This is a genomic window from Microbacterium testaceum StLB037, assembly GCF_000202635.1.
In the GTDB taxonomy this organism is placed as follows: domain Bacteria; phylum Actinomycetota; class Actinomycetes; order Actinomycetales; family Microbacteriaceae; genus Microbacterium; species Microbacterium testaceum_F.
Genome location: NC_015125.1, coordinates 2,456,279 through 2,513,119 on the forward strand (window position 1 = coordinate 2,456,279; position 56,841 = coordinate 2,513,119).

54 protein-coding genes and 1 tRNA gene (1 of these 55 running past the window's edge) are annotated in these 56,841 nt (G+C 69.9%); 33 read left to right on the forward strand and 22 right to left on the reverse strand.

The window, feature by feature from the left end:
• Positions 1–205 precede the first annotated feature (205 nt).
• Positions 206–1,240: an O-antigen ligase family protein gene (locus tag MTES_RS11085; protein ID WP_148272860.1), complete on the forward strand. Its 1,035-nt coding sequence runs from the start codon at positions 206–208 to the stop codon at positions 1,238–1,240.
• Positions 1,241–1,329: 89 nt separating this feature from the next.
• Here the strand turns inward: MTES_RS11085 and MTES_RS11090 are convergent, their stop codons facing one another.
• The 4 genes from MTES_RS11090 to MTES_RS11105 are packed head-to-tail and all read right to left on the reverse strand — an operon-like array spanning position 1,330 to position 4,932.
• Positions 1,330–2,418 carry a glycosyltransferase gene (locus tag MTES_RS11090; protein WP_013585348.1) on the reverse strand — a complete coding sequence of 363 codons (1,089 nt, stop codon included), beginning with the start codon at positions 2,416–2,418 and terminating at the stop codon, positions 1,330–1,332.
• The gene (locus tag MTES_RS11095) at positions 2,415–3,527 is read right to left on the reverse strand and encodes a glycosyltransferase (protein ID WP_158309754.1); all 1,113 of its coding nucleotides are present in this window, start codon (positions 3,525–3,527) and stop codon (positions 2,415–2,417) included. Before MTES_RS11095 ends, MTES_RS11090 begins: the two co-directional genes overlap by 4 nt.
• Positions 3,528–3,529: 2 nt before the next feature.
• A complete protein-coding gene (locus MTES_RS11100; protein WP_013585350.1) occupies positions 3,530–4,369 on the reverse strand; it encodes a glycosyltransferase family 2 protein in 840 nt (279 codons plus the stop codon).
• Entirely contained in the window at positions 4,366–4,932 is a 567-nt protein-coding gene (locus tag MTES_RS11105; protein ID WP_043361344.1) for an acetyltransferase, read from the reverse strand. The genes MTES_RS11100 and MTES_RS11105 overlap by 4 nt, the downstream gene beginning before the upstream one ends.
• A gap of 53 nt (positions 4,933–4,985) precedes the next feature.
• Between MTES_RS11105 and MTES_RS18910 the strand changes: the two genes are divergently transcribed.
• The 5 genes from MTES_RS18910 (at position 4,986) to MTES_RS11130 (ending at position 10,912) form a co-directional block, all read left to right on the forward strand.
• Entirely contained in the window at positions 4,986–6,239 is a 1,254-nt protein-coding gene (locus MTES_RS18910) for a glycosyltransferase (RefSeq protein ID WP_013585352.1), read from the forward strand.
• Positions 6,240–6,270: 31 nt separating this feature from the next.
• Positions 6,271–7,320, forward strand: a complete 1,050-nt coding sequence (gene gmd, locus MTES_RS11115; RefSeq protein ID WP_043362740.1) for a GDP-mannose 4,6-dehydratase — start codon at positions 6,271–6,273, stop codon at positions 7,318–7,320.
• Entirely contained in the window at positions 7,317–8,300 is a 984-nt protein-coding gene (locus MTES_RS11120) for a GDP-L-fucose synthase family protein (RefSeq protein ID WP_043361349.1), read from the forward strand. The genes gmd and MTES_RS11120 overlap by 4 nt, the downstream gene beginning before the upstream one ends.
• Positions 8,301–8,585, forward strand: coding sequence for a Dabb family protein (locus MTES_RS11125; RefSeq protein ID WP_013585355.1), 285 nt, complete (start codon positions 8,301–8,303; stop codon positions 8,583–8,585).
• 302 nt (positions 8,586–8,887) lie between these two features.
• Positions 8,888–10,912, forward strand: coding sequence for an immune inhibitor A domain-containing protein (locus MTES_RS11130; protein ID WP_043361352.1), 2,025 nt, complete (start codon positions 8,888–8,890; stop codon positions 10,910–10,912).
• Between the two features lie 135 nt (positions 10,913–11,047).
• Here MTES_RS11130 and MTES_RS11135 read toward each other — a convergent pair.
• Positions 11,048–11,120: transfer RNA gene (locus tag MTES_RS11135), tRNA-Arg, on the reverse strand.
• Between the two features lie 146 nt (positions 11,121–11,266).
• Here MTES_RS11135 and MTES_RS11140 point away from each other — a divergent pair.
• On the forward strand, positions 11,267–12,763 hold the full coding sequence (locus MTES_RS11140; RefSeq protein WP_013585357.1) for an L-serine ammonia-lyase, iron-sulfur-dependent, subunit alpha: 1,497 nt from the start codon (positions 11,267–11,269) through the stop codon (positions 12,761–12,763).
• Between the two features lie 145 nt (positions 12,764–12,908).
• Here the strand turns inward: MTES_RS11140 and MTES_RS11145 are convergent, their stop codons facing one another.
• The 3 genes from MTES_RS11145 to MTES_RS11155 all read right to left on the reverse strand — a co-directional run bounded on the left by MTES_RS11145 (position 12,909) and on the right by MTES_RS11155 (position 16,955).
• Complete coding sequence (locus tag MTES_RS11145) at positions 12,909–13,340, reverse strand: MarR family winged helix-turn-helix transcriptional regulator (protein ID WP_013585358.1); 432 nt, start codon at positions 13,338–13,340, stop codon at positions 12,909–12,911.
• 233 nt (positions 13,341–13,573) lie between these two features.
• Positions 13,574–14,194 carry a histidine phosphatase family protein gene (locus MTES_RS11150; RefSeq protein WP_013585359.1) on the reverse strand — a complete coding sequence of 207 codons (621 nt, stop codon included), beginning with the start codon at positions 14,192–14,194 and terminating at the stop codon, positions 13,574–13,576.
• A gap of 238 nt (positions 14,195–14,432) precedes the next feature.
• Complete coding sequence (locus MTES_RS11155) at positions 14,433–16,955, reverse strand: helix-turn-helix domain-containing protein (protein ID WP_013585360.1); 2,523 nt, start codon at positions 16,953–16,955, stop codon at positions 14,433–14,435.
• 290 nt (positions 16,956–17,245) lie between these two features.
• On the opposite strand from MTES_RS11155, the gene MTES_RS11160 reads away from it, so the two are divergent.
• The 8 genes from MTES_RS11160 (at position 17,246) to MTES_RS11195 (ending at position 25,763) form a co-directional block, all read left to right on the forward strand.
• On the forward strand, positions 17,246–17,932 hold the full coding sequence (locus tag MTES_RS11160) for a SipW-dependent-type signal peptide-containing protein (RefSeq protein WP_231848075.1): 687 nt from the start codon (positions 17,246–17,248) through the stop codon (positions 17,930–17,932).
• Complete coding sequence (locus tag MTES_RS11165; protein WP_148272862.1) at positions 17,908–18,561, forward strand: signal peptidase I; 654 nt, start codon at positions 17,908–17,910, stop codon at positions 18,559–18,561. The genes MTES_RS11160 and MTES_RS11165 overlap by 25 nt, the downstream gene beginning before the upstream one ends.
• Positions 18,562–18,574: 13 nt before the next feature.
• Positions 18,575–19,303 carry a hypothetical protein gene (locus MTES_RS18530; protein WP_013585363.1) on the forward strand — a complete coding sequence of 243 codons (729 nt, stop codon included), beginning with the start codon at positions 18,575–18,577 and terminating at the stop codon, positions 19,301–19,303.
• An 8-nt stretch (positions 19,304–19,311) separates the two neighbouring features.
• Entirely contained in the window at positions 19,312–21,039 is a 1,728-nt protein-coding gene (locus tag MTES_RS11175; protein WP_013585364.1) for a choice-of-anchor G family protein, read from the forward strand.
• A gap of 122 nt (positions 21,040–21,161) precedes the next feature.
• A complete protein-coding gene (locus MTES_RS11180) occupies positions 21,162–21,914 on the forward strand; it encodes an SDR family oxidoreductase (protein ID WP_013585365.1) in 753 nt (250 codons plus the stop codon).
• A gap of 154 nt (positions 21,915–22,068) precedes the next feature.
• Complete coding sequence (locus tag MTES_RS18535) at positions 22,069–22,710, forward strand: excalibur calcium-binding domain-containing protein (RefSeq protein WP_013585366.1); 642 nt, start codon at positions 22,069–22,071, stop codon at positions 22,708–22,710.
• A gap of 203 nt (positions 22,711–22,913) precedes the next feature.
• Positions 22,914–24,296: an amino acid permease gene (locus MTES_RS11190; RefSeq protein WP_080575508.1), complete on the forward strand. Its 1,383-nt coding sequence runs from the start codon at positions 22,914–22,916 to the stop codon at positions 24,294–24,296.
• A 144-nt stretch (positions 24,297–24,440) separates the two neighbouring features.
• Positions 24,441–25,763 (forward strand): flavin monoamine oxidase family protein, encoded by a 1,323-nt coding sequence (locus MTES_RS11195; protein ID WP_013585368.1) that lies wholly within the window; start codon positions 24,441–24,443, stop codon positions 25,761–25,763.
• 229 nt (positions 25,764–25,992) lie between these two features.
• Here MTES_RS11195 and MTES_RS11200 read toward each other — a convergent pair whose 3' ends face one another.
• The gene (locus tag MTES_RS11200; protein WP_013585369.1) at positions 25,993–26,853 is read right to left on the reverse strand and encodes a sulfurtransferase; all 861 of its coding nucleotides are present in this window, start codon (positions 26,851–26,853) and stop codon (positions 25,993–25,995) included.
• Between the two features lie 16 nt (positions 26,854–26,869).
• Positions 26,870–27,370: a DUF4188 domain-containing protein gene (locus MTES_RS11205; protein ID WP_013585370.1), complete on the reverse strand. Its 501-nt coding sequence runs from the start codon at positions 27,368–27,370 to the stop codon at positions 26,870–26,872.
• Between the two features lie 71 nt (positions 27,371–27,441).
• Between MTES_RS11205 and MTES_RS11210 the strand changes: the two genes are divergently transcribed.
• Positions 27,442–28,050 carry a MerR family transcriptional regulator gene (locus MTES_RS11210; RefSeq protein ID WP_013585371.1) on the forward strand — a complete coding sequence of 203 codons (609 nt, stop codon included), beginning with the start codon at positions 27,442–27,444 and terminating at the stop codon, positions 28,048–28,050.
• Positions 28,051–28,062: 12 nt separating this feature from the next.
• Here MTES_RS11210 and MTES_RS11215 read toward each other — a convergent pair whose 3' ends face one another.
• Complete coding sequence (locus MTES_RS11215; RefSeq protein ID WP_013585372.1) at positions 28,063–28,353, reverse strand: DUF4287 domain-containing protein; 291 nt, start codon at positions 28,351–28,353, stop codon at positions 28,063–28,065.
• A gap of 91 nt (positions 28,354–28,444) precedes the next feature.
• On the opposite strand from MTES_RS11215, the gene MTES_RS20030 reads away from it, so the two are divergent.
• Both MTES_RS20030 and MTES_RS11230 read left to right on the forward strand, forming a co-directional pair.
• The gene (locus MTES_RS20030; RefSeq protein ID WP_013585373.1) at positions 28,445–29,413 is read left to right on the forward strand and encodes a GNAT family N-acetyltransferase; all 969 of its coding nucleotides are present in this window, start codon (positions 28,445–28,447) and stop codon (positions 29,411–29,413) included.
• A complete protein-coding gene (locus MTES_RS11230) occupies positions 29,410–31,155 on the forward strand; it encodes a S16 family serine protease (RefSeq protein ID WP_158309755.1) in 1,746 nt (581 codons plus the stop codon). Before MTES_RS20030 ends, MTES_RS11230 begins: the two co-directional genes overlap by 4 nt.
• A gap of 16 nt (positions 31,156–31,171) precedes the next feature.
• Here MTES_RS11230 and MTES_RS11235 read toward each other — a convergent pair whose 3' ends face one another.
• The gene (locus tag MTES_RS11235; protein WP_043362749.1) at positions 31,172–31,942 is read right to left on the reverse strand and encodes a siderophore-interacting protein; all 771 of its coding nucleotides are present in this window, start codon (positions 31,940–31,942) and stop codon (positions 31,172–31,174) included.
• An 89-nt stretch (positions 31,943–32,031) separates the two neighbouring features.
• Here MTES_RS11235 and MTES_RS11240 point away from each other — a divergent pair, with 89 nt between their 5' ends.
• The 4 genes from MTES_RS11240 to MTES_RS11255 are packed head-to-tail and all read left to right on the forward strand — an operon-like array spanning position 32,032 to position 35,770.
• Positions 32,032–32,997: a siderophore ABC transporter substrate-binding protein gene (locus tag MTES_RS11240; RefSeq protein ID WP_013585376.1), complete on the forward strand. Its 966-nt coding sequence runs from the start codon at positions 32,032–32,034 to the stop codon at positions 32,995–32,997.
• 40 nt (positions 32,998–33,037) lie between these two features.
• Positions 33,038–34,012 carry an ABC transporter permease gene (locus tag MTES_RS11245; protein WP_013585377.1) on the forward strand — a complete coding sequence of 325 codons (975 nt, stop codon included), beginning with the start codon at positions 33,038–33,040 and terminating at the stop codon, positions 34,010–34,012.
• Positions 34,005–35,015: an iron chelate uptake ABC transporter family permease subunit gene (locus MTES_RS11250; protein WP_167539373.1), complete on the forward strand. Its 1,011-nt coding sequence runs from the start codon at positions 34,005–34,007 to the stop codon at positions 35,013–35,015. Before MTES_RS11245 ends, MTES_RS11250 begins: the two co-directional genes overlap by 8 nt.
• Positions 35,012–35,770 (forward strand): ABC transporter ATP-binding protein, encoded by a 759-nt coding sequence (locus MTES_RS11255; protein ID WP_013585379.1) that lies wholly within the window; start codon positions 35,012–35,014, stop codon positions 35,768–35,770. The genes MTES_RS11250 and MTES_RS11255 overlap by 4 nt, the downstream gene beginning before the upstream one ends.
• Positions 35,771–35,774: 4 nt before the next feature.
• On the opposite strand, the gene MTES_RS11260 is transcribed toward MTES_RS11255, so the two are convergent.
• Positions 35,775–35,996 carry a hypothetical protein gene (locus MTES_RS11260; RefSeq protein ID WP_013585380.1) on the reverse strand — a complete coding sequence of 74 codons (222 nt, stop codon included), beginning with the start codon at positions 35,994–35,996 and terminating at the stop codon, positions 35,775–35,777.
• 70 nt (positions 35,997–36,066) lie between these two features.
• Here MTES_RS11260 and MTES_RS11265 point away from each other — a divergent pair, with 70 nt between their 5' ends.
• Entirely contained in the window at positions 36,067–36,900 is an 834-nt protein-coding gene (locus MTES_RS11265) for a siderophore-interacting protein (protein WP_013585381.1), read from the forward strand.
• Positions 36,901–36,943: 43 nt separating this feature from the next.
• Here MTES_RS11265 and MTES_RS11270 read toward each other — a convergent pair whose 3' ends face one another.
• Positions 36,944–37,933, reverse strand: coding sequence for a DNA-3-methyladenine glycosylase family protein (locus MTES_RS11270; protein ID WP_050901788.1), 990 nt, complete (start codon positions 37,931–37,933; stop codon positions 36,944–36,946).
• A gap of 225 nt (positions 37,934–38,158) precedes the next feature.
• Entirely contained in the window at positions 38,159–38,926 is a 768-nt protein-coding gene (locus MTES_RS11275; protein ID WP_013585383.1) for a winged helix-turn-helix domain-containing protein, read from the reverse strand.
• Between the two features lie 436 nt (positions 38,927–39,362).
• Between MTES_RS11275 and MTES_RS11280 the strand changes: the two genes are divergently transcribed.
• The 7 genes from MTES_RS11280 (at position 39,363) to MTES_RS11310 (ending at position 46,480) form a co-directional block, all read left to right on the forward strand.
• Entirely contained in the window at positions 39,363–39,656 is a 294-nt protein-coding gene (locus MTES_RS11280) for a GNAT family N-acetyltransferase (protein ID WP_013585384.1), read from the forward strand.
• A gap of 90 nt (positions 39,657–39,746) precedes the next feature.
• Positions 39,747–39,956 (forward strand): hypothetical protein, encoded by a 210-nt coding sequence (locus MTES_RS11285; RefSeq protein WP_013585385.1) that lies wholly within the window; start codon positions 39,747–39,749, stop codon positions 39,954–39,956.
• Position 39,957: 1 nt separating this feature from the next.
• Positions 39,958–40,278: a hypothetical protein gene (locus MTES_RS11290; RefSeq protein ID WP_013585386.1), complete on the forward strand. Its 321-nt coding sequence runs from the start codon at positions 39,958–39,960 to the stop codon at positions 40,276–40,278.
• Positions 40,279–40,395: 117 nt separating this feature from the next.
• Positions 40,396–41,550: an exonuclease SbcCD subunit D gene (locus MTES_RS11295; protein WP_013585387.1), complete on the forward strand. Its 1,155-nt coding sequence runs from the start codon at positions 40,396–40,398 to the stop codon at positions 41,548–41,550.
• Complete coding sequence (locus MTES_RS11300) at positions 41,547–44,603, forward strand: AAA family ATPase (protein WP_013585388.1); 3,057 nt, start codon at positions 41,547–41,549, stop codon at positions 44,601–44,603. The genes MTES_RS11295 and MTES_RS11300 overlap by 4 nt, the downstream gene beginning before the upstream one ends.
• Before the next feature lie 104 nt (positions 44,604–44,707).
• Entirely contained in the window at positions 44,708–44,890 is a 183-nt protein-coding gene (locus MTES_RS11305) for a hypothetical protein (RefSeq protein WP_013585389.1), read from the forward strand.
• Positions 44,891–44,983: 93 nt separating this feature from the next.
• Complete coding sequence (locus MTES_RS11310; RefSeq protein WP_013585390.1) at positions 44,984–46,480, forward strand: MFS transporter; 1,497 nt, start codon at positions 44,984–44,986, stop codon at positions 46,478–46,480.
• On the opposite strand, the gene MTES_RS11315 is transcribed toward MTES_RS11310, so the two are convergent.
• The 4 genes from MTES_RS11315 to MTES_RS19350 form a co-directional block, all read right to left on the reverse strand.
• Positions 46,468–47,025 carry a nucleoside phosphorylase gene (locus MTES_RS11315; protein WP_013585391.1) on the reverse strand — a complete coding sequence of 186 codons (558 nt, stop codon included), beginning with the start codon at positions 47,023–47,025 and terminating at the stop codon, positions 46,468–46,470. The genes MTES_RS11310 and MTES_RS11315 overlap by 13 nt on opposite strands.
• Before the next feature lie 206 nt (positions 47,026–47,231).
• Positions 47,232–48,176: an aldo/keto reductase gene (locus MTES_RS11320; protein ID WP_013585392.1), complete on the reverse strand. Its 945-nt coding sequence runs from the start codon at positions 48,174–48,176 to the stop codon at positions 47,232–47,234.
• 123 nt (positions 48,177–48,299) lie between these two features.
• Entirely contained in the window at positions 48,300–48,479 is a 180-nt protein-coding gene (locus MTES_RS11325; protein ID WP_013585393.1) for a hypothetical protein, read from the reverse strand.
• A complete protein-coding gene (locus MTES_RS19350; protein ID WP_148272864.1) occupies positions 48,476–48,673 on the reverse strand; it encodes a hypothetical protein in 198 nt (65 codons plus the stop codon). Before MTES_RS19350 ends, MTES_RS11325 begins: the two co-directional genes overlap by 4 nt.
• Positions 48,674–48,781: 108 nt before the next feature.
• Between MTES_RS19350 and MTES_RS11330 the strand changes: the two genes are divergently transcribed.
• On the forward strand, positions 48,782–49,279 hold the full coding sequence (locus MTES_RS11330) for a DUF427 domain-containing protein (RefSeq protein WP_013585395.1): 498 nt from the start codon (positions 48,782–48,784) through the stop codon (positions 49,277–49,279).
• Positions 49,280–49,347: 68 nt separating this feature from the next.
• Here MTES_RS11330 and MTES_RS11335 read toward each other — a convergent pair whose 3' ends face one another.
• Positions 49,348–51,405 carry an NAD(+) synthase gene (locus MTES_RS11335; RefSeq protein WP_013585396.1) on the reverse strand — a complete coding sequence of 686 codons (2,058 nt, stop codon included), beginning with the start codon at positions 51,403–51,405 and terminating at the stop codon, positions 49,348–49,350.
• 109 nt (positions 51,406–51,514) lie between these two features.
• On the opposite strand from MTES_RS11335, the gene MTES_RS11340 reads away from it, so the two are divergent.
• Positions 51,515–55,057: a TM0106 family RecB-like putative nuclease gene (locus MTES_RS11340; RefSeq protein WP_013585397.1), complete on the forward strand. Its 3,543-nt coding sequence runs from the start codon at positions 51,515–51,517 to the stop codon at positions 55,055–55,057.
• A 62-nt stretch (positions 55,058–55,119) separates the two neighbouring features.
• Here MTES_RS11340 and upp read toward each other — a convergent pair whose 3' ends face one another.
• Positions 55,120–55,752, reverse strand: a complete 633-nt coding sequence (gene upp / locus MTES_RS11345; RefSeq protein WP_013585398.1) for a uracil phosphoribosyltransferase — start codon at positions 55,750–55,752, stop codon at positions 55,120–55,122.
• 87 nt (positions 55,753–55,839) lie between these two features.
• Between upp and tadA the strand changes: the two genes are divergently transcribed.
• Positions 55,840–56,280, forward strand: coding sequence for a tRNA adenosine(34) deaminase TadA (gene tadA, locus MTES_RS11350; protein WP_043362761.1), 441 nt, complete (start codon positions 55,840–55,842; stop codon positions 56,278–56,280).
• 27 nt (positions 56,281–56,307) lie between these two features.
• Here tadA and MTES_RS11355 read toward each other — a convergent pair whose 3' ends face one another.
• Positions 56,308–56,841 carry the 3' portion of an LLM class F420-dependent oxidoreductase gene (locus tag MTES_RS11355; protein WP_013585400.1) on the reverse strand. The gene runs 396 nt beyond the window's last position, so the window shows 534 of its 930 coding nt (coding positions 397–930); its start codon lies off the right edge, out of view; its stop codon occupies positions 56,308–56,310.

Sequence of the window (56,841 nt, forward strand, 5' to 3'; positions counted from 1 at the left end):
GTGGATCATGAACTCTCGAGAATGGGGTCGAACGCTCACTCCGGGCATGGTGATACGCCCGCCGTCCGGAGGTGAGGGAGGCAACGCCGGAACTGACACGCGCGGCACGACCACTCTGCGGTGGGTCACGTACGCTGCGGCATTCTCTTCGTCTTGGACCGGTGCGACGTTCGGGGGCTTCAACGTCGTCGATTACGCGCTCGGGATGACCGTCGTTCTTCTCTTCGCAACCGCTTTCTTCCAGCGAAGGTCCCTGCAGATCCGCAGCTGGATGTTCCTGCCTCTGGGCGCGGCGGCGGTCGTGTCGGCTTGGAACACGATCGTCAAAGATGCACCTTTCGATGTGGTGATGCTCCTGCGCATCTTCCTCACCATGTTCGTGGTGGCCATGATCGTTTTCGGTTTTCAGTCATGGTTTGGTGGCGACTACCTCCGTCGACTCCTGAAGGTGTGGGTCGCCGGCATAGCGTTCAATGGGCTCGCCGCGCTTGCCGTCTCGTTCGGTGTCGTTTCCTTCGCGGGGATCTTGACTCAGGCAACAGGTGACCGGCTCAGCGGTTTAGCGTCGCACCCGAACTCCCTGGCCTTCTCGGTCAGCCTGGCGATCGCGCCCTGCATTTTCCTCGTCGCGCGGGAGCGCGGCAGGATCCTGTGGGTGATCTGCCTCGTTCTCATCCTGTGGGGAGGAATGCTCAGTGAGTCGCGAGCAGCCTTGCTCGTCGGTCTCCCGGCTCTCGCGCTGGCCACGGTCGTCTCCATCGCGCGCTCGCGCTGGAACTCCATCGCCTGGCCCATACTGATCGTCGGCGCGGTGGGGGCATGGTTCGTCGTGCCCCTCGTGCTTGCGGACTCGCGTCTCGCGGGTGGCGCGGGGGCACTCAGCGATGCGGGGCGGTCAGCCCTCAATGAGAGTGCCCTGAACCTTTTTCTTCGGAACCCGCTGACGGGAGCTGGTTTCGAGAGCCAGGCAGGTGTGTCCGTCCCCCTGACCGTGCTGACGGCGGGGGGGATCCTTTTCGCCATCGGCTACTACGCCTTCGTTTTCTCGCCCGTTCCCGCATTGTGGAGGCGTAGGCGATCGCCGATCGCGCCTTACGGGCTCATCACCGTTGCGGCGCTGGTCAGCTTCGGTTTCTTCAACCCGGTTTTCATGGAGCGCGCGACGTACTGGCCGATTCTGATCGCCATGGCCTTGTGCGCCGGGCATCGTGACGAGGACGCTCGGACCGCGTCGGTATGAGAGTCGCAAGAGCCCTTTCGCTGCGACAGTGATGACCCGCGGATCGGTTCTGGGATTTTGTGTATGGACGTTCGGGCGCGCTCCCGAAGCTATCGATCGAGCACCTTGATGACGACATCGGCGAAATTCTGAGAAACCGAGTCGATCGTGGGGATGTCTGAACGCAGGATTCGATTGCCGACCAGCTCTTCCGCCATCAGACTGAGGGCTCGCTCCGCGAATGCCGGTGGATCGTCCGGAAGGGTGATTCGCTCTCCGGCCCGCAGGAACTCGGCCTCGGGCGCGTGATAGCGGTACGAGGTGGAGAAGATCGGAAGCCCGAGGGCCAACGCGTCGACCGCCACGAGGCCGATACGCCCCGGCATCCATATCGCCTGGACGACATGTCCGAGCCGCGCGAGCTCAACCCCACGCGCGGCAGGAATGTGTTCGATCGCATCGCCCGCGCGGGATAGTGCGTCCTGCATCTCGCCCATTCCGACGACGATGAGCGTAAACCGCGGATCCATCTGACGCGCCGCGATCGCTGCGTCGATGAGGAAATCGATACGTTTGGCGGCATCGAGTCCACCCACGAACAAGGCACGGGGGGCGCGCGGCCAGCGGCGGAGAAGATGCTCCATCTCGGCGGCGTCCACTGCCTTGTACGCCGCTCGCAGGGACGCCGAATCGGTGCTGTTGCCGATGGCGACGACGCTGTCGGGATCGAGCTTGCCGTTCTCCACGAGGTAGTCGCGGCCGCCATCGGCGTAGGTCATGACCGCATCGGCTCGCCGCGCGAGTGTCCACTCGATGCGGTCGGACAGGGCTCCGGCGTCGTTGACATACGGACGACCGTGCCCCCAGAGGACCAGCTTCCTTCTCCCGAATGACCTCATCCACGCGAGGTTGTTGAGGGCCTCGAGTTCGGAGACCAGGACGTCGGGCTGAAGGTCCGACGGAAGCGCGCGCCACTCGACGGTCCGCCCGCCGAGGTGCACTCCTTTCGATCTGATGTCTATACGCCACGCTGGGCTCTCTCGGTCACCTCGGGCAGCCTGGGCACCGACGGGATGCCCGGCGGCGACGAGGAACCGGATGCCCTGGCGTGAGAGCTTCTCTCGGACGCTCTCGAAAAGGGGAACACGGTAGGCAGGCACGTAGGGCTGCGTGACGACCACCAGCGGACCGGCGCTCATGGGGTGTCTCCCGCGCGGGCGATCTCATATGCGTTCTCTGCTTGTGCAGCGGCGATGCTCCACCGGAACTCGCGCTCAGCGTGCGCGCGGGCGCGCCCCGGGAGCTCGGCGTCCTCGAGAGCATCGACGACTGCCTGCGCGATGCTCGCCGGGTCGTTGCGAGCCACCTTGAGCGCGCGATTCTCCGATGCAGGTGCGGCGATGCCGACGTGCTGGCTGGTGACGACCCGAGCTCCGGCCGCCATGGCCTCTGCGACGGCGACGCCGAAGCTTTCATCTTCGCTCGGGAGGACGAACACATCGCATTCGCTGAGGAGATCGCGTCGACGAGCGGAGTTCACTGGGCCTAGCGAGGTGACCTGATCGCCGACACCGATTTCGTGAGCGAGAGCGTTGGGATCTTGTATCGTGCCGTCCGAGCCGCCGGCGATGAACAGCCTGGCCCCTCGTTCTCGCAGCGGTGTCTCAGCGAGGGCGCGGACGACGAGATCCACTCGCTTCTTTTTGGTCAGCCGCCCCAGGTAGACGATCTTGGCTGGCCCTTCGCGTTTCGTCGTCCTATCGATCGCGAACAGCTGCTCGTCGACAGCCAGGTTCATGCGGAACGCTCGAGTGTCGGGGAGGACATCGAGCGCCTGTTGCGCTTCGAGTTCACTCGAGTAGATGGCCCCGCTCAGGCCCGCGAGGTTCTTCGCGTCGGCGATTCTCAGCCAAGCCCGTTTGCGAAGAACGTTTGTGTTCCAGTGATATCGATCCAGGGCACCATGCGGTTCGATCAGGTAGGGGATTCCCGCCCGTCGGGCGATGCGCATGGCCATGGTTCCCGGGTAGCTCTGAAACCCGTGGACGTGGACGACGTCATACCGGGAGAGACCATCCGACATCGCGGACGCGAAGTGGGGAGCGAACGTGACGCTCGAGGGCCCGGCACTCGTGACGACGCGCACCCAATCAGCCACGATGAGGTCGTTGTCACTGGGGGCGAGTCCCTTGTCCGTCGTAAGAACATCCGCCGCCACCCCTCGGTGGTGCAGAGCCGGTATCAAGCCGCGGATGACCTCGGCCGGCCCGCCATCCGATCGCGCCACGCTCGGGGTGACGTGGAGCACCCTCATTTTGCGGCCACTGTCGCATTGCGTTGAAGCTCGCGGTACTTGACCCCGATCTGCCAGTAGTACATCGCAAGCGCAGTGGCATAGTCGAAGCCGGCCCGTCCATCGAGAAAACCGAGCCGCGCCACGTAGGCGTAGAGGAAGAACAGTGCGGGCTTGAACGGCACGGCGTCGAAGAACCGTCCTTTTCTCGTGCGCTTCTTGGCGATGTCAGCCCGCAGCGCGCTGTTCGACCGAAGGTGCGCTTCCCAGTCCGAGTATCGATTGTGTCGGGAGAACCAACTCGACACGGGGTCTAAGTCGTTGTGGAGTATCCGACCCCGTGCCTTCACCACCACTCCGTTCGCTCGCGGTTGGTAGTGACCCTCGAGTTCTCCCATCCCTGGAGCGCCGAGGTCGTTCATCTCCGGGAATCGCACTCGATCACGGTGAACCACACACCGCTTCGTCACCCGGTGACCGTGACGGAGGATGCGCCCCGCGAACACGTAGTCCAGATCGACATCGATCGCTGCCGCGTCCGTACGCGAAATCAGGTCTACGAGTTCTGCCTTCAGGCGCTCGCTGGGTACCTCATCCGCATCGACGAAGAAGACCCAAGGATGGCGCGTTGTGACGTGCTCGAGCTGCCACTGCTTCTTCTTCGGGTACTTTCCGTCCCATGTGAAGTTGACGACGTGCGCGCCGTGTTGTTCAGCGAGGGCGACCGTCCTATCAGTGCTGTTCGAGTCAACGACGATCACTTCATCGAAGTCTGAGAGGCCCGCGAGACACGCAGTGATGCCCACCTCTTCGTTTTTCGTTTGCACCAATGCCGTGATGGGTATCTTCGAACTCATTGACGAAGTCCTTCGAATCTCGTACCGACGCGACGCGCGGGGACTCCCCCCCACACCTCCGCGGCTCCAATGTCGCCGCTGACGACGGACATTGGCTGGATAAGAGCGGATCGGCCCACCGTCGTTCCCCCTACGACCATGCATCTGCTGGTGATCCATGCTCCTTCGTGGATCACGACAGGCCTCGTGACCAGGGCCATGTCGACCCGGTGGCGGTGACTTCCTGTGGTGATGAAGGTCTCCTGCGAGATGACGACGTCATGCCCGACGTGGACGTGGTCCTGATTATGGAACCAGACACCCTCGCCGATCCAGGACCGGTCGCCGATGTGCAGCTTCCACGGAAACTTGACGCGGGTCCTCGGTCGAAAAACGACGCCGTGTCCGATGTCGGCTCCGAAAGCGCGCAGCACACGAATCCGAAGGCCTGAGCTGATTTGCCAAGGATTTGTTATGAATATCAACTCAAAAATGGCCCACAGGTACACCTGCCAAGCGGGTCGATCCCAGGCGGCACGCTCGCCGGGGGCCTGCGAAAGATCGATCACCGGAATGTCGCTCACGGTGTCCCTTTCTTGTAACTGTGTTGTAACGGTCGCGGATGTAATGTCAGTTTGTGCACCAACCGCGAACGCTGATCTTCGGGCTCAACTACCCTCCGGAGACTACGGGAATTTCCCCGTACACCGGTGCCATGGCGGAGGGTCTCGCGCGCCGAGGACATCAGGTGCGGGCGGTCGTCGCGCACCCTCATTATCCGGAGTGGAAGATCACGTCAGGTTACGGGCAGTGGTCGCGAAACGAACGAATCAACGGCGTCGATGTCCAGCGGTTGCGTCATTACGTGCCGCGTCAGCCCTCCCTGATCCGTCGAGCGCTGTCCGAGGTGACGCTCGGTGTGCGGCAGGCGATTGTTCGTTGGGGTAAACCGAACGTGATCGTCGCCGTCTCGCCCGGTCTGATCGCATCACTCATTGTTCGGTTGCGCGCGAAAATGACGCACCGAGAGACGCCGTTCATCGTGTGGGTCCAGGACCTCTACAGCGTCGGCCTCTCGGAGACGAGCCAGGGGGCCGGGGCTCCTGCGCGCGTCATCCACGCACTCGAAGCCTGGCTTCTGCGCTCGGCGTCATCCGTGGTGGTGATCCATGAGCGGTTCGCCAACAGGCTGCAAGAGGATTTCGGCGTGTCGCCTCATCGCATCACTGTCGTCCGAAACTGGAACCACCTTCCCCCATTTCCGGTGGCCGATGTTGCCGCTGTACGAGCGTCATTCGGGTGGAATGAGGGGGAGATCGTCGTCGTGCATGCGGGGAACATGGGAGTGAAACAAGGACTGCATCACGTTGTGGACGCCGGACGCCTCGCCTTCGAGAGAGGCGAACCGGTGCGCTTCGTCCTCGTCGGGAATGGTTCGCAGCGGGAGGAGATTCGACAGCGAGTGAACGATGCCCAAACAACTACCCAAATTCTTCCTCCCCTCGACGATGAAGCGTTCGCACAAGTTCTGCAGTCTGCTGATGTTCTTTTGGTCAATGAACTGCCGGGGGTCGCGGAGATGGCCGTTCCCAGCAAACTGACCTCATACTTCGCCTCAGGTCGACCAGTGCTCGCAGCTACAGATGTCGGGGGCATCACGGCCCAGGTAATCCGAGACGCAGGAGCTGGCCTCGCGGTCGCTGCAGGCGACGCCGCGGCCATTCTTGACGGAGCGAAAGCGCTCGCCGCGGATCGGGAAGGTTCGACCCGCCTCGGTGAAAGCGGCAAACGTTACAAAGAGACGATGCTAAACGAAACACGTGCCATTGATCGATTCGATAGTCTGCTCGCGGATCTGATCGCCAAAGACGCCGAGAGTCCTTCCGCGTAGTTTTCTGCCAACGATCAAGACAGGCTAAATGGTGACCAAGCGCGCTCTCATAACCGGTATCACGGGCCAGGATGGCTCGTATCTCGCTGAGTTGCTTCTGTCGAAGGGATACGAAGTTCACGGCATCGTCCGTCGCGCCTCGACCTTCAACACACACCGGATCGATCACCTCTACATCGATTCACATGATCCGGACGCCAAACTCTTCCTGCATTACGGCGACCTTTCCGATGGTGCACGACTCGTCACGCTGATGTCGGAAATCAATCCTGACGAGGTCTATAACCTCGCGGCTCAGTCCCACGTGAGAGTGTCGTTCGACGAGCCCGAGCACACGGCGGACACGACCGGCACGGGAACGATTCGCCTCCTGGAAGCGGTGCGTCTGTCGGGCATCGACACGAAGTACTACCAGGCCTCGACCTCGGAACTCTACGGCGCGACACCCCCACCGCAGAACGAGGAGACGCCCTTCTACCCGCGCTCTCCCTACGCCGCGGCGAAGCTCTACAGCTACTGGATCACCAAGAACTACCGCGAGGCGTACGACATGTTCGCGGTGAACGGCATCCTGTTCAATCACGAGTCTCCCCGCCGCGGCGAGACTTTCGTCACGCGCAAGATCACGCGGGCCGTGGCGCGGATCAAAGCCGGTTTGCAGAACGAGCTCTACCTCGGAAATCTCGACTCGATCCGCGACTGGGGTTACGCGGCCGAGTACGTTGAAGGAATGTGGCGCATGCTGCAGGCGGACAATCCGGAGGATTTCGTGCTCGCAACCGGGGTCGGCTACACAATTCGCGAGTTCCTCGAGACCTCGTTCGGGCACGCGGGTTTGGACTGGGAAGAGTTCGTGAGGTTCGATCAGCGCTATCTGCGGCCCACCGAGGTCGACGCGCTCATCGGAGATCCGACCAAGGCTGCGGAGAAGCTCGGCTGGGTTCCTTCGGTCCGCGGCGACGAGCTGGCGAGGCTGATGGTCGACGCCGACATGACGGCATTAGATCGAGGTCCCGAGTGGATCGACACCGTGGATCTTCCGACGTGGGGCAACGCCGAGCTTCTGGGAGCACGCGCATGAGCACCGCGGTCGACGGGGTGAGCTACACCGCCCACGAGCTGGACCGGGACGCGACGTTCTACGTCGCCGGTCACCGCGGTCTCGTGGGGTCGGCGATCTCGCGCAAGCTCGCGTCCGCGGGCTTTCAGAACGTCGTCGGTAAATCGTCGAGCGAGCTCGACCTCAAGGATCGCGACTCCGTCTTCGCCTACATGGCCGAGATCAAGCCGAGGTACCTCGTGCTCGCCGCCGCGAAGGTCGGTGGAATCCTCGCGAACTCGACCTATCCGGTCGACTTCCTCAGCGACAACATGCGTGTTCAGGTCAACGTTCTTGATGCGGCTCTCGCCAATGACGTGGAGCGGGTGCTGTTCCTCGGGTCGTCGTGCATCTATCCGAAGTTCGCAGAACAGCCCATTCGCGAGGACGCGCTCCTCACGGGGTACCTCGAGCCGACGAACGACGCGTACGCGATCGCCAAGATCGCCGGCATCCTGCACACCCAGTCGGTTCGCCGCCAGTACGGGTTGCCGTGGATCAGCGCGATGCCGACCAACCTCTATGGTCCGAACGACAACTTCTCGCCGCACGGATCGCACGTGTTGCCCGCGCTGATCCGACGCTACGAAGAGGCCGCGCGATCCGGAGCACAGAGCGTCACCAACTGGGGGACCGGAACGCCGCGACGTGAGTTCCTCCACGCCGATGACATGGCCGACGCGTGCCTGCACCTGCTCGAGCACTACGACGGGCCCGACCAGGTCAACGTGGGCACGGGTTCGGACGTGACGATCCGCGAGATCGCCGAAACCATCGCGCACGTCACCGGGTTCGAGGGCGAGACGGAGTGGGACACGTCCAAGCCCGACGGCACCCCGCAGAAGCTCCTGGATGTGTCGAAGCTCGCCGAGGCGGGCTGGACGGCGAAGATCTCGCTCGAAGAGGGCATGGAGCGCACCGTCGCCTGGTATCGCGACAACGTCGGCGCCCTGCGGCAGTAGGTGTTCCGCCACGTCGTGCTGTTCCGGGTCCGTGACGATGTCGCGGACCCGGACGTTTCGGCGGCCCTCGCTTCTTTGCAGGCGGTGGGGGAGTGCCCCGGCATTCTTTCGTGGGATATCGCGCTGTCGCTCGATACGCGCAAAGGACGGATGATCGTCGAGGACGGAACGTTCGTCGATCGCGCCGCATTCGACGAGTGGCGCGTGAGCGACGCACACCGCGCCGTCGGGGAAAGAATGGCCCGGATCAGCGACTGGTGGGTGGGGGACTGGGAACGGACGTGAGGCGGTCGCGCGACGGCATTCGCGTGTTTCGCCGCGCGACGGAGTGCATTCTTCTGTTTCGATAAGCTTCGCCTGTGAAAAAGCTGGGAACGCTTCGTCGCCCCTCTCGATTCCTGTCCGTTCTTGCCGCGCTCGCTGTGACGGCATCCGCTTTTGTCCCCGGTGGCATGGTCGCGTCCGCGGCAACGGCCGACCCTCCACCGGCATCCGGAATCGAAGCCTGCCGAGCGCCCGCGGGCGACAGCCCGCTCAGGGAGGGGTTTCCCCTGCCGGCGAACGCACTTCCCGCCTCGGGAGCCCCGGTGGTTCAGACGATCTATGTCGACTTCGACGACGCGCCGGGAGACCCTCGTGAGATCCCGGGAATCGAGGAGACGTTCGATGTCTCGGTGAAGGCGCTCGGCGAGGCGTCGGGTGGCGCGCTGACGCTTCAGCGCCAGTCCCATCCCGTATGGACGCGCCTGGCCGGGACGTCCGCGGAGTGGGAGGACAGCGGACGAGACCTCGCGATCGCCGTCGCCGGGGCGGACGACGTCGTGGACTTCTCGAACGTGGATGTCGTCTGGGTCGTCTGGATGACGGCGACCCCGCGAGACGCGTTCCGTTCTCACGCGGGCAGCGACTACCAGGTCGTGGCGGACGGGCGCACGCTGACGCACGGTTCGCTGATGCGACAGATCGACCTCAGCCGAGGCGGGCACTGGGTGCCCACGCACGAGATGGGTCATGTCCTCGGACTGCCCGACCTGTACGACACCTCGAACGACGGGGGACCGACGACGCGCTGGACGGGACCGTGGGACCTGATGGCCTCGACGTCCGGGCCCGGACACGCGTACTTCGCCTGGCACCGATGGATGCTGGGCTGGGCGAGCGATGCGCAGGTCGCCTGCGTGCTGCCCGGCCAGGAGCGCACCGTGTCACTCTCGCCGGTGCAGTCCGACGGCCCGACCCTGCTCGCCGCCGTGCGACTCGATGCCTCGCGCGTCCTGACCGTCGAATCGCGGCGTGCCCAGAAATGGGACATCGGCATTCCCCGTGAGGGCGTCCTCGTCTCGACCGTCGATGTGACGCGCACCACCGGTGACGGCCCGATCCAGGTCGGGTTCGCCGATGGCCGGCATCCCGATGTCCGCGATGAGACCACACTGAGCGATGCCCCGCTGCGCGCCGGCGAAACCTACACCGATGCGGCCACGGGGGTCTCGGTCCACGTGGACAGCACGGGCGGAGACGTCGACGTCGTGCGGCTGGACGCCTCGTCGATCGCCCCGCGCCCGATTTCGGCGAAGAAGACGATCGCCCTGTACCGAACCACGCAGGACGGCACGCGGGTCGTCTCGCTCGACGACCTCGTCACCCGGGACACGGGAGTGGATGCCGTCGCCTTCGGCACTTTCGACGTGAGGGAGGACGGGGCGTTCGTGCGCAACGGTGAGCTCTTCTTCGCCGACACCGATCCGGGCGCGCGGGCGGAGCTCGCGAGGGTTCGGGCGGACGGAATCCCCGTCGTCGCGACCCTCGGTGGGGAGTCTGCGTCGATCTGGTCGCTCCTGAGCCGAGATTTCGATCGCTACTACGCGAACCTTCGCTCCTATCTCCTGACGAACAGATTCGACGCCGTCGAACTCGACATCCGTTCGCCTCTCGACACCGGGACGGTGGTCAAGCTCATCGACGCTCTCCGCCGCGACCTCGGCCCCCTTTCCACCGTTTCGCTCGTCGGTGACGCGGCGGCGTTCGCGGGAGGGAGCGACGCGGCTCCCGACTATCCCGCCGTCGCGGCGGCGCGCGGCGAGGACGTGGAGTGGTTCGCTCTCCGTCTGTCGTGCGACGCCGTCCCGACCGGCGCCGAGTACCGCCAGCTGGTCGCCCAGCTCGGGATGCCGCCGGAGAGAGTCGTCTTGTCGGCGACCACCTCGCCCGCTCTGTGCCCCGCAGGTGCGGCGTTCACCGCACCGGACGAGTTCGCCCGTTCGCTGCAGGACATCGTCGCCGCCGAGCCGCGATTCGGCGGCATCCGGGGCGACGAGTACGCCAATGCCGTGCCGGGCGGCGCGGCGGCACCGTGGCAGTGGTTCGCGACCATGACCGCCGCCATGAACGACCCGGCGCCTCTCCCCACGGTGTCGCCGGAGTCGACCGCGTCACCGGACCCGACCGTCTCGCCGAAGCCGACGGCATCCCCCGTCCCGACGGCGTCTGATGGCCCGAGCGCGCTCGCGCAGAGCGGCACGGGGGAGTGGCTTGGTTTGGTTCCCCTCGCGGGCATCTTGATCGTGGCCGGCGTTCTGCTCGCGGGGCGCAGGCGCCGCACGACGGTGTGACGTCGGTGCTGCTCTCCCCGCGTCGTCAGGGGAGAGCAGCACCGGCTCACGGTGGCGAGGCGAGGTCGCCAGAAATGAGACAAGGCCCGGCTCGGAATTTCTTCCGGGCCGGGCCTTCACTGTCTCAACACAGTGTGCGCCCGAAGGGACTCGAACCCCTAACCTTCTGATCCGTAGTCAGATGCTCTATCCATTGAGCTACGGGCGCAGGGCCTCCGCGCGAAACGGCGCGCAGGCCGTGGTCCAGCATAGCCGCGACCGACGGAGACGTCTAATCGGCCCCGAACCGCACGCATCCCGGGCGTGGCGCAGGGGTTGCCGGCCGGTGTCGGGAGCCCGACGTACGCTGGGGGTATGAGCGCCTACGTTTCGGCGTTCGAGCTGTTCTCCATCGGTGTAGGACCCTCGAGCTCCCATACGGTCGGTCCCATGCGGGCCGCCGCCGACTTCGCGACCCGCCTTCGTTCCGACGGATTGCTGGGGCGCGTGGCATCCGTCTCCTGCGCGTTGTACGGTTCCCTCGGCGCGACGGGCATCGGTCACGGCACCCCCGATGCGGTCGTCGCAGGCCTCCAGGGCCTGCATCCCGAGACGGTGGATCCGGATGCCGTGCGCCGAGCGTGGTCGGACTGGCCCGAGGGGCGCGCGCTGGCGCTCGCCGGCGAGCACGAGATCGCGTTCTCGAAGGACGACGTGGTGCTCGCCCCGCGCACCCGGCTGCCCGGTCACCCCAACGCCATGACGCTCGTCGCGCGCGATGCCGACGGAGGTGTGCTCGCCGACGAGACGTTCTACTCGATCGGTGGCGGGTTCATCCGGCGCGAGGGCGAGCCGCCGCGCGTCTCGGCCGCACCGTTCCCCCTCGCCTTCGACGACGCGGCGACCCTGATCGCGCTGTGCGACGAGCAGGGCATCACGATCGCCGAGGCCGCGCGTCGCAACGAAGAGGCCCTCCGCTCCGACGAGGAGATCGCCGCGGGCCTCGACCGGATCTGGGATGCCATGGCCGCGTGCGTCAACGCGGGACTCGCGCACGACGGTGTGCTCCCCGGCATCCTGAAGGTGAAGCGTCGCGCCGCGGTGATCCGGGAGCAGCTCGAGGCCATCGAGGCCGAGGGGCACCGTGAGCTGCCGGGGGAGTGGCTGGGGGCGTTCGCGCTCGCCGTGAACGAGGAGAACGCCGCCGGAGGGCGGGTCGTGACGGCGCCGACGAACGGCGCCGCGGGCATTCTTCCGGCCGTGGCGATGTACTGGTGGCGGTTCCTCGCCGACTCGGGGCTCGGCGTCGGCAATGCCGTCACCCCGCACGGCGAGCTCGTGGGCAGCGCGCTGCTCGGGTACGACGGGCACGCGGTGACCCGGTCCGAGGTCTCGCACTGGGACGACGGTGACGTCGCGGAGGCGAACCGACGCCGTGGCATCCGGCGCTTCCTGCTGACGGCGACGGCGCTCGGCTCGCTGTTCAAGGCCAACGCGTCGATCTCGGGCGCCGAGGGCGGATGCCAGGCCGAGGTCGGCTCCGCGTGCGCGATGGCGGCGGGCGGCCTGACCGCGGTGATGGGCGGCACGAACCGGCAGATCGAGAACGCCGCCGAGATCGCGATGGAGCACCACCTCGGGCTCACCTGCGACCCGGTGGGTGGGCTCGTGCAGATCCCGTGCATCGAGCGCAATGCGATCGCCGCCTCGACCGCGGTGACCGCGGCCCGGCTCGCGCTGCGCGGCGACGGGTCGCATTACGTGTCACTGGATGCCGTCGTCGAGACGATGCGTCAGACCGGCATCGACATGTCGACGAAGTACAAGGAGACGAGCGAGGGCGGCCTCGCGGTCAACGTCATCGAGTGCTGATCCGTCGGGCCGTTCCCCGACGGTCCGTGGCGCGCGGCCAAGCGAGATGACACGATCCGCGCGACATCACGTGTCGCTGCGCCGCCGAAGCGGGCGATCTCGTCACGATCGTGTGATCTCGGCGCGGGGCGCGGATGCCGCCGGCTCAGGCGGAGTCGCGGAGCTTCGACGTCAGCGCGTGCAGCTGGGCCAGTTCGTCGTCGTCGAGGCGCGCCATGCGGTCCGCGATCGAGCGCCCGTGGGCCGCGGCGATCCGGCGGAACACGACGGCACCCGTCTCGGTGGCGGTGACGAGGGAGCCGCGACCGTCGTCGGGGTCGGCGCACTTCGTCAGCAGGCCGCGCGCGACCATGCGCTCCACCAGGCGTGACACGCTCGGCTGGCTGATCAGCATGTTGCCCGTGACGTCGCGCAAGCGCGCGGTCATGTCGGGAGCGCGGGTGACGGTGAGGAGCACGTCGTATTCGGCCTGCGTCAGCTCAGAGCCGTCGAAGTCCGTTCGCAGTTCTTCGAACACCTCGTGCTGCGCCCGGAAAAGGCTCTCCCAGGCCTGGACGGCGAGGCGGCGATCGGTCATGTCTCCACGATAGAGGGGCGGGTCGCTCGGGCGGCGAGGTCGACGGCGGGCGCGGCACAGAGTAAGGGCCGGTCGGAGAGGCTTCCGACCGGCCCTTGTCCCTGCACCAAGAGTGTCCTGCAATCACATGTCGGTAGTTGCCACAGCAAAACAACTACCGTGCGAGCACTCTATAACGGTGAGATAACGGAAGGGAAGAGGGTGGCGTTATCTTTTCGTGATCGACTCTCGGGTCAGCGCCCGCGCACGTGGTTCCACTGCGTGATCACGGCGTTGCCGTGCTCGAAGCCGAGCTCGCTGACGGCGGAGGTGCCGAGCACGAAGTAGCGCCCGCCCGCCGCGGTGAGCCCGAGCCACACCCCCGCGAGCGCGCGCAGGAAGTGCGCGTGCGAGAACACGAGGATCTGTTCGCCGTTCTCGAGGCGGGGGCGGAGGTCGTCGAGGAGGGATGCCGCGCGCGCGGTGACCTGCTCGATGCTCTCGCCGGGTGTGGCTCCGGCGGGAGCGCCCGCCTGCCAGATCGTCCAGGGGTGGCCCAGTTGGTCGATGATCTCGGGGGTGGTGAGGCCTTCGTAGGCGCCGTAGTCCCATTCGACGAGTCGGGGCTCGGGCTGCGCGTCGGGGAAGCCGGCGCGGGAGGCGGTCTCGACCGCGCGCTGCAGAGGACTCGTCAGGACCAGATCGAACCGCCGCGTCGCGAGCAGCGTCCCCGCGAGCTCAGCCTTGTACGCCCCCGTCTCGGTGAGGGGGATGTCGGTGAGCCCGGTGTGGCGGCCGGTTCGGCTCCACTCGGTCTCGCCGTGCCGCACCAGTACGAGGCGTCCGTCGGGTTCGGTGAGGTCTGCATCGTTCACCCCCTCATCCTGCTGCCTCGCCCGGTGTTTCGGGTGGGGAACGGGCGATGGAAATGACGAAGGGCCGGCCGAGAAATCTCGACCGGCCCATCTCTGCACCAGAGTGTCCTGCAATCACATGCCGGTAGTCGCCACAGCAAAACAACTACCGTGCGAGCACTCTATAACGGTGAGATAACGGAAGGGAAGAGGGCGGCGTTATCTTTTCGTGATTCATAGGCGGTTCCGTTAAATCCCTTCACGGCAGGGGAGCGGAACCGGGCTGGGATGCGGCGGCGACCCGGCGACCGAGCTCGCGGCGAGACTCCGCGCCGAGCTTGGCGCGGGCCTGATAGACGTGGGACTCGACCGTGCGGACCGAGAGGAACAGGCGAGCGGCGATGTCGCGGTTCGACAGCCCCGCGGCGATCAGACCGGCGATCTCTCTCTCCCGTCGGGTGAGGGAGATCGAGTCGACCATCGCTGCCGCGGTGGGGGCGGGGGTCGACTCCGTCGGAGAGGACGGCGAGCGCGGAACGAACGTGCGCAGCAGGGCCGCCCGCAGTTCGGTGTGTCGCCGACCGGTCACCAACGGGGTAGGCGGGTCGTCCCACATCCGGCGAACGGAGGCGGTGGTCCCGGATAGCAGGCGACCGATCTCGTCGAGCGCGTCGCGCTCCGCCACTCCGAGCGTCACCGCTCGGTGGAGGTCCCGCAGACGCAGCATCGGTGCCGGCCGCTCCGCCGTCAACCGGAGTGCGAGCTGGGCCGCGTGGGCGGCGTCGTCGTAACGCTCGTCCAGTGCGTCGATCATCGACCGCGCGGCGACGTAATCGTGGCGGAGACTCAACGGGCCGTCCGCCCACAGGCTGGAGACACGGTCGACGATGCGTCGCGCCTCCGGGACCCGACCGCGCGCGGCGATGAACTGGGCGATCAGCAGCTTCACGCCCGCCACCGCCATGTCCTTGCGGATCGGGTGGAACCGTGCCCGTGCCGCTTCGAGGTTCCGAAGGGCGGCGTCGCTCTCCCCGGCGACGGCCGCCGACAACGACGCGGCCAGACCGGCGCATCCGAGCGCGCGGTCGTCGCCCTCCCGCACGGCGCGACGCCGCTCGTCGGCGATCCGTGCGTGGAGCACGGGGGCATCGCTGCCCAGCATGAGATGCGTCACCAGCGAAACCGTCAGTGCCCATAGCCGTTCGGCGGTGTTGAGGCCGGCGATCCCGCTTTCGTACACGAACTCCTGAACACGCGTCAGCAGCCGGTTCGTGCCCTCGGCATCCCCCAGCTGCGCGCGGGCATATGCCTCGCGCAACCAGGCCCAGACGCGCCAGTACCCGCAGGACGTGCGGGACGACTGCTGCGCGTGGTCCCGCGCGAGCGGCCACTGCAGCGCGAAGGCGAGGGCGTCGACCCGCGCCGCGGAGGAATCCGGCTCCGCATCCTCCGGGCGACCGCGGTCGAGCGCGGCGTGCAGGTCCCGAGTGGCGGCGAAGAAGCCGCGCATCTCCCATGCCGTCGCGATCTGCTGCGCCCGATGCCGATCCGCGTCGGCCGCGACCACCGGCGGAACCTCGCTCTGCGCCCGCGGGTCGCCGGCGGAGACCCGCGCGTACGCGAGCTCCAAGCGGAGGGCGACGTCGTCCGGTTCCCCGGCGATGCCGGTGGAGGCGAACGCTTCGGCCGTCGCGAAACGACCCTGGTCGTTGGCGTGCCTCGCGGCGTCGAGCAGAGCCCTCCGGCGCAGATCGTCCGCCGTCGGGACCGGCAGCGGGTCCCCCCTCAGGAGCGATTCGGCCACGACGGTCGCGATCGGCGGGCTCCACCACCGACCGTCCGCGTCGAGCATGCGCGTGACCGCGGTGTCGACGATGGCGCGGACGCGGTCGTCCCCGAGGACGCGCGCGGCCTCGGCGGCGAGCACAGGATTGGCCCACAGTGCGCCGGCGTCCGAGTCGTCTTGGAAGACATAACCGTGCGCCCGCAGCTCCTTGATCTCATGGAACGGGCGGATGCGCGCGGCGTGCGTCGAGGCCAAACCGGAGAACCGGCCCAGGGTGACCAGGGTCGTGAGGTGCTCGAGCTCGAGAGTCGAAAGGTTCTTGTGCACCGCGTCGCCGAGGCGCGTCCAGACCGGGGCATGTCGCAGGGCGGCGAGCGGGTCTCGCCCGCGCCGTGCCGCGTCGTTCGCGACCTCCGCGAACTCGTACAGGAGGGCGCGCGAGCCGTTCGCCATCCACACCAGCGCGTCCGTGGTCACGTCGTCGAGAGCGTCGGCCCCGCACTCCCGGAGGAACACGGATGCCTTCGTCTCCTCGAGGGGCTCGATGTCGATGCGGACCGCGAAGCCCCGGCTCCCGAGCTCCAGCAGTGAGTGCGTCCATGCATCGGACGCCGGACGGGAGAACAGCGGTGTCTCCACCGCGATGCAGGCCGTGACGCGGTGAAGGCATACGGCCTGCAGGAGGGTGGCCGCGGAACGCTCGTCCAACGCGTGGGCGTCGTCCACCAACAACGTCGTCCCCGGTGCCGGGAGGTCCTCCATCGCCGGGGACCCCGTATCCGGCGGCAGGTCCACTCCTCGAACGAGCTGCGTGGGGACATCCCGCCGTGCGAGCGCGTGTGCGACACGGCTCATCGTCACGGTCTTTCCGACGCCCACGGGCCCGACCAGCACCACCGGCGTTCCGGCTGCCAGATGCCTCGCTATTCCTTCCGGATCGGCAGCGCGTCCGGCGATCTTCAGGGTGTTCTCCCCACCGAGGAAATGTGCACTCACCCCATCACCACCCCCTCGTGGATTCGGTTCCCCGTTTTCACCATATCCGCACACACGCAGATCGAGTCGGCTGTCCTTCCCGCCGTACTACCGAGCTTGCTGCTCAGTAGTCGAGCGGATTCAAGGGTTCACTTTCGAACGGTCGCCCGGTTCTCGGCATCCACTGAGGTTCGCTCTGATTCGCGCCCCGAGACCTTGGCGTGCCCCGTTCCGGCCAGAAGGCTCACCAACGCGGGGTCGCCCCGCCCGCTCGGTATCGGCCGAGTGGATCGAACCTGATGGGGGTTTCCATGGAGAACCAGAAGCGCCGGGTCGTTCGGCGTCGCATTTTCGCCGTCGCCGCAGGTGGCGCGGCTCTCGGGGTCGGCGTCGCCGCGACCCTGGCGGCCTGGACCGACACCGAATGGGTGTTCGGCGGAGACGGTGCGGGGGGACCGGGCGTCGGAACGTCCACCTTCGCGATCGAGCAGAACACCGATCCGGGCTTCGACGCCGCAGCCTGGACGGACGAGGCGGACAACCCCGGCGGGGAGATGGTCTTCACGGCGGCCGGGCTCGTCGGCACCGAACTCACCCCGGGCGACAGCGTCTACGCCGCCGTGGCGCTGCGCACCAAAGCCGCGTCGATCGCGGGCGACGTCGAGCTCCAGCCGGCGGTGCCCGCGGCGGGTATCACCACCGCCGACGCCGGCGACCTGCTCTTCGACGCTCTCGATGTCCGTGTGGCGACCAGCGCCACGGCCTTCACTTGCGACGGATCGGCGTTCACGGGCGGCGCGACCATCATCGCCGATGGCACGCTGTCGGGCACCGGCGGATCCGTCACGCAGTCGCTCTCGGCTGCGTCGGGCTCGGTGCAGTACTACTGCTTCGAGGTGACGCTCCCCGACCCCATCCCGCTGGCGGGCGGAACGACCGTCGAGGACTACATGGGCCGTACGATCGCCCCGGCGTGGGAGTTCGTGGCCACCTCGTGAACGAACTGGTCACGGCATCCCGCCCGGTCGCCGCGCACGCCGCGGACTCCCGGCACCGGTCATCCGCGCGAGCATCCGTCGTCACGACGGTCACGCCGATCGAGCGGGTTCGGGATGCCGTGACCACCTTCGTCGGATGCCTCGGCATCCTCATCGTCGCCTGGCTGGTGGCGAGCGCCGTGTGGGGGCTGGGGATCATCGTCTTCGTCACCGGGTCGATGTCCCCCACGCTTCCCACCGGTGCTGCCGCGATCACCCGGACGGTCGACGCCGCCGATCTCGCCGTCGGAGACGTCGTGACCGTGCGGCGTCCCGGCAACGGTGCCCAGGTGACCCACCGCATCGTCGAGATCGCCCCCGTCGCGGGAGACCCGCAGGCACGTAGCCTCACCCTCCGCGGCGACGCGAACGATTCCGCCGACCTTCGGCCCTACATCGTCACCAGCGCACCGCGCGTCCTCATCGGCGCGCCCCTCGCCGGATCAATCATCACTGCGGCGAAGACGCCTGCGGCGATGCTCGGGGGATCCGTGCTCATCGCCGCCGTGATCGCGTGGGCGCTGTGGCCCCCGTCGACCCGGACATCCCCGGACGGCGACGAGCCCGCCCCGTCTCACCCCTCCCGCTGATCTCAGGAGACCCATGTCCCTCTCTCCCCGCGCCGGTCGCCGGCGCGTCAGCGCGGTCCTCGCCGCCGCCGCTTCCCTCGCTCTCGTCGGAGCGGGAGGCCTGTTCGTCGCCGACGCCGCCCGCGCGGCCTTCATCGATGTCCCGCCCACCGGCGCGCCGGGTCGGCTGGTGCTCTCCGCCGACCCCTATCCCGCCGAGTTCCTCGACCTCAGCCCCGGAGACCCCGCGTTCTGGCAGATCCGCGCGCGTCTCGAGGACGCCGCCCGGGCAACCCTCGCGCTGGAACTTCGCAAGAGCGGCCCGCTCGCCGAGACTCCGCGCGGTCTGATCATGCAGGTGGACGTGTGCGATGCGCCGTGGGCGGGGTTCCCGGACCAGCCGTTCTGCGTGTCGGGAAGTCGTCCGGTGACTCTGGCCACACCGGCCGAGGACTACACCTCGTCGTCCCCGTCGTTCGAATTGCGACCGCTCACGCCCTCGGCTCCCCAGTTCTTGTTGGTGACCCTCTCGGTGGAGGACTCCGCAGAGGCTCAGGAGGACACCTCGCTGATGGGACTGCGCGGGCGGATGGGAGTCGGCCTCACGGCCATGTCGATCGACGACGTGCCGGTCCGACCGCCGGACCGCCTGCCGGTCACCGGGTTCGACCCGACGGCGTTGATCGGGGTCGGCGCGCTCGGGGCCGGCCTCCTGGGTCTCGGGGCGTCGCTCCGCATCGCGAGGAAGGGGGGACGACGGTGAGGACATGGATGCGCGCGGCATTGGCCGCGTCGATGGGGGCGGTGCTCCTGGTGCCGCTCGGGATCACCGCGACCACGGCCAGCTGGAATGACGCGGAGTGGGTCCACGAGGACGCTCTGGGAACGGGCACGCTCGACTGCGCGCAGAATCCCGCCCTGGAGAGCCGTTCGCGCGGCACGTTCCTCGCGGGCGAACTGCTGGGGATCGACCTCGACTCCCTCGCCCAGCTCGAGGACATGCGCCTCACGGTGCAGGCGGATGGGGTCGCGGTGCCGGATCCCGCGAACGCGATCGACCTCGGATCCACGCCACCCGCCTATACCTTCGCGAATCCGCTGGACGTCACGGCCCTGGGTATCGCGGAAGTGGATCTCACCGGGTTCACGGTCGCCCTCCCCGGTGCTGCCCTGGGGGCGGCGAATCAATGGGCGCAGGGATCGACGAGCGGTCGAGCCGCGGGCGCGTCCGGGTTGATCAACGACTCCGGAGCGGTGTTGGTCTCCGATTCCACGCCCGACGACCAGCTTCCGCAGCCGGCGACGATCGATCTCACCGCTCTGCTTCCCACGATCGCGGGTCTGAATGCGGCGACGCTCGAGGTGGGTGCCGTCGCGGCGAGTTCTCAACTCGACGGGTGCGCCGCGCTCCGGGAGCAGGTCTGGGGAATCGCCCCCGCGCAGCCGATCGTCCAGCGGGACTACGGCATCGCCTCTCTCGGGCTGGCGCTGGACGCTCCCGCGGTGGGCGCGCTGACCGGCGCCGTGACGACGACCGGGGGGCAGCTGGAAATCGCTGTTGCCGGGCTCGTCGGACAGAACGGGCTGATCGCGCAGAACCTGCGCACCGCCCTCGCCCTCCGGGTTCCCGGGATCGCCGCCGCGAGTATGACGGGCACGGTCATCATCAGCGGGCTCGACCTGCAGTCGACGGTCGCTCCGTTCCTCGGCCTCCAACTCCAGGGCGACGGGTTCACGATCGACCTCGCCAACGGACGCATCCTCGTCGACGTCGAACGGCTCACGGGTCCACTCAACGGTGCCGCACCCAACACCGAGCTCGTGCTGAACGCGGGCATCATCAACGCCATCGTGGCCGAGGCCGGGACACTCCTCGACGAGTGGGCCGTCGACGTCACGGATGCGCTTCGCGCGGCCATCAGGAACGCACAGGTGCAGATCGCTCTGTCCACGACCGTCTCGGCCGTCGGCTACAACCTCGCCACGGTGACCCTCGGATTGAATTCGACGATCGGCGCGGTGGTCGACGGCAACGCGACGATCGGAGTGACCCTCTCCAACCAGCCGACAGGGCTGATCGTCACGACCATCAACACGGCCCTCGGCCTGGCGGGCCTTCCCACCCTGTCTTCGATCCTGACCACTCTCACCGGATCCGGCTCGGCGCTGACCACGGCTGTGGCCAATCTGCTCACGACGCAGTTGCTCGACCGGGTCACCACGCTCGGCGCCACGCTGTCCACGCTGTCGGTTCCCGTCGTGAACGTGCTGGCCGGGGTACTGAACGCGCTGCCGACGGTCGTCTCGGTCATGGTCAACGTCCAACCCGACCAGCAGAACGCGCCGCCCGGGTACCCGTTCGTCGCCCCGACTTCCCGGTCCACAGCCGAGTACGCGGTCACCGCCCTCCGGCTCGGTCTTGCCGACTTCGCCGTCCCCGACGACGTGGCCCACGTCCTGTTCGGGACCGGGTCGGCGGGGCCGGTCACCCTGCCGTGAGTCATCGGCTGCCCGCCCTCCGGTTCGTCCACCTTCGAAGGACCCGCCCGCACCCGTGAACCCGGACGTGCCACTCTGAGCGAGGGCTCACGCGAGGGGCGGGTGCGCCGGGGGAGGAAGCCATGAAGCTCGCTGTCTGCGGGGCAACGGGTGTCGTCGGGTCGCATGTTCGCCGGGCCGCCGAGGCGCGAGGACACGAGGTCGTTCCGCTGACCCGATCGACCGGACACGACCTGACGAAGGGGCTGCCCGAGGACGCGCTCGCCGGGGTGGAGACGATCGTCGACGTCAGTGGCATCCAGACGCTCTCCCGGAAGCGGGCGACCGACTACTTCCTCAGTGTGTCGCGCACCCTCCAGGCGGCCGGGGCCGCGGCGGGGGTCTCGCACCTGGTGGCACTGTCGATCGTCGGTATCGACGGCGTGACGTCCTCGTACTACGGGGCCAAGGGAGAGCAGGAACGCGCAGTCCGCTCCGGAGTGCTGCCGTGGACTCTGCTGCGCGCCGCACAGTTCCACGAGTTCGCCGCGCAGACCATCGAGCGCGGATCGGTGGGGCCTCTCGTTCTGGCGCCCCGCGCGCGCGTCCGGCCGATCGCGGCTGCCGAGGTGGCCGAGGCCCTGGTGGATCTCGCCGAGGCCGGCCCGGCCGGGGACGCACCCGATCTGGTCGGGCCGCGGGACGAGATCCTCGCCGACATGGTTCGAACGCTTCTGGCTCGACGAGGAAGTCGCCGACCGGTGGTCGAGATTCCGCTCCCGGGGTCGATGGGCGAAGCGATGAGCTCGGGTCGGCTCCGGGGGTCTCGGGACGCCTCGCGGCAGGGACGGCAGACCTACGCGGAGTGGGTGGATCAGCTGCCCGGTGGCCACTGACGCTCTCGGAGTGAAGCCGCAGGAGACGAGAAACGCAGATTCTCCCGGAGGAGCGTGCGCTGCCTCTCCCGCTCCGCCACAATGACCGCGGGGAGCGCTACCCGAGCGCACACACATTCACCGACCGCGAAGACGCGGCGGTTCTGGGGGATCGATGGAGCACATCAACCTGCCCGCGGCCGGATGGTACGCGGCGCCACACGCCAACGGCGAGCAGCGCTACTGGGATGGCACGGCGTGGCACGAGCCCGCCGAGGCGGAGCCGACGACGCCGTTCATGAAGAAGCCGGTCACCCGGCGGACCGGAGCCTTCGTCGCGGGTGCGGCCCTCGTGCTGGGGCTCATCGTCGGAGGCGTGTCCGGCGGGGCCGGCACCCAGTCCGAGGTAGCCGCTCTGAAGGCTCAAGTGTCCGGTCTACAGTCGGATGTGGCCGAGGCGCAGACGGCGGCGGAGGAGTCCGTGGAGACTCTGGCGACGGCGACGACCGCGAGTGACGCGATGACCAAGGAGCGCGACTCCGCCCGGGCGCGCGTCGCGGAGCTGGAAGCGGCGGCGACGGCCGCGCAGGCCGAACTCGATGCCCGCGCCGCGACGATCACCGACCTGCAGGGCAAGGTCGCGGCGAAGGACTCCGCCCCGCCGGTCGTCGAGGTCGCCGCGCCGGAGACCCAGAAGTCCGTGTACTACAAGAACTGCACCGCCGCCCGCGAGGCGGGGGCCGCACCCGTGCGCCGCGGAGACCCCGGGTACGCGTCTCATCTCGACCGCGACGGAGATGGGATCGGCTGCGAGTAATTCAGCGGCCCAGGGGGACGCCGCCCGTTCCACGGGTTCGCGCAAGGGCCACCCGGCTGCGACCGCGTGCTGCTCGGCATCCATTACTCTGGCTCGCGGCGCACGCGAGACCGCGGGCTTCCGGCTCGAGCACGAGAGTGAGACCGCCCGTGGACGGACAGGCGCAGGCGACGCAGACCCCCGATCGGACGTTGCGCCGCGCGATGAGCGCACGCCACCTCGTGATGATCGCTCTGGGCGGCGTGATCGGGTCGGGGCTGTTCCTCAGCTCGGGCTACACGATCCACCAGGCCGGTCCGCTCGGGGCGGTGCTCGCGTACCTGCTCGGAGCCTTCGTCGTCTGGCTGGTCATGGTGTGCCTGGGCGAACTCGCCGTGGTCTACCCCGTCTCGGGGTCGATCCACATCTACGCAGCGCGCACGATGGGGCCGGCCACCGGCTTCGTCACGGCGTGGCTGTACTGGCTCTGCTGGGTCGTCGCCCTCGGGTCGGAGTTCACGGCATCCGGAATCCTCATGCAGCGGTGGTTCCCGAACGTCGACGTGTGGGTGTGGTGCCTGGTGTTCGCCGGCATCCTGTTCACCCTCAACGCGATCTCGGCGCGGGTGTTCGGCGAGACCGAGTTCTGGTTCGCGGCGATCAAGGTCATCGCGATCCTCGCGCTCATCGTGCTGGGGACGATGGCGATCTTCGGCTTCACCCCGCTGTCGACCAGCCCGCACGAAGCGGTGCTGCTCAGCAACTTCGAGACGCCGGAGGGTGTGCTGCCGGCGGGGCTGGGCGGAGTGCTCATCACCTCTCTCGCCGTCTTCTACGCGTTCAGCGGCGCGGAGCTCGTCGGAGTCGCCGCGGGGGAGACCAAGGACCCCGGCCGCAACATCCCGCGCGCGCTGCGATCGACCGTGCTGCGTCTGCTCGTGCTGTTCGTCTGCTCGATCACCGTGATCGCGGCGCTCCTTCCGTACGAGAAAGCGGGACTCAGTTCGAGCCCCTTCGTCGACGTCTTCGAGTACGTCGGAGTGCCCTACGCCGCCGACATCATGAACTTCGTCGTCATCACCGCGCTGCTCTCGGTGGGTAACAGCGGCCTGTACTCGTGCGCCCGGATGCTGTTCTCTCTCGCCGAGGAGGGATACGCGCCGCGCGCGTTCACGCGGCTCACCCGTCGTGGCATCCCGATGATCGCCCTGCTCGTGAGCCTCGCGATCGGTCTCGTCTCGCTCATCTCGAGCGTCATCGCCGCCGAGACCGTGTACCTCGTGCTCGTGTCGATCGCGGGCTTCGCCGCGGTGGCCGTGTGGATGTCGATCGTCGCGGCGCAGTACTTCCACCGGCGCGCGTTCGTCCGCGGCGGGGGAGACGTCGCGACTCTCGTCTACCGCACGCCGTTCTACCCGCTCGTGCCGATTCTGGCATTCGTCCTGCTGACCGCCTCGATCGTCGCGATCGCGTTCGACCCCGAGCAGGCTCCGGCGCTGTACTTCGGCATCCCGTTCGTCGGCCTCTGCTACCTGTTCTTCTGGTGGCGGTACGGCCGCAAGGGCGTCGCGCCGAAGGCTCTCGACGAGGAGGCGCCGGTCGCCTGAGCCCGGCGCTCGCTATACGCGGCGTCGATCGCGGTCAGCGGCACCGTACGCCGGGGTGACTGTCGCCCGCGCGTGGGACCCAGTACGGTTCCCGGAAAGGCGACGCAGCCCCGCCGGGGCGGGTCCGAGGCCGGGGAGGCATCCATGGAGACCGTCGACACGATCATCGTGGGAGCCGGAGTCTCCGGTCTGGCCGCGGCGCGCTTGCTCACCCGCGCCGGCCGTCGCGTCGTCGTTCTCGAGGCGCGCGACCGCATCGGCGGACGCACGTACACGGACCGCTCCGGCGGACACGTCACCGATCGCGGGGCCTCCTGGATCCACGGGATCGACGGCAGCCCGGTCGCCGAGGCGGCACATGCGTTCGGGATGCCGATGGTCGAGTTCACGGTCGGCGGATACCAGCCGGCCGGGCGGCCGCTGACGTACTTCGGTGAGGACGGGTCGCGCCTTTCGGCCGAGGAGGTCGCGCAGTACGCCGCCGACATCCGCGCGCTGAACGCGACTCTCGTCGACGTCATCGCCGACTCCGCTCCGGATGCCACCTACGCCGACGTCGTCGACCGGGCCCTCGCCGCGCAGGACTGGGATGACGCGCGCGCGGCGCGCGTGCGCGAGTACAACGACCGTCGCGCGCAGGAGCAGTACGGCGTCGCGATGACCGGGCTCGGGGCGCACGGCCTCGACGACGACACCGTGAACGGCGACGAGGTCGTCTTCCCGCGCGGATATGACGAGCTCGCGCGGAACCTCGCCGAAGGGGTGGATGTGCGTCTGTCGCACGTGGTGTCGGCCATCCGCTGGTCGCCCGACGGGGTCGAGGTCGACACCGACCACGGCTCGCTCTCGGCCTCGAACGTCGTCGTCACGGTGCCGGTCGGCGTCCTGCAGTCCGGCGATCTCGCGATCGAGCCCGAGCTGCCCGCGACCCACCGCCGCGCCCTGGGCCTGCTGCGGATGAACGCCTTCGAGAAGGTCGTGCTGCGCTTCCCCGACAGATTCTGGGATGCCGAGGTCTACGGCATCCGTCAGCTCGGTGCCGAGGGGGAGTGGTGGCACTCCTGGTACGACCTCGGGCGGATCCACGACGAGCCCGCCCTGCTGACGTTCGCCGCGGGACCCGCGGCGGTCGCGACCCGCGCGTGGTCGGACGAGGAGATCGTCGCCTCGACGCTGGCGCAGTTGCGGCGGCTCTACGGCGATGCCGTCCCCGAGCCCGAGAGCGCGGTCGTGACGCGCTGGCAGGACGACCCGTTCGCGCGCGGCTCGTACGCCTATATGCTTCCGGGCTCGGTCGGGGCGGACCACGACGAGCTGGCCGTTCCGGTCGGCGGGGTGCTGCACCTCGCGGGCGAGGCGACGTGGGGCGACGACCCCGCGACGGTCCCGGGCGCGATGCTCTCGGGCCACCGCGCCGCCGAGAACGTGCTGGGGCGCGAGATCCCGCTGAGCGCGCTCTGGTCGTAGGGTTCGGCGCCGGGCCGCGGCGGAGGTCCCTGAGCTTGTCGAAGGGGCCGGGGGCTTCGACAGGCTCAGCCACCTGGGTCGCGGCGGAGGGCGCTGGGTCGCGGCGGAGGTCCCTGAGCTTGTCGAAGGGGCCGGGGGCTTCGACAGGCTCAGCCACCTGGGTCGCGGCGGAGGGACGCAGGAGCGGGGCGGAGGTCCCTGAGCTTGTCGAAGGGACCGGGGGAATCCGCTACCGCGGCTCCGGCCCCGTGGCCACCGGCAGCTCCTCGTGGTTCGACCACTGACTCCACGACCCGGGGAACACCCGCGGCGCGAACCCCGCCAGCGTGAGCGCCACCGCCTGGTGCGCGGCGGTCACCCCCGAGCCGCAGTAGACCCCCACCGTCATGCCGTCCTCGGCTCCCAGCATCCGGAAGCGCGAGCGCAGCGCGTCCGGCGCGAGGAAGCGTCCGTCGCCGTCGACGTTCTCCGTCGTGGGCGCGCTGACCGCTCCGGGTACGTGGCCAGCGCGCGGATCGATCGGCTCCACCTCGCCGCGGTAACGCTCGCCGGCGCGGGCGTCGAGCAGCAGGTCGGACGACGCGAACGCGCCCACCTCGTCGAGCTCCAGCGTCGGCAGCGCCCCGTACGACAGCTCGACGGTTCCGGGCGCCGGGGTCTCGGCATCCCCCTCCTCCACCTCGAAGCCCGCCCCGGTCCAGGCCGCCAGCGCCCCGTCGAGCAGCCGGACGTCGGCGACCCCCGCGTACCGCAGCAGCCACCACGCCCGCGCGCTCGACATGTTCTTCAGGTCGTCGTAGACCACGACGGTGTCGCCCGCGTCGATGCCCCATCGTCGGGCCGCCGCCTGCAGCGTCTCGACCGGAGGGATCGGATGCCGGCCCTCGGTCGGCTCGCCGTGGGCGGCCAGATCGTGGTCGAGGTCGACATACTGCGCGCCCGGGATATGCCCCGCGCGGTACTCCGGGAGCCCGTCGGGCCGGTCGAGGCGCCAGCGGACGTCGAGCACGCGCACCGGTCCACCGTCGGGGAAGGCCCCCGCGGCGAGGGCGTCGTGCAGGGCGGGCGCGGTCGTGAGGATCGAGGCCATGGTCCCAGTCTGGCCCTCAGCTCACCGGGGCGGGACCCCGGGTCCGTCCGTCGGCGACGCGCGCCCGCGCGCGATCGTGGCGGGAGGTGACGGGCACGGTCTCGGTGGCACGGGGAAGCCCCATCGGAGGGGTCGCGACGTAGATGGTCTCGGCGCGCTCGACGACGTGCGTCTCGTGCCAGATGCCCACCGCACCGGGCGTCTTCCGCGCTCGCCGGTTGAAGCGGGTCCACGCCGGGCGGTGCTCCTGCTGCGGAGCGGAGGCGTACGCGTACAGCTTCTCAAGCGACGACCAGTACTGCACGAGGTAGGGCCCTCGCGAACCGAGCAGCATCGTGAAGCCGAGGAGCCCGGATTCGGGATCGACGCTGAGCTCGCGCAGCATCCGGGGCATGTCGCCCATCAACGGCATCCACTGATCCGGCCGCCACCATTTGTTGACCGTCATCCCGATGTGGAAGACGACGAGCTCGCCGTCGTAGCGGTGGGTCATCCGACCCGGATTGATGGATGCCATGGGCTCGTCCTCACTCGATAGTGTTGCTATCCAGTGTTAGATAGTAGGGCTATCGAGTCAAGGGGGTCGGCGTGCGGATTTCAGAACTGTCAGCCGAGAGCGGTGTTCCCGTCGCGACGATCAAGTACTACCTGCGCGAGAAGCTGCTGCCGGAGGGCGAGCGCTCCTCGCCCACGCAGGCGTCCTACGGCGTCGCCCACGTGCAGCGACTCGGGGTCATCCGAGCGCTCGTCGACGCCGGTGTCGGGATCGCGGGAGTGCGCAAGGTGGTCGGTGTGCTCGAGGAGCCGCCCGAGAACCCCTACGACCTGCTCGGCGCAGCGAACGCCGCCGTGACCCCCGCGATCGTGGGCGACCCCGATCTGACCGAGGCGACCGCGCTGCTGGAGCGCATGGGCGGAAGCCCGGAGACGTGCTTCCCCGACCAGCTCGCGGCGGTCGCGCATGCCCTCTCGACGCTGGAGCGCGCCGGGTTCACGGTGCCGGAGCCCGTGATGGCGTCCTACCTCGAGCACCTGTCCGCGATCGCCGAGGCGGAGCTGGCCGCGACCCCCGACACGTCGATCGAGGACGCCGTGCGCTATGTCGTGCTCGGCACCGCGCTCGTCGAGCCGCTGATCCTGGCGCTCCGCCGTGTCGCGGAACAGGTGGCCGCCTCGCGGCGCTTCGGCACGGGCTGACCCGCGGCGGGCTCAGGGCTCCGGGTTGGTCGCCGCTCCGTCGAGCCAGAGGGTGTCGCTCTTGTCGCCGTGTGGACCGGATCGGCCGACGTGCTTGTCGCCGATGTTCGGTCCCTTCGTGATCACGTGCACCAGAGCCATGCCGTGACCGCGACCGAGGTCGTAGTCGTCTTTCAACCACTGCAGGATCGGCGTGGCTTTCGTGCCGGGGCCGAACCCCCGCTCGTCCGCGAGCGCGATGAACTGCCGCGGGGTGAGCCCGGTCTTGGTTTCGATGTTGTCGAGGTACGCCTGGAAGGACATGACCGGAGGCTAGCGCGACCCGCCGACACGGTCTACGCATCGGGCGCGGCCAGGCGTGAGCGATGTCGGCACCCCGGGGTACGGTCGAAGGATGGCCGTCACCCTGCACCGGGCGCCCGTCGCCGAGATCGACCCCCGCACCCTCTACCGCCTCCTCTGGCTGCGCGTGACCGTGTTCGTCGTCGAGCAGGAGGCCGCGTACCCCGAGATCGACGGTCGCGACATCGAGCCGGGTGCCGAGCTCATGTGGATGAGCGAGGGCGACGAGGTCCTCGCGACGCTCCGTGTCCTCCGCGAGTCGACGAACACGCGCATCGGTCGGGTCGCGACCGCCGCCGCGGCTCGCGGCCGTGGCCTCGCCGCCGACCTCATGCGCGCGGCGGTGGAGATCCTGGATGCCGAGACCCCCGGCATTCCGATCCTCCTCGACGCCCAAGCGCACCTGGCGTCCTGGTACGGACGCTTCGGCTTCGTCGTGTCGGGGGCACCGTTCGCCGAGGACGGCATTCCGCACGTGCCGATGCGGCGGACGCGCCTCACCACCGAGCGTCTGGTGCTGCGCGAGTGGACCCGGTCCGACGACGACCGTGCGTTCCTGTTCGACATGTACCGGCGGCCGGAGGTTCGGCGCTACCTGGGCAATGGGCAGGTGATGACCGATCCGGCCGAGGTCGACGCGACGCTCGACCGCTGGACGAGCCTGGCCGACGGCATCCTGGGCGTCCGGGCCGTCGAGGCACACGACGGCCACCGACTGGGGTCGGTGCTGCTGAAGCACATCCCCTGGTCGGCGGGCGTCGGCGACGGGCGACCCGAAGACATCGAGATCGGCTGGCACTTCCATCCCGACGCGTGGGGGTCCGGGTACGCCACCGAGGCGGCTGCCGCGGTCCTCGCGCTCGCAGGCGCGAACGGCATCCGCAAGCTCGTGGCGGTCACGAATCCGGCGAACGCGGCATCCGGCGCGGTCGCGCAGCGCATCGGGCTGCGCCCCGCCGGGGAGACGGTCGACTACTACGACACCACCTGCGCGCTGTACATCGGGGAGCCTGGCGCGTGAGAGCCCGCGGGGTGGCGGCGACGGCCCTGGCCCTCGCGTGCACGCTCGTGCTGACCGGGTGCGACCTGGGATTCTCGCTGGGGTTCGGCGGGAAATCCGACGGGCACTTCGAGGGCAGCGAGCTCACCGTGCCCGTTCTCTACGTGAGCGGCGGCAAAGGGGGCGTGGCCTCGCAGCGGATCACGGCCGAGGCGGCCGACGGCGGCGACCTCCGCATCGACATCACCGAGAACGACGTCAGCGGCGTCGCGCCGGTCACCCAGTCCGCGACATGGACGGCCGTCACCGCGGCGACTCTGCTCACCGGCGCCCGCCCCGACACGGCCTACACGTTCGGCTTCGACGCGCGCATCAACACCCCGGCCGCGGGGGCCGTGACCGCGGTCGGCGTGCTCGCGCTGTACTACGGCACCGAGGTGCAGCCGGGCGTCGCCCTGGCGGGCGGCGTGACGCCGTTCGGCACCGTGAGCCCCGTCGCGGGCCTTCCCGAACAGGTGTCGGCGGCGATCGAGGCCGGCGGGATCGACACGATCCTCGTCCCCGCGGGGCAACGTATCGCCGCGGATGCCGACGGCCGACCGGTCGACCTCGACCAGGTCGCGGCGACCGGCGGAATGACCATCACCGAGGTCGCCGACGTCGCCAGTGCCTACGCGATCATGACCGGCGAAGAGCTTCCGGAGGCGGTCTTCCCGACTCCGGCCGCCTCGCCCACACCCCTTCCGACCGCCACGGGAGGCCCGGCGGAGGCGGAGACCGGGGCATTCGCCGCCGCCGTCGACAGCGCCCTCGCCCGTGCCGACGCGTCTCTCGGGGCGGCGATCGACGCGTCCCTCGCCGAGCGATCGCGCGTCGCCGGCGACCGGGCACGCGCGCTTCGCGAGACCGGAGAGGGGAGCGGCGCGTTCGCGGCCGCCGCGAGCGCCGCCGATCTCGCCGCGGTGGCCGCCGCCGACTCGGTCGACTCGGCCGCGGTCGATGCCACACGCGCAGCGGCCGAGCAGATCCTGATGGATGCCGCGCGGGACGCCCCCGACACGCTCGACGTGGCCGACGTCTCGCTCGAAGTTCTGGGAGCGGCCGCGGACGCCTACGCGCTCGCCGCGTACGCGCAGACCGCTCTCGCGGACGGCGAGGAGGCGGGGCCGCCCGCTGCGGCTCTCGCGCAGTCGTCGCTCGCCCGCGCGCAGGAGGGCGTCGACCTGCGCGACGCGCTCGGCACGGGCGCAGGAGCCCTGTCGCGTGATGCCGATCTCGACGGGCTCGGATCGCTCCTGCGTCGCGCGGCGATCGCGGCCACCGACGCGTACGTGTCGCGCGCCGGAGAGGCGCCGGTCCGCGCGGGCGATCTCCCGGCGGTTCGGCTCGCGGCCTTCGACGCGGCCCGCGAAGACCTCGAGGCCTTCGCCGCCGACGACGCCTGGCTCGGCCTCGCCCTCGCGACGACGTCGTTCTCGCGCACCGTCCCGCCGCTCGTCGCGCAGCAGTCGGTGCGGGTGCCCGACGGCGTCGACCCGACGGCGGCCGTACGGCAGCGGATCGCGGTCGGCGACGAGTACGCCGTGCGCGCGGTCGACGCCCTCGCCGACGCCGGGGCCGACGTGGCTCTCGTCCGCGGAGCCCTGGCCGACGCGACCGCGACCGCCACGGCGGCGCCGGCTCCCGGGGCGTCAGCGGTGTACGCCACGCCGTTCCTGCGCGCGCGTGTGCTCGCGTTCGCGGCCGGAGTCGAGCGCGAGTAGCGGGCCCGCCCTCCCGTCAATGCGGCGCGTGGTACTCCGCCGTTCCGCGCTTCCAGTAGCCCTTGACGACGGTGGCGGCGGGGTCTCCTGACCACCGATCGAGCAGGAGCGCCCGCCCCGCTCGGACGATCGACTGCTCGGCGGCGACGAAGCCGAAGACGCAGCCCTCCGGCTGTTCCTCGACGTCGAGCGCGTCGAGCCAGTCGGCGAGCTCCTCTCCGGCGGGTCGGTCGCCGCGGTGCACCTGGATCACCTGCACGCCCGGGGGTGCGGCCACCGGGAGGTCGTGGGCGGCATCCGGGACCTCGATCGCGATGCGCCCGATGGCTTCGTCGTCCATCGCCGCGGCGAAGCGGCGGATCGCGGGAACGGCCGTCTCGTCGCCGACCAGGAGCCAGGCATCCGGGCGCCCGACGAGCACCATCGACCCGCGCGGCCCGCCGACGCCGACGCGGGCGCCGAGGGGAGCGGACGCGGACCAGCGGCTGCCGACGCCGTCGCCGTGCAGCGCCACGTCGATGTCGAGCCAGCCGTGCTCGGCATCCCAGCTCACCGGGGTGTACTCGCGGCTCGGTGCGGACCGCGCATCGTCGGCGGAGTCGTCGGGGAAGAACACCCGGATGTGATCGTCGGCGCCGGGGGAGTCGAAACCGCGGAGGTCGGCCCCCTCGAGGCGCAGTCGCACGTACGACGGGGTCAGGAACGTGCGGGCGGCGAGGGTCGCCGAGCGGAAGACCAGCTCGTGGCGACGGGGTTCGAGACGGGCACCGAGGGCCGGGTTCGACATCTTCACATAGCTAAGGCTAACCTAACTTCGCGACCGGCCCCGGAGTGTGGCCGATCCCCCTCGCACATACAGCACTGGAGAGATTCCGCATGAGCACTCGTCTGATCCGTCCCCTCGCCGCCGCATCTTTGGCGGCCGCCCTGGCCCTCACCGGCTGCGCCTCCGGGGCCGCCGCTCCCGCCGAGCAGGCCGCCGCGACCACCGTGACCGTCGAAGACAACCACGGCTCGATCGAGGTTCCCGTGAACCCCGAACGCGTCGTCGCCCTCGACAACACGACGTTCGAGACCCTCAGCGAGTGGGGCGTGACGCTCGTCGCGGCCCCCAAGCCGCTCATGTACGACCTGTGGCCCTCGCTCTCGGGCGGCGACGAGGTGCTCGACGCCGGCCTGCACCGCGAGCCGAACATCGAGAACATCCTCGCCGCGGACCCCGACCTGATCGTCGGCGGATACCGCTTCCGCGAGATCTACGACCAGCTGAAGGACATCCAGCCCGCGACGATCGAGACGAGTCCGCGCGACGGGGAGGAGCACACCTCGGAGCTCAAGCGTCAGACGGCCATCCTCGGCCAGGTCTTCGACAAGAACGACGAGGCGACGAAGCTCTCCGCCGACCTGGATGCCGCGATCGCCGACGCGAAGGCCGCGTACGACCCGTCGCAGACGGTGATGGGGCTGATCACGTCCGGGGGGAAGATCTCCTACGCCGCCCCCGGAGAAGGGCGCGGCGTCGGCCACCTCTTCCCGACGCTGGGCCTGACCCCCGCGCTCGACCGCGCGGCCGAGGACGCCTCCCACGGCGATGACATCAGCGTCGAGGCGATCGCCGCCGCGAACCCCGAGTGGCTGTTCGTCCTCGACCGTGACGCGATGTTCGGGGAGGACGGCTACGTCTCGGCGAAGGACCTGATCGAGAACGCCGAGGCGCTGAAGAACGTGCCCGCGGTGCAGAAGAACCAGATCGTCTACCTCGACGGCAGCTTCTACCTCGACGAGGGCATCCAGGCCTACACGAAGCTCTACCGCTCGGCCGCCGAGGCGTTCGCCTCCTGATCCCCGGTGGGGGTCCGGATGCCGGGCCCCCACCCTCGCCATGATCGTCACCGCTCCTTCCCCCCGAACGCTCGGGCATCGCCTCGCCCTGCCCGCGGCCACCGCGGGCGTCACCGCCCTCGTCGTCGTGTCGCTCTTCGTCGGCGTCTACGACATCGCCGGCGAGGGATTCGGCACCGAGATGTTCTTCATCTCGCGAGTGCCCCGCACCCTCGCCCTCGTGCTCGCGGGCTGCGCGATGGCCGTCTCGGGCCTGATCATGCAGCTGCTCACGCAGAACCGGTTCGTCGAGCCCTCCACCACCGGCACGTCCGAGTGGGCCGCCCTCGGCCTGCTGGTCACGGTGCTCCTCGCGCCGACCGCGCCCCTCATCGTGCGGATGGTCGTGGCATCCGTCGCTGCCTTCGTGGGGACGATGATCTTCATCGGCATCCTGCGTCGGATCTCTCTGCGCTCCTCGCTCGTCGTGCCGCTCATCGGGATCATGCTCGGAGCGGTGGTGTCGGCGTTCACCACGTACCTCGCCGTCTCGACGAACTCCCTGCAGATGCTCGGCACCTGGTTCATGGGCAGCTTCACCTCGATCGTCCGCGGACGCTACGAGGTGCTCTGGGTCGTGGCGATCGTCGTGGTCCTCGTCTTCCTCTCCGCCGACCGCATCACCGTGGCCGGTCTCGGCCGCGACATCGCGACCACTGTCGGCGTCGACCACACCCGCGTGATGCTCATCGGTGCGGGTCTTGTCGCCGTCGCGACGGGCGTGACCACCGTCGTGGTCGGCTTCCTGCCGTTCCTCGGATTGGTCGTGCCCAACCTCGTCTCGATGTGGCGGGGCGACAACGCCCGCGCCAACCTGCCGTGGGTGTGCCTCGGCGGAGTGGCCATCGTCGTCGTGTGCGACATCGTCGGGCGGGTGATCCGGATGCCGTTCGAGGTCCCCGTCTCGATGATCCTCGGGGTCGTCGGGTCCGCGGTGTTCATCACCCTGCTGCTGAGGATGCGTGCCCGTGCCTGAGGTCCTGACCCGTCCCGCTCCGGCGCTCGCGCTCCGCCGCCCACGGATCGCCCTGCGGTTCGGAATCCTCGCTCTCGTGGTGATCGTCGCCGCCGTCGGCGTCCTCACCTGGAACGTGCCGGGGGAGCCGGGCTCGCGCGCTTTCTGGCTGGCCGTGAACCTCCGCGTGGTGAGCGTCGCGACGATCGCCCTCGTCGCCTGCTGTCAGGCGGTCGCGACGGTGCTCTTCCACACCGCGACGGCGAACCGCATCCTCACCCCGTCGATCATGGGCTTCGACGCGCTCTACGTCGTCATGCAGACGGCGCTGGTGTTCTTCTTCGGCAGCGCCGCGCTCTCGGCGACCGACGGCCTGCTCAAGGTCGTCGTGCAGAGCGCGCTGATGGTCGGTTTCGCGACCCTCCTGTACGGCTGGCTCTTCGCCGGGCGCCGTGGCAACCTGCACATCATGCTGCTCGTCGGCGTCGTGCTGGGCGTCGGCTTCGGCTCGCTCTCGACCGTCATGCAGCGGTTGTTGACCCCCAGCGACTTCGACATCCTCTCGGCCCGCCTCTTCGGCAACCTCTCGAACTCGGATGCCGAGTACCTCCCGTGGGGAGCGCTGGTCGTCGCCGTCGTGCTCGTTCTCGTCTGGCGCGCGCGACACCGTCTCGACGTGCTGGCGCTGGGCCGCGAGGCATCCGTCAATCTGGGGCTCGCGTACCGCCGCGAGGTGATCGGCGTGCTCGTCCTCGTCGCCGTGCTCATCTCGGTGTCGACCACGATGGTCGGTCCGATGACGTTCTTCGGCTTCCTCGTCGCAACCCTCGCGTACCAGCTGGCGGGCTCGTCTCAGCACCGCGTGGTGCTGCCGTTCGCGGTGCTCCTCGGCATGGCGACCCTGCTCGGCGGGTACTTCGTGCTGCGGCACGTGTTCTACGCCGCGGGGATGCTCTCGATCATCATCGAGTTCGTCGGCGGCGTCTTCTTCCTCATCTACCTGCTCCGAAAGGGGTCGCTGTGATCTCGCTCACCGACGTGACCATGACCTACGGCGACCTCACCGTCCTCGGCCCCGTGACCCTCGACATCCCCGCCGGCGGCGTCACCGCGCTCGTCGGTCCGAACGGTGCGGGCAAGTCGACCCTTCTCACGATCGTCGGGCGCCTGACGACCGCGACGAGCGGACGCGTCACCGTCGCCGGCAACGACGTCACGACGACCCCGGGGCGGACGCTCGCGAAGATCGTGTCGATCCTCCGGCAGGAGAACCACTTCGTCACGCGGCTCACCGTGCGCGAGCTCGTCGGTTTCGGACGCTTCCCGCACTCGCAGGGCCGCCTCACCGCCGACGATCATGCCAAGGTCGACGAGGCCATCGCCTTCCTCGACCTCACCGCGCTGTCGGGTCGCTACCTCGACCAGCTCTCCGGCGGTCAACGCCAGCGGGCATATGTCGCGATGGTGCTCGCGCAGGACACCGACTACATCCTGCTCGACGAGCCGCTCAACAACCTCGACATGAAGCACGCCGTGGCGATGATGGGCCAGCTCCGCCGCGCGGCGGACGAACTCGGCAAGACCATCGTCATCGTCGTGCACGACATCAACTTCGCGGCGGCGTACGCCGATCGCATCGTCGCCCTGTCGGAGGGGCGGGTGGTGCACGTCGGCACCCCGGGCGACCTCATGACGTCGGACACTCTCGAGGAGGTCTTCGGCACCCCCGTCGAGGTGCGAAACGACGGACCGTACCCGCTGGCGGTGTACTACCGATGAGCCGTCAGAGCTGGATGCCGTTGTCCTCGTCGTTCACGCCGACGTTACGGCCGCGGCTGGACTCGTACGCGATGAGCCACCCCACCGACACGGCCGCGGCGAGGATCACGCCCAGCCACACGTTCTGCCAGATCAATCCGAACAGGATGCCGAGACCCAGCAGCAGCACGCTGCCGAGCACCCAGTACGTGCGTCCGCGCGGCCAACCGGTCCCTGTCTGCGTCATGGCCCCAGCCTAGGGGCCGCCCCTTCCTTCCCCCGGAATTCCTCCATCCCACCTCTTCCCGAAGGACGACATGGCCCGCACGAATGCCGCACAGACGCGGCAGAAGCCCCTCGACAGCACCCTCCTCACCCTCCGCGTGCGAGAGCGACGACGCCTCTCGCCGTCGTTCGCGCGCGTCACGCTCGTCGGTGAGGACCTCGCGAGATTCGTGCCGCTCGGTCGGGACCAATGGTTCCGCCTGTTCCTGCCCGTCGCGGAGGGCACGCTCGCACGTCTGCCGAAGAGGCTCGACACCCTCGCCTACGTCCGGTACCTGGCGATCGCCAAGACCGAGCGTCCGGTGCTGCGCAATTACACCGTCGCCGGGTTCCGTCCCACCGGTCCGGACGGCCCCGAGCTCGACGTCGACTTCGTGATCCACGGTTCCGCGGCCGACGGCACCGCGGGACCGGCGGCGACCTGGGCCGAGACCTGCGAGCCGGGCGACGCCGTCGCGATCCTCGACGAGGGCATCTTGTTCACCCCCGCCGCCGAGGTCTCGGGCCCCTTCGCGCTCGTGGGCGACGAGACCGCTCTGCCGGCGATCAGCGGCATCCTGGCATCCCTTCGCGCGGATGCCACGGGTACAGCGCTCGTCGAGGTCCCCGACGCGGGCGACGTGCGAGACCTCGTCGCGCCGGCCGGTGTGGACGTGCGATGGGTCGTCCGCGTCGACCCGCACGCGACCCCGGGGATCGCCGTGCGCGACGCGGCGACCGAGGGGGACACCGCGGTGCCCGCGTACGCGTGGGTCGCGGGGGAGCAGTCGCTCGTGGCGGCGATGCGGCGGCAGTGGGTGCGAGCGGGCGTCGACAAGCGCGCGATCTCGTTCACGGGATACTGGCGCGCGCCGCGCGGTCACTGACCTCGTCGACCTTCGGGCTCTCGTCGCCCGGGGCCGGGACGGTTCAGCGGTCGCGGTGGTCCTCGGGGTGCAGCCGGGGGCCGCGGCGCGGCTCCAGCGCGGACCCGACGTAGATGAGGCGGATGACACGCTGACGATGCCCCGCGAACGGTTCGAGCAGCTCGAGCATGCCGTCGTCGTCAGTGCGGTGACCGGTGAGGGCATAGCCCACCTGATGCGCGAGGTGGTAGTCGCCCACGCTCACGGCATCCGGATCCCCGAAAGCGCGGATGCGCGTCTCGGCGCTTGTCCAGATCCCGACCCCGCGCAGGCTGATGAACACGCGGTCGCGGGCTTCGCCGTCGGGGGCGGCGCTGGCTGCGCGCACGACGGACCCGCCTCTCCGTGCCGTTTCGACGATCGTTCGGGACTGCGGGGGCTCGAGCCCGGCGCGGTGCCAGGCCCACGAGGGCACGTGCCGCCAGCCCTCGATGTCGGGCGGCGCGAACATCGGTCGCGGCGTCGGGCCCGGCGCCCGTTCGCCGTACCAGGTGACGATGCTGCGCCAGGCTGAGAACGCCTGCAGGCTGGTGACCTTCTGCTCCATGATCGCGCTGACCAGCGCGTCGAAGACGAGGTCGGTCCGCCCGATGCGCAGATCCGGATGCCGCCGATGCCACTCCGCGACCGAGGGATGCCGCGACGCATCGAAGCCGTCGGGCTCGTCGAGTTTTCCGCACAGCGCCGGCAGCTGATCGAGCGCCCACGCGGCACCCGGGCCCCAGGCCGCCGCGCGGACGGCGCCCCCGATGCTCTGGCGCAGCGCCAGGGTGGCGACCCCCAGCGGGGTGCGGCTGACGCGCCAGACGATGCCGCCGGCGCCCAGGGGGGTGGACGAGAAGTAGGTCGGATCGTTGCGGCCGTGCCGTTGCGCGGCCACCGCGTGACCGACGTCGACGGGCTGCGCGGGGCGGTACTCGCTCTCGAGCGGGCGTTCGGCGGGCGCCGCCAGCTCGCGCGGCGTCTGCCGCGTGCGCACCCCGGTCGACCTCATGCCGACACCCTACGTCGCCCCACCGACATCGCCGCATCCCGGCCCCATCCGCCCGCTCGCCGACGGTGCGGCGCTCGCGGCGGGGTCGGCGTGGGGACACCCGCGGCGCGGGCGCGTGGTGCGATGCGCGCGGTGCGATGCGCGCGGTGTGGCGCGCGGTGTCGCGGCCCGCGGTGTCGCACCTGCGGTGTTGCGGCGCGCGGTGTCGCGGCCCGCGGTGGTCGGTCAGAAGCGGTCGGGCGAGGGGGTACCGTGGCCGTACCGGATCGAGACGTCCGCGTGACGATCGAAGCGGTAGCCGACGCCGCGCACGGTGCGCACGATGTCCTCGTAGGCGCCGAGCTTCGCGCGCAGGCGGCGCACGTGCACGTCGATGGTGCGCTCACCGGGAGCGTCGTCGTCGGTCGAGCCTTCCCACAGGGATGCCACGAGCTCGGCGCGCTCGATCGTGCGGCCCTCGCGCAGCACGAGGTACTGCAGCAGCTCGAACTCCTTGAAGGTGAACGCCGCCGACTCGCCGTCGATGAGCACGCGCTTGCGCGAGATGTCGACGACCACGCCGCCGGGTGCGCGGTCCTCCTCGGCGGGCTCGTCCTTGGTGCGGGCGACCGCCGACGGCTCGTGCAGAGCGAGGCGCACGACGTCGACGTCACGGCCGCCGGCACCCGTGGGGGCGAGGGCGACGGTCGCGTAGGTCTCGGCGGCGGGGGCCAGCTCGCCGAGCGTGCGGCGCAGGGCCTCGACGAGCGTACCGAGGCTTACACCGGCAGCGGCGGCCTTGGCTTCGTCGATGCCGACGTAGAGGGCGAAGCCGCGAGGGGCGGAACCGGCGGGGAGCGCGGGGCGAGCGGCCGGGGCGGCGGCTGCCGGAGCCGGGGCGGGAGCGGCGGGCACCGGGGTGACGGGGCGAGCGGCGGCCGGGGCGACGGGGCGGGCAGCGGCGGGGCGGATGGCGGAGGTGGAGGGGCGGTCGAGAACAGCGGAGATCGACATGAGGATGAAGTCCTTGGGTGTGTGAACCCGGGCGTCGTCAGGAGGCGGGGTTCGACGGGAGGTGAGGGCCGAAGGGCCGGTGCGCGGTGTCCGGACACGCGTGATCGACGCGTGACGCAGACGACCGGGCGACGATGTCGGCGTTCAGAAGCTCGAGATCGTCGGAACGAGGGTCGCTGTTAGCGGCACATTCGACAACACATGACAACGCGGCCGGGCATCATCATGCCGGCAGTCCCGTTCGCCTCCCGGGCGGACAGAGAACGCGCATTGACAGTCATGGGGGGATTATGACGCAGGAAGTCCGATCGCGTCAAATCGCACCGGATGCCACCCCCTCGGGCATTCTGCGCAGTCGAACGGCGTGAAGGTGGGAGCCGACCGTGCATTCTGTGCTCCCGCGTCCCGGTCCGCGTGCCGGGCGTACCCTCTCGTCATGGCTGACCTGCTTTTCGCCGACGACAAGGCCGCGTCCCGTTTCACCCTGCACCGGGGAGACGATCTGGTCTCCGTGCTCGACTACCGGGACGACGGACGCACCGTGGCTCTCACCCGGGCCTTCACCATCCCCACGTTTCGCGGGCACGGCTACGCGGCCGTGATCACCGAGCGCGCGGTCGACGCGATCGAGGCCGCCGGCGACCGGCAGATCCTCCCCGTCTGCTGGTACGTGGGGGAGTGGTTCGAGGCGCACCCGGAGCGGGCCGGCATCCTGAAACAGCGCGCCTGAGCCGGGCCGTACGCAGCCCCGATGCGGGCGTCAACCCCTGCCCGCTCTCCGCTCGGCGCGAGGAAGCTGGATGCGTCGAAAGGGGAAGTCATGACCGACGACCGCGACCTGCCCGAAGGTGTCATCAACGCCGACCCGCCCGGTGGATGGGAGAGCGGCGCCGTCGCCGACGGCGAGAACGCAGAGCAGAACGAGAACGCCAAGGGGTCGCCGCAGCTGAACGACGCGGCTCCCTCGGACCCCATCGAGGGGGATGCCGCCAGCCAGGGCATCGACCCCGATATGAGCACGGAGGACTGACATGTCGGACGAGACCCGCACCCCGCAACCCTCCGCCGGTCCCGATGGCGGAGCTTCGCCCGCCGATTCGGTCGGCGGCGCGCTGCACGACGAGAGCAAGCACGTCTCGCGCCCCGGCGAACAGTCGGAACCGAAGATGGACACCCACCCCACGGACGACGAGGCGCGCATCGCCGGCGTCGTCGTCCAGACGCGCGCCGACGTGGGCGGCAAGAGCGAGGAGCGCGTGGCCGACGTCCTGCGCCAGCGCTTCGCCGACATCGGCCTCGAGCTGGGCGACGACCGCATCCGCGCCCTCGCCGCCGAGGTGAACGCCTCCTGAGCCCCCTCCGGTGACGCCCCGCTCGGTCGGTCCGAGCGGGGCGTCACCGCGCGCGCGATCATGCGGCCGGGGCGTTTGCTGCGAGCCGATGTCGGAGGGGCGACGTACCGTGTCTGCATGCGCATCCTGCACACCTCCGACTGGCACATCGGGCGCTCCTTCCACGGGCACTCGACCCTCGACGCGCTCTCCGGTGTGCTCGACGTCCTCGTCGCGCAGGTGACGGAGCACCGGGTCGACCTCGTCCTCGTCGCCGGCGACGTCTTCGACTCGGCGACGCCGGCCGCGGCGTGCTATCCGCTCCTCTCCCGCACGCTCGGGGCGCTCGCCGACGCCGGTGCCCGTGTCGTCGTGACCAGCGGCAACCACGACTCGGCCGCGCGGCTCGGGTTCCAGTCCGCGCTCCTCCGGCCCGAGATCTCGGTGATCACCGACCCGCTGTCGATCGGCACCCCGATCACCGTCGATGACGAGCACGGACCGGTGCACGTCTACGGCATCCCGTACCTCGAGCCCGCGATCGTGCGCCATGCCTGGGCGGGCGTGGAGCTGCGGAGCCAGGCGCAGACGATGCAGCACGCGCTCGATCTCGTCCGCGCCGACCTCGCCGAGCGGGGTGGGCGATCCGTCGTCGCGGCGCACTGCTTCGCGGCGGGTGTGGAGGCCACCCCCGGGGTCGAGCGCGAGATCCGTCAGGGCGGTCTCGACGTGGTGCCCCTCCCCGCGTTCGACGGGCCCGACTACGTCGCTCTCGGGCACATCCACGGCCGCCAGCAGCTGTCCGACCGCGTGCGCTACGCGGGTGCGCCCCTGCACTACAGCTTCGGCGAGGCGGGCAAGCCGCGCGGCTCGTGGCTGGTCGACCTCGACGCCGAGGGGCTCTCGTCGGTGACCTGGATCGACCTTCCCGTCCCGCGCCCGCTCGTCACGCTCCGCGCGCCGCTCGACGGCCTTCTGAGCGACCCGGCGTTCGACGGACACGACGAGCACTGGGTGCGCGCCGAGTACACCGATGCCACCCCCCAGCCCGATCCGATGCGCCGGTTGCAGGAGCGGTTCCCGTGGTGCGCCACGGTCGTGCACGCGCCCGCGACGACGCGGCCCGACGACGGGATCGGTTACGCCCGGCGGGTGCGCGCGGCGCGCGACGACGCCGAGGTGATCGACGCGTTCCTCGCGCACGTCCGCGAAGGGGAGGGCGCCTCCGAGGCGGAGCGCGAGCTCATCCGCGAGGTGCTCGACGCCCGCGCCCTGACCGAGGCCCGTTCGTGAAGCTCCACCGGCTCGAGCTCGAGGGCTTCGGTCCCTTCCTCGATGAGCAGGTCGTCGACTTCGACGCGTTCGCCGACGACGGCATCTTCCTCATCACCGGGCGTACTGGAGCGGGCAAGTCGAGCGTTCTCGACGGTGTCTGCTACGCGCTGTACGGCGGTGTCCCGCGGTACGACGGAGCGGAGCGCCGGCTCCGCAGCGACCACTGCGGGCCCGACGACCCCACCCGGGTCACGCTCGAGTTCAGCGCCGAGGGGGAGCGCTGGCGGGTGACCCGCTCGCCGGAGTTCGAGCGTCCCAAGCGTCGCGGCGGGGGAACGACGAAAGAGCCGCATCGAGCGCTGCTCGAGCTGCGCACCGCCGCGGGGTGGGAGGGCGTCGCCGCGCGTCCGGTCGACGTCGGTACCCGTCTCGACGAGATCCTCGGCCTGAGCCAGCAGCAGTTCCTGCAGGTGATCCTGCTGGCGCAGAACCGCTTCGCCCGATTCCTCCTCGCGAAGAACGACGAGCGGCTCGGTCTGCTGCGCACTCTCTTCGGAACGCGGTCGTTCGAGGAGTACGCCGTCCAGCTCGACGAGAGGCGCAAGCGCTCGCAGGAGCGCCTTGCCGCGGAGGGCGTCGAGGTCTCGACGCTGCTCGACGAGGCGGAGCGACTCGCCGCCGAACTGGACGCCGATCCGGCGGGGTCGGAGGGTGAGGATGCCGCTGTCCTCGACGCCGTGGCATCCGCGGACACGCCCTCTCCCCCCGGACCGCTCTCGGTGGGTGAGCGCCTGGCGCGGGTCGTGCGGGCCGTGGAGCGCGCGGACTACCGTGTCGACACTCGGGCCCGTGAGCGCGACGCCGCCGATGCCCTGCTCGATGGTGCTCTGGCGGCGGAGCGCGACGCGCGAACCCTGCACGAACGCCAGCGCGATCGGATCCGGCTCCGCGAGCAGCTCGCGACCCTCGAGGCCGAGGCCGAGAGCATCGCCGCGGCTCGCGCCGAAGTCGCCGCTGCCACCGAAGCCGAGGCGCTGCGCCCCGCGATCGACGCCGAACGTCGAACGGCGGCCGATTCGGCGACGGCAGAGGCGCACCTCGCCGCGGCGGTCGAACAGACGGAGGCCGTCGGCGAGGACGCGGTCGGTGACGCCGAGGCGCTCCGCGTCCGCGACGACGAGCTGACGGCCCTGCTGTCCCGGTGCGAAGCGGTGCGCGCCGCGGAGACGTCGCTCACGGCGGCGGACGCCGACGAGGCTCGGGCCGCTGCGCGCATCGCCGCGCTCGAGACCGAGCGCGCCGCCCTGCTCGAGGGGCGAGCGAAGCTCCCCGAGATGCTTCAGACGCTCGGCGATCAGCTCAGTTCGCTCGCCGGTTCCGCCGCACGCCGCGAGACGGCCGCGGCCCGCCGCGTGGAGACCCGCTCCCGCCTCGACGCGGCCCGCGAGGCCGAGCACCTGCTCGCCCAGCGTGAGCAAGCCGATATGGCGGCGCTCGTCCGGGGCGAGGAGATGCAGAACGCGACCGACGCGTGGACGGCGTTGCTGCGCCGCCGGCTCGCCGGAGCCGCCGCAGAACTCGCTCACGACCTCGTCGATGGGGAGCCCTGCGCGGTCTGCGGGTCGCGGGAGCACCCGCATCCGGCGACGGGGAACGACGCCCCGGTGACCGACGAGCAGCTGGCCGAGGCTGAGGAGCGCAAGAACACCGCCGTCGAGGAGGACCGGCTCGCGTCCGACGCGGCGCGGATCGCGCGAGACGACTACGCTCTCGCCTCGGCCCGCGCCGGCGGCGAGAACGTCGAGACGCTCGCCGCGCGCCTCGCACACGCGGAGCAGGCGCTGGCCGCGGCCCAGGCGGACGAATCCGAGTACGAACGCCTTCAGGCTGAGCGCACTCGCGCCACCGAGCTCGACACCCAGATCGCCGCCGAGATCGAGAGCCTCACGGCCGCCCTCGCGGCTGCCCGGCAAGACGAGGCACTGGCGCACCAACGAGCCGAAGCCCTCCGTGGCGACGTCGTCGCCGCGCGGGGAGCGTTCGCCACGGTCGCCGATCATCACGCCGACCTGAGTGCACGTCGCGCCGCCGTGCGGACGCTGACGGCCGCGCGGGTCCGTCACGCCGCCGCAGCCGTCGCACGCGAGGACGCGGCAGCCGCTCTGGCCGCTCTCGTCGCGCAGAGTCCCTTCGGGAAGGTCGAAGAGGTCGTCGCCGCGCTGCGCTCCGCTCCGGAGAGACACCGTCTCGACGGCTCGATCGCCGCGCATGACGCCGCGGTCGCCTCGGTGCGTCAGCGTCTGTTCGACCTCGAGCTCCTGCTCGTCGACGCGGAAGACGAGCCCCTCGAGCTCGCCCCCTTCACCGCGGCCGTCGTGGCGGCGCGCGACGGTGTGGAGCGCGCCGCCGCCGCGCTCGCCTCGGCGCGCGATCTCGCGGATCGCCTGCGCGGTCTGGCCCACCGCGCTGATGCCGGACACGCGGCCGTGGCGACGCTCGCCGACGAGCACGCCGTCGTCGCGCGCCTGGCCGACACCCTCGCCGGTCGCGCGCCCAACACCCGCCGTATGACGCTCGAGACGTTCGTGCTGGCTGCCGAACTCGAAGAGATCGTCGCCGCCGCGAACCTGCGCCTCGAACAGATGTCGTCCGGTCGGTACCGCCTGCAGCACACCGACGCCCTGGCGGCGCGGGGAGCGGCGAGCGGGCTCGGTCTCGAGGTGATGGACTCCTTCACCGGTCAGTGCCGTCCGCCGCACTCGCTCTCCGGGGGAGAGACCTTCCTCGCCTCTCTCGCCCTCGCCCTCGGTCTCGCCGAGGTCGTGACGGCGCGGGCGGGCGGCATCCGGCTCGACACCCTCTTCATCGACGAGGGGTTCGGGTCGCTCGACGATGACACCCTCGATCTCGCGATGCGCACGCTCGACGAACTGCGTCAAGGCGGCCGAACGGTCGGCGTCATCAGCCATGTCGCCTCGATGAAAGACCAGTTGCCGGCCCAGCTGCGCGTCGTCGCGACCCCACGCGGCCCCAGCGTCATCTCGCAGGATGCCGCTCTGCAGGCCGTGTGAGCGCCGTGCGGTACCCGTCGATCGCGCCCGCACCCACACCGCCATCAACGGCGCCCCGCCTCACGCGCCCCGGCCTCCTGAGCCACAACACCTAGGCTGGAGTCATGCGCAAGAGCACCCTCTGGACCATCCTCGGTGTCGTCGCTGCCGTGATCATCGCGTGGATCATCGTGAACGTCGTGTTCTCGCTGATCACCTTCGTGTTCCGCCTCGTCGTGGTCGCGGTGGTCGCCCTGATCGTCTTCCTCGTGCTGCGCGCGGTGTTCGCGCGGCGTGACGTCGACTGAGGGTCGGGTTCAGGCGGGCCCGCCCGGGGTACACGACAGGGCTCGGCGCAAGCCCGCTCGGAGTGTCCGAGGCCAGGAGTAGCGTCGGCCCCGATGTCTGATCACGCGCCCTCGCCGAACGCCGCTCATCCCCCCACGCGCGACATCGTGCTGTCGCCGAAGCACCGCTGGCGGGCCTACTGGGTCGCCGTGTCGGTCGCCGCGCTCACGATCCTCGACCTCACGAAGGTCAACGTCGCCCTCCCCTCGATCGAAACGGCGCTGAACGCGGGGCCCACCGAACTCCAGCTCGTCGTCTCGGGCTACATCCTGACGTTCGGTCTCGTCCTCGTTCCCGCGGGGCGTCTCGGCGACCTGCGCTCGCGGCGCATGCTGTTCCTCGTCGGGCTGTCGCTGTTCCTCGTCACGAGTCTCGCGTGCGCGCTCGCCCCCAACACCACCGTGCTGCTGGGGGCTCGCCTGCTACAGGGGGTGGCTGCCGGCATCCAGATGCCGCAGGTGCTGGGTCTCGTCCAGCAGCTCTTCCAGGGCAAAGAGCGCGGTCGAGCCTTCGGCCTCTTCGGTGCGACCGTCGGCATCGCCACCGCGTTCGGCCCCACCCTTGGGGGGCTGCTCATCGCTCTCGGGGGCGACACCGACGGGTGGCGCCTGATCTTCTGGATCAACATCCCGCTCGTCGCGATCGTGATCGCCCTCGCCGCGTGGCTGCTGCCCGACACCCGCACGAAGTCCCGCCGGCGACTCGATCTCGACCCGGTGGGCGTGCTGCTCTTCGCGCTGACGATCCTCGCGCTGATGTGGCCTTTCCTCTTCACCACGGGGTCTCCGGGCGACGATCCCCGCCGCTGGTGGTTCCTCGTGGCATCCGTCGTCTTCGCCGCGATCTTCGTGTTCTGGGAGCGTCGCTACGCCGACCTCGGGCGCACACCGCTCATGCCGTTCTCGATCTTCTCGCTGTCGTCGTACCGCAACGGCGTGCTCATCTCTACGGCCTACTTCTCCGCGATCCCCGCCATGTTCCTCCTGGGCACGCTGTTCCTGCAGGGCGGCCTCGGGCTCGAGCCCGTGTTCGCCGGCATGGTGACGATCGGCTTCGCCGTCGCCTCGGCCTGGAGCTCGTGGATCGGTGGCAACCTCGTCACCCGCCTCGGACGCCCCCTCGTGGTCTGGGGGATCGTCGGCATGGTCGCCACCGCCGGCGGACTCGTCCTCGTCGCGCTCTTCACCCCGCCCGAGTGGACGCCGTGGGCGATGGCGGGCGTCATGGTCGTCGGAGGCTTCGCGGGCGGTCTCGTGATCTCCCCGAACCAGACGCTCATGCTCGCCGACATCCCCGTCTCGAGCGGGGGAGTGGCGGGATCGGTGGGCCAACTCGGCCAGCGCATCGGAACAGCCGTCGGGACGGCGATCGCCCTCGCCCTGTTCTACGCCACGATCTATCGCGAGCAGGGCGACGTCGACACCGCCGTGGTGTACCACGACGCGTACGCCTCGGGCATGATCACCGTCGGGATCTTCCTCGCGCTCGCCTTGCTCGTGGGCGTGGCCGATCTCGCGGGTCGGGCGCGCTCGGGGTCTCAGACCCCGTAACGCGCGCGGAACTCCGCGCGCAGCTCGTGGCTGCACCGCTCGACCACGACGTCCCACAGCTCGGTCGCGCCGTCCTGCGCACGGTCGGACACGGCCCGCAGGATGCTGATGGGAACGTCGAACTGCTGGGCGACCCAGATGAGCGCGTACGTCTCCATGTCGACGAGGCCGGCGCCGAGCCCGCGGATGAGGCGGACCGCCTCGGGGTCGTCGACGAAGTGATCGCCGGTCGCGATGATCCGTCCCTCGTGGCCGGTCTCGACGCGGGTCGGCAGGGCGACGTGTTCGCCGAACGTGCCGTCGAGTCCCTTCACATCGTGCTGGATGGCCGCGGCGATGTCGTAGATTCCGCCCTCGATCTCGTCGTCGATGGCGCCCGCGGTGCCGACGACGACGATCTCGTCGTACTCGCCCTCGCAGAGCGCGCGCGTCAGCGCGTACGCCGCGGGGATCTTTCCGACCCCGGTGAGCAGACGCTCGAAACCGGGGATGTCGTCCTCGAAGGCGACGAGTTCGGACGCGTGGGCGGCAACGAGAAGCTTCACCCTCCCATTCTCCCCGACGCGGTGAGGTCCTCCCTCCGCGCGGTGTACGGTGCCGGTCGACCGGGGCGAGCGGAGGGCGAGGGACGAGGGGAGGACCGGCGCTCGGCATCCATCCTCCGTCCGCCCCTGATCCTCCTGCGGTCACGTGGGCGGGTGCGGGAACGCCGCGGCCCCGAGCGCCACACGCGCCCGGGGCCGCGGACAGGTCAGTCCTGCGCGGCCTCGGACGCCTGCGACAGACGGGCGATCTCGTCGGCGCTGAGCTCGAGCGAGGTGCTGGCCAGCAGATCCGCGACCTGCTCGACCTTCGATGCGCTCGCGATGGGGGCGGCCACCGTCGGCTGGGCGCGGAGCCACGCGAGCGCGGTGGTCGCGATCGAGGCGCCGTGCGCCTGCCCGACCTCTTCGAGGGCATCGATCAGCGCGATGCCGGCGGGCGTCGCGAGCTTCGCGGCCCCCTGGGCGCGCGGCGAGTCGCCCGTGGCATCCGGGGTCCGGTACTTGCCCGTGAGGAACCCGCTCGCCAGCGCGTAGTAGGGGACGAGCGACATGCCGTACTGCTCGGCGACGGGGACGATGTCGCGCTCGACCTCGGTCCGGTGCACGAGGTTGTAGTGCGGCTGGATGGCGACGGGGAGGTCGAAGCCTCCGGCCTCGGCGAGCGAGATCCACTCGCGGATGCGTGCGCCGGTGTAGTTCGAGACCGCCACGTAGCGAACGAGACCATCGGTGACGAGATCGGCGAAGCCGGCGACGGTCTCTTCGAGCGGGGTCTCGGCGTCGTCGAAGTGGGCGTAGTAGAGGTCGATGGAGTCGACGCCGAGGCGCTGGAGCGAGGCTTCCGCGGCAGCGCGGATGTTCTTCGCGCGGAGGCCGCGGAACTCGGGGTGCTGGCTGACCTTCGTCGCCACCACGACGTTCTCGGGCTTGCGCGACGCGAGCCACTCGCCGATCAGCGTCTCGCTCTCGCCGCCCGAATTGCCGGGCACCCACGCGCTGTATGCGTCGGCGGTGTCGATGAAGTTTCCGCCGCCCGCGTGGAAGGCATCGAGGACGGCGAACGAGGTGTCGCGGTCGGCCGTCCAGCCGAAGACGTTCCCGCCGAGCGAGAGGGGGAGGATGTCGAGGTCGCTGCGTCCGATGCGCGTCATGGTGGCCTTCCTGTCGTGGTTCTGGGTGACCTCAGAGACAACGACCGGCGTCCACTCGCATTCCCGAGACGCGCCTCGGGGTCCGAGTTCGGAACGTCGTCGGTCGGGCGTCGCGTGCGCGGGTCAGGAACCGCCGGACAGGATGCCGATGAGCCCGCTGATTAAGAACCACAGGCCGATGCCGGCCCCGGCGATCCAGATGACGACCGTTCCGGCCGGGTACTTCTTCTTCTCGCGGGGGTCCTTCTCGTTCGGGACCTGCTCGCCCGGGCTCTCACCGTTCGGGCCCTCGGGCGCGGTCAAGAACGCACCATGGTGATGATCGAGGTGATGAGCACGGCGAGACCTCCGATGGCGGCGATGGCGGCGATGATGGGCCCCCCGCCCGACAGGAATGCGACGACGCCGAGAGCGATGAACAGCACACCCAGCACGATGCCGATCACCTGATACACGCGATATCGCGATGTACCGTGCTGGACTTCCTGTTCGCTCACGACGACCCCCTGTCCTCCAACCTACCGAAATCCTGGGTGTCTCCTGAGACAGCGAGCGCACGATCCGATCTCGATCCGAGTACGGTTCGCGAGGCGTAGCGTAAGCGCATGGCACGCCCCGTTCCCGACCCCGTCCGCCCCGGCCAGGAATCCGTCTGGGACTATCCGCGGCCGCCGCGCGTGGAGCGCGTCCGCAGGAGGGCGCAGATCGATCTCGGCGGGGTGCGCATCGCCGACACCGACGACGTCATCCGCGTGCTCGAGACGAGTCATCCGCCGGTGTACTACCTGCCGATCGCCTCATTCGGCGACGCGCTGACCCTCGGGCAGGGCGCGTCGTTCTGCGAGTTCAAAGGCGGGGCGCGCTACTTCGACGTGCACGGCGGCGGGGGAGCGGTCGCTCCGCGCGCCGCGTGGAACTACCCGAGCCCCATGCCGGGGTACGAGGAGCTCGCCGACCGCGTCGCCGTCTACGCCGGTCCGATGGATCGCGTCATCCTCGGCGGGGAGACCGTGGAACCGCAGCCGGGTGGCTTCTACGGCGGCTGGGTCACGAGCGATCTCGCGGGCCCGTTCAAGGGCGTACCGGGGTCGATGGGCTGGTGAGCCCGCGGCGGTCCGCGCTCGAGAGGGCCGGTGTCACCGCCGCGTCAGGTCGATCGCGATGAACGCGCTCAGGGCCGGAAGGCCTGCGGCACCGCCGCGTGCAGGTCGGCCAACCACGCGCGCGCGTTCCCGTCTGAGGGAGCTCTCCAGTCCCCTCGCGGCGACAGCGAGCCCGCCGGCGAGACCTTCGGCCCGTTCGGGATGGCCGTGCGCTTGAACTGTGCGAATCCGAAGAAGCGCTGCAGGAACACCTCGAGCCACCTCGCCACCGTGACGAGATCGTACGAGGGGCGTTCACCCTCGGGATAACCCGGCGGCCAGGTCCCGGCATCCGGATCCGACCAGGCGTGCGCGGCGAGGAAGGCGATCTTCGAGGGCCGGAAGCCGAAGCGCAGCACGTGGTACAGCGTGAAGTCGTGCAGGTTGTACGGGCCGATGCGGTCTTCGGTGGACTGCATGCGTCCGTCTTGTCCGGCCGGCACGAGCTCGGGGCTGATCTCGGTGTCGAGCACCGCCTGGAGCACCCCGACGGTCTCCGCACTGAGCTCTCCGGAGGAGATGACCCAGCGGATCACGTGTTGGATGAGCGTCTTCGGCACACCCGGGTTCACCGAGTAGTGGCTCATCTGGTCGCCCACGCCGTACGTCGACCAGCCCAACGCGATCTCGGACAGGTCACCGGTACCGACGACGATGCCGTTGTTCTGGTTGGCCAGACGGAAGAGGTAGTCGGTACGCAGCCCCGCCTGCACGTTCTCGAACGTCACGTCGTGGACCGGTTCCCCCGAGGCGAAGGGGTGGCCCATGCGGGAGAGCATCTCGGATGCCGCCGGCCGGATGTCGATCTCCTCGATCGAGGCGCCGACGGCCTCGGCGAGGGCGATCGCGTTGCGCTTCGTCTTCTCGCTCGTCGCGAAGCCGGGGAGCGTGTAGGTGAGGATGTCGCTGCGCGGCCGGCCCATGCGGTCCATGGCCCGGGCGATGACGAGCAGCGCGTGCGTGGAGTCGAGGCCGCCGCTGACGCCCAGGACGGGCTTGGGGTTGCCGATCGCCTGGAGTCGCTGCACGAGGCCCGACACCTGGATGTTGAACGCCTCGTAGCAGTCCTGCGCGAGGCGGGCGGGGTCGTCGGGGACGAACGGGAAGCGGTCGAGCGCGCGGCGCAGCCCGATGTCGGCCGCGGGCGGGGCCAGCTCGAACGACACGGTGCGGAAGGCGGGCGCGGTCGTGCGGCGGTTGTCGTCGAACGTGCCCTGGCGGATGCGCTCCTGCCGCAGGCGATCGAGGTCGATGTCGGCGACGCTGCGGCGCGGCCCGTCCGGGAAGCGCTCGGTCGTGTCGAGGAGCTGCCCGCCCTCGTAGATCATCGTCTGGCCGTCCCACGAGACGTCGTTCGTCGACTCGCCCTGGCCGGCCGCCGCATAGACATACGCCGCGAGGCACCGCATCGACTGCGACTGCGACAGCAGGTTCCGGTCGTCGGCCCGCCCGATCGTGATCGGGCTGCCGGAGAGGTTTGCCAGCACGGTCGCGCCCGCGAGGGCCGCCCCCGATGACGGGGGGATGGGCACCCACACGTCCTCGCAGACCTCGGCGTGCACGGTGAGCCCGGGCACATCGACGGCGTCGAAGAGCAGGTCGGGACCGAACGGCACCGTCTCGCCTGCGACCCGGATGTGCTGACCGGCCTGATCGTCGCCGCGGGCGTACCAGCGGGATTCGTAGAACTCGCGATAGGTCGGCAGATACGCCTTCGGCGCGACGCCGAGCACGCGGCCGCGGTGGATCACCACGGCGCAGTTGAAGAGGCGGTTGCCGTGTCGGAGCGGAGCCCCCACGAGGAGCATGGGCAGAAGGTCGACGGATGCCGAGACCACGCGCTCCAGCGCCGTCTCGACCGCGTCCAGCAGCGGATCCTGCATGACCAGATCGTCGATCGCGTACCCGGTGAGGCACAGCTCGGGGAAGACCGCGACCGCCACGCCCTCGGCGTCGCATGCTCGTGCGGACTCGAGGACGGCATCGGCGTTGGTGGCGGGGTCGGCGATCGCCACGGGGATCGTGCACGCGGCGACGCGCGCGAATCCGTGCCGGTAGACGCTCTCGAACGGCAGGTCGGTGATCACCCTTCCAGTCTGGCAGGCCCCTGGCGACACTGCGGCGGTCCGATCACCCCGGGGACGGGCCTGTGGACGCTCGGCGGGCGATGTCGGGGGTCGCGGTTAGCGTGGAGGCATGCGGTACATCGAGCGCGACGCGCGCATCGTCTGGAGCGCCAGCGACCTCAAGGCAGCGGCCGAGTGCGAGTTCGCCTGGCTGCGCGCCATCGACGCGAAGATCGGGCGCATCGCCGCCGTGGACGACCCCGAAGACGCCACCCTCGAGCGCGCCGCGCGCCTCGGGACCGCGCACGAGCTGCGCGTGCTCGACGAGTACCGCGAGCGCTTCGGCGCCGCCGTGCGCGAGATCCCCGCGGCACGCTCCTCCGACGCCGAAGCGCTCGCCGAGGCCGTGCGCCTGACCGACGAGGCCCTCGCCGACCCCGGGGCCGAGGTCGTCTATCAAGCGGCGTTCGCCACCGACGAGTTCGTGGGGTTCGCCGACTTCCTCGTGCGCGAGCGAGAGGCACGCGTCGACGGGACGCGCCCCTGGATCGTCCAAGACACCAAGCTGGCCCGCCGGGCTCGTGTCACCGCGCTCATGCAGTTGGCCGCCTACGTCGACCAGCTCGACCGACTCGGTGTTGCGCGGTCGGGAGACGTCGAACTGCTCTTGGGCGATGGCACGACGAGTACGCACCGTGTCGACGACCTGCTCCCCGTGTTCGGGCTGCGCCGCACGCGGTTGCGCTCCCTGATCGCCGACCGCCGGGTCGAGCTCGGGGTCGCCGGGCCGGTCATCGCCTGGGGCGACGTGCGCGGCGACCTCGACGTCGTCGCGTGCGGTCGGTGCGCGACGTGTGAGATCGAGGTCATCGCGCATCGCGACCTGCTCCTCGTCGCCGGCATGCGTCCCGTGCAGCGCGATCGGCTGCGGGCGGGCGGCATCCTGACGATCGACGATCTGGCGCGAGCATCCGAGGCGCCCGCCTCCCTGAGCGCCGACACCTTCGCGTCGCTGCGCACCCAGGCGCGGCTTCAACTCGACAGCCCGGCGGGGGTGCCGTCCGACGACGCTCCCGCCCACGCGGTGCCCACCTTCGAGGTGGTCGCGCCCAAGTCCCTCGGCGTGCTGCCCCGCCCCGACCACGGCGATCTCTTCTTCGACTTCGAGGGCGACCCGCTCTACACCGAGGGTGTTGGCGAGCACTGGGGCATCGACTACCTCTTCGGCTGGGTCGACACCCGCGAGACCTATGGCGCGATCTGGGCGCACACCTTCGCCGAGGAACGCGCCGCTCTCGAACGCTTCCTCGACATGGTGGCGCTGCGTCGTCAGCAGTACCCGGGCATGCACATCTACCACTACGCCCCGTACGAGCCGACGCATCTGCTGACGATGGCCGCGCGCTACGGCGTGCGCGAGGCCGACGTCGACCGGCTGCTGCGCGATGGCGTGTTCGTCGACCTGTACCCCGTCGTGCGACGGGCACTCCGCGTGGGATCGCGGTCCTACTCGATCAAGAAGCTCGAGCCGCTGTACATGGGCGACGAGGTGCGCACGAGCGACGTCCAGCGCGGCGACGACTCGATCGTGAAGTACGTCGAGGCGCGCGCGCTCTCCGTCGACGGCGACACCGAGGCGGCCCAGCGCGTGCTCGACGACCTCGCGGACTACAACCGCTACGACTGCGTCTCGACCCGGCGCCTGCGCGACTGGCTCGTCGACCGCGCGCGCGAATCCGGGGCCGTGCCGGCGCGCGGTGCGGAGCCCGACGAGCAGGCCTACGAGCCGTCCCCGCGGGCGACGGCCCTGCAGCGCTGGGCGGCCGATGCCCCCGAGCCCGACGCGACCGCGCTCCGGCTGGCCGCAGCCGCGATCGACTACTACCCGCGCGAAGAGAAGACCTACTGGGCGACGCACTTCCTGCGCCTGCGCGAGCCGGTGTCCGTCTGGGAACAGACCCGCGACGTCGTGGTGGTCGACACCGCCCGCTCGCGCGTCGTGACCGATTGGCACATCGCCGAATCGGGGCGCGGTTCCGAACGCCGCCTGGTCGAGCTGCGCGGTGAGCCGGCTCCCGGAACACGCCTGACCCCGGATGCCGAGCCCTTCGCCGTGTACGACCTCCCGGCACCGTTCCCGCTCGACACCCGCCCGCGGTGGATCCACGGCGCTCGACGCGTGACCGTGCGAGAAGTCCTCGACGACGGCGCGATCGTGGAGGAGATCGCGGCCGACGGCGTGACGTGGGACGATCTTCCGCTCGCGCTCACGCCGCCCGCACCGCCCCGAGCCGGCAACCAGCAGAAGGCGATCGATGCATGGGCCGATGCCGTTCTGGCATCCGCCCCGTCCATCCCCTCCGGCCCGGCGGCCGACATCCTGCGGCGCGTCCCTCCGCGAACCCGCTCGGGTGCCCTCGCACCCGTCACGGCCATCGACGGTCGACCCGGCGACGACGAGGTCGCGGCGATCTCCCGCAGCGTCGCCGACCTCGAGCACAGCTACCTCGCCGTCCAGGGCCCTCCCGGCACCGGCAAGACCTACGTCGGGTCGCACGTGATCGCGCGCCTCGTCGCCGAGCGCGGATACCGCATCGGAGTCGTCGCGCAGTCGCACGCGACGATCGAGCACATGCTCGACCAGGTCATCGCGGCCGGGGTGCCGGCATCCCGTGTCGGCAAGGCGCCCAAAGACCCGAACGCCCCGCACGCGTTCACGGTGCTGCCGAAGAACGGTGTGGCGGCCTTCACCGCCGAGAACGCGGCCCATGGCTTCGTCGTGGGAGGCACCGCCTGGGACTTCAGCCACGAGACGCGTATTCCGCGCGGTAGCCTCGACCTGCTCGTGATCGACGAGGCGGGGCAGTTCTCGCTGGCCTCGACCATCGCGGTCTCGCTCTCGGCGCAGCGGCTCCTTCTCCTCGGCGATCCGCAGCAGCTGCCGCAGGTGAGCCAGGGCACGCACCCCGAACCGGTCGACACCTCGGCGCTGGGCTGGATCATCGACGGCGCCGAAGTCGTGCCGCCCGAGCTCGGTTACTTCCTCGCGCGCACACGGCGCATGCATCCGGCGGTGGCGGGGCCGGTCTCGCGCCTGTCTTATGAGGGGCGTCTCGCGGCCCACCCGTCGACCGCGCTGCGTCGGCTCGAGGGCATCGATCCCGGCGTGCACGTGGTGCCGGTTCGGCACCGCGGCAATTCGACGTGCTCGGGGGAGGAAGCCGCCGAGGTCGCGCGCCTCGTCCGCGACCTGATCGGACGCGAGTGGGCCGGCGCCGAGGGGGGAGCGGGGGACTCGGCGACCGCGCTCGAACCTCGACCGTTGCGGGCCGACGACATCATCGTCATCACGCCGTACAACGCCCAGCAGGTCGCGGTCGAAGAGGCTCTCTCGGCCGCGGGCTTCCCCGAGGTCCCCGTGGGGACCGTCGACCGCTTCCAGGGCAAGGAAGCGGTGGTCGCGATCCTCACCCTCGCCGCGTCATCGGGACGCGAAGCGCCGCGCGGCCTGGAGTTCCTCCTGTTGCGCAACCGCATCAACGTCGCGATCTCGCGAGCGATGCAGGCCGCGTACGTCGTGTACTCCATGTCGCTTCTCGACGACCTCCCCCGAACGCCCGAGGGGGTCGCGCGCCTCAGCGCCTTCGCGCGGCTGGTCGCCGAGGCCGACTGAGGCACCCTTCGCCCCCGCACGGGGCACGCGCCCCGAACGGGGCGATGAGTCAGCAGCCCGCGTCAGGCCGTGCCGTAGAGGCGGTCGCCGGCGTCGCCGAGACCGGGCACGATGTAGCCCTTCTCGTTCAGTCGCTCGTCGAGAGCACCCAGGACGAGCGTGACGTCGTGACCCTCGACCTGCTTCTCGATCGCCGCGACGCCCTCGGGAGCACCGAGCAGGCAGATGGCGGTGACGTCCTGCGCCCCGCGCGCGAAGAGGAATTTGATCGCCGCGCCGAGCGAGCCGCCGGTCGCGAGCATCGGGTCGAGCACGAAGCACTGACGGTCGCTGAGGTCGTCGGGGAGGCGCTCGGCGTACGTGGTGGGCTGGAACGTCTCCTCGTCGCGGACCATGCCGAGGAAGCCGACCTCGGCGGTGGGGAGGAGCTTCACCATGCCCTCGAGCATGCCGAGGCCGGCGCGCAGGATGGGGACGACGATCGGGCGGGGCTCGCTGATCTTCACGCCCTCGGTGAGGGTCACGGGGGTCTTGATCTCGATCGTCTCGACCCGGACGTTCCGCGTGGCCTCGTAGGCCAGGAGTGTCACGAGCTCCTCGGTGAGCTGGCGGAAGACGGGCGACGAGGTCTGCTCATCGCGCAGCACGGTCAGCTTGTGGGTGATGAGCGGGTGATCGGCGACGTGGACACGCATAGGCTCAAGGCTAGTCGCTCGACCCTGACGACTCCGCCGGAACTTTCGGAAGCACCCGTGACCCCCACCGCCCTCGACCTCTCCGCCATGCGGCGCGCGCTGGTCTTGGCCGACGCGGCCGCTGCGGAGGGCGACGTACCCGTCGGAGCGGTCGTTGTCGATGCGTCGGGGACGGTCCGGGGCGAAGGCCGCAATCTCCGCGAGGCCACGCATGACCCCACCGCCCACGCGGAGGTGGTCGCCCTCCGTCGGGCCGCCGAGTCCCTCGGCACGTGGCACCTCGCCGGCTGCACGCTCGTGGTGACGCTCGAGCCGTGCGTCATGTGCGCCGGCGCCGTGCTGCAGGCGCGCGTCCCGCGGGTCGTGTTCGGAGCATGGGATGCCAAGGCCGGCGCCGCCGGGTCGATGTACGACGTCCTGCGCGATCGGCGTCTGCCGCACCGGGTCGAGGTGGTCGGCGGGGTCGCCGAAGGCGAGGCATCCACTCGTCTCCGAGCGTTCTTCGACGTCCGGCGCGACGCAAACTGACCCGCAGCGCGAACCCCCGCGCGCGCGTCAGCGCGGAAGGTGCGGGACGACTTCGGTGCCCAGGAGGTCGGCGTGGTCGACGTCGCGGAGGTCCATGAGCTGGAAGTACACGCGGCTCGCGCCGAGATCCCGCAGGCGGCCGACCTTCTCGACGACCTGCTCGGGGGTGCCGATGATGTTCGCGCCGTTGTCGAACTGCTCTCGGGTCTGGCCGATCGCGGTCAGGCGTCGCTCGATCTCGGCGTCGTCCGTCCCGACGATCGTGGGAAGGGCGACCGACATCTTCAGGGTGGCGGGGTCGCGCCCGATGTCGTCGCACGCGGCCCGCACGACATCGAACTTCTGCGCCACGACCTCCTCGGGCACGAAGCCGATGTTGAACTCGGTCGCGTAGCGCGCCGCGAGCGCCGGCGTGCGCTTCGGCCCGCCACCGCCGACGATCACCGGCATCCGCTCCTGCATGGGCTTCGGCAGGGCCGGCGCCGCGTCGAGCCGGTAGTGCTCTCCGTCGAACGAGAAGGTCTCGGCATCCGGGGTCGCCCACAGGCCCGTGACGATCGC

Bases quoted from the DNA above. Each gene is read 5' to 3' on its own strand.
- MTES_RS11205 (WP_013585370.1), bottom strand. From the start codon at position 27,370: ATGGCATCCATCAATCCGGGTCGGATGACCCACCGCTACGACGGCGAG.
- MTES_RS11260 (WP_013585380.1), bottom strand. From the start codon at position 35,996: ATGACGCAGACAGGGACCGGTTGGCCGCGCGGACGCACGTACTGGGTG.
- MTES_RS11180 (WP_013585365.1), top strand. From the start codon at position 21,162: ATGAAGCTCGCTGTCTGCGGGGCAACGGGTGTCGTCGGGTCGCATGTT.
- MTES_RS11245 (WP_013585377.1), top strand. From the start codon at position 33,038: ATGATCGTCACCGCTCCTTCCCCCCGAACGCTCGGGCATCGCCTCGCC.
- MTES_RS11235 (WP_043362749.1), bottom strand. From the start codon at position 31,942: ATGTCGAACCCGGCCCTCGGTGCCCGTCTCGAACCCCGTCGCCACGAG.
- MTES_RS11295 (WP_013585387.1), top strand. From the start codon at position 40,396: ATGCGCATCCTGCACACCTCCGACTGGCACATCGGGCGCTCCTTCCAC.
- MTES_RS11310 (WP_013585390.1), top strand. From the start codon at position 44,984: ATGTCTGATCACGCGCCCTCGCCGAACGCCGCTCATCCCCCCACGCGC.
- MTES_RS11215 (WP_013585372.1), bottom strand. From the start codon at position 28,353: ATGTCCTTCCAGGCGTACCTCGACAACATCGAAACCAAGACCGGGCTC.
- upp (WP_013585398.1), bottom strand. From the start codon at position 55,752: ATGCGTGTCCACGTCGCCGATCACCCGCTCATCACCCACAAGCTGACC.
- MTES_RS11340 (WP_013585397.1), top strand. From the start codon at position 51,515: ATGCGGTACATCGAGCGCGACGCGCGCATCGTCTGGAGCGCCAGCGAC.
- MTES_RS20030 (WP_013585373.1), top strand. From the start codon at position 28,445: ATGGCCGTCACCCTGCACCGGGCGCCCGTCGCCGAGATCGACCCCCGC.
- MTES_RS11085 (WP_148272860.1), top strand. From the start codon at position 206: ATGACCGTCGTTCTTCTCTTCGCAACCGCTTTCTTCCAGCGAAGGTCC.
- MTES_RS11270 (WP_050901788.1), bottom strand. From the start codon at position 37,933: ATGAGGTCGACCGGGGTGCGCACGCGGCAGACGCCGCGCGAGCTGGCG.
- MTES_RS11290 (WP_013585386.1), top strand. From the start codon at position 39,958: ATGTCGGACGAGACCCGCACCCCGCAACCCTCCGCCGGTCCCGATGGC.
- MTES_RS11100 (WP_013585350.1), bottom strand. From the start codon at position 4,369: ATGAGTTCGAAGATACCCATCACGGCATTGGTGCAAACGAAAAACGAA.
- MTES_RS11285 (WP_013585385.1), top strand. From the start codon at position 39,747: ATGACCGACGACCGCGACCTGCCCGAAGGTGTCATCAACGCCGACCCG.
- MTES_RS11190 (WP_080575508.1), top strand. From the start codon at position 22,914: ATGAGCGCACGCCACCTCGTGATGATCGCTCTGGGCGGCGTGATCGGG.
- MTES_RS11175 (WP_013585364.1), top strand. From the start codon at position 19,312: ATGCGCGCGGCATTGGCCGCGTCGATGGGGGCGGTGCTCCTGGTGCCG.
- MTES_RS11265 (WP_013585381.1), top strand. From the start codon at position 36,067: ATGGCCCGCACGAATGCCGCACAGACGCGGCAGAAGCCCCTCGACAGC.
- MTES_RS11275 (WP_013585383.1), bottom strand. From the start codon at position 38,926: ATGTCGATCTCCGCTGTTCTCGACCGCCCCTCCACCTCCGCCATCCGC.
- MTES_RS11120 (WP_043361349.1), top strand. From the start codon at position 7,317: ATGAGCACCGCGGTCGACGGGGTGAGCTACACCGCCCACGAGCTGGAC.
- MTES_RS11200 (WP_013585369.1), bottom strand. From the start codon at position 26,853: ATGGCCTCGATCCTCACGACCGCGCCCGCCCTGCACGACGCCCTCGCC.
- MTES_RS11195 (WP_013585368.1), top strand. From the start codon at position 24,441: ATGGAGACCGTCGACACGATCATCGTGGGAGCCGGAGTCTCCGGTCTG.
- MTES_RS11140 (WP_013585357.1), top strand. From the start codon at position 11,267: ATGAGCGCCTACGTTTCGGCGTTCGAGCTGTTCTCCATCGGTGTAGGA.
- MTES_RS18530 (WP_013585363.1), top strand. From the start codon at position 18,575: ATGTCCCTCTCTCCCCGCGCCGGTCGCCGGCGCGTCAGCGCGGTCCTC.
- MTES_RS11240 (WP_013585376.1), top strand. From the start codon at position 32,032: ATGAGCACTCGTCTGATCCGTCCCCTCGCCGCCGCATCTTTGGCGGCC.
- MTES_RS11160 (WP_231848075.1), top strand. From the start codon at position 17,246: ATGGAGAACCAGAAGCGCCGGGTCGTTCGGCGTCGCATTTTCGCCGTC.
- MTES_RS11305 (WP_013585389.1), top strand. From the start codon at position 44,708: ATGCGCAAGAGCACCCTCTGGACCATCCTCGGTGTCGTCGCTGCCGTG.
- MTES_RS11145 (WP_013585358.1), bottom strand. From the start codon at position 13,340: ATGACCGATCGCCGCCTCGCCGTCCAGGCCTGGGAGAGCCTTTTCCGG.
- MTES_RS11280 (WP_013585384.1), top strand. From the start codon at position 39,363: ATGGCTGACCTGCTTTTCGCCGACGACAAGGCCGCGTCCCGTTTCACC.
- tadA (WP_043362761.1), top strand. From the start codon at position 55,840: ATGCGGCGCGCGCTGGTCTTGGCCGACGCGGCCGCTGCGGAGGGCGAC.
- MTES_RS11320 (WP_013585392.1), bottom strand. From the start codon at position 48,176: ATGACGCGCATCGGACGCAGCGACCTCGACATCCTCCCCCTCTCGCTC.
- MTES_RS18535 (WP_013585366.1), top strand. From the start codon at position 22,069: ATGGAGCACATCAACCTGCCCGCGGCCGGATGGTACGCGGCGCCACAC.
- MTES_RS11330 (WP_013585395.1), top strand. From the start codon at position 48,782: ATGGCACGCCCCGTTCCCGACCCCGTCCGCCCCGGCCAGGAATCCGTC.
- MTES_RS11090 (WP_013585348.1), bottom strand. From the start codon at position 2,418: ATGAGCGCCGGTCCGCTGGTGGTCGTCACGCAGCCCTACGTGCCTGCC.